The sequence below is a fragment of the Mesorhizobium sp. B2-8-3 genome (genome assembly GCF_006440815.1).
Taxonomy (GTDB): domain Bacteria; phylum Pseudomonadota; class Alphaproteobacteria; order Rhizobiales; family Rhizobiaceae; genus Mesorhizobium.
Genome location: NZ_VFTW01000012.1, coordinates 112,960 through 153,355 on the forward strand (window position 1 = coordinate 112,960; position 40,396 = coordinate 153,355).

Genomic DNA, 40,396 nt, shown 5'->3' on the forward strand with positions numbered 1-40,396 from the left:
GTCACGATGGGGCCATGCGCCGGTCTCGAGAGGAAAGCGATGCGATTGCGCGTTGAAATCCTGGCGGCGCTCTTTGTCGGCGCGCTTGCACTGCCCGCGGCGGCGCAGGAATGCGGCGGCGATTTCGAGACCTGGAAGCAGGGCGTGGCGGCCGAAGCCAAGGCCGCCGGCGTCGGCGCCGTCGGCCTCGACGCGCTGGAGGACGCCACCATCGACGAGCGGGCGCTGGCGCGCGACCGCGCCCAGGGCGTCTTCACCCAGACTTTCACCGAATTCTCCAACCGCATGATTTCGGCCTACCGCCTGAAGCAGGGCGCGGCCAATCTGAAGAAATATGCCGAGGTCTTCGACCGCGCCGACAAGGAGTTCGGCGTCCAGCCGGCCATCATCGCCGCCTTCTGGGGGCTGGAGACCGACTTCGGCGCCGTACAGGGCGACTTCCATACGCTGAATGCGCTGGTGACGCTCTCGCATGACTGCCGCCGCCCGCAGCTTTTCCGGCAGCAATTGGTGCCGCTGCTGACGCTTATCGACCGCGGCGTGCTGCCGGCTGACGTCAAGGGCGCCTGGGCCGGCGAGATCGGCCAGACGCAGATCCTGCCGACCGACTATCTGGCCGAGGGCGTCGATGGCGATGGCGACGGCAAGGTCGATCTCAGGGGCAGCGTGCCGGACGTCATCATGACGACCGCCAACAAGGTCATGTCGCGCGGCTGGAAGCGCGACCAGCCCTGGATCCAGGAAGTGCGCGTCCCCGACGACATGCCCTGGGATCAGACTGGCCGCACCAACAAGCTGCCGCTGTCGCAATGGGCGCAATGGGGCGTGACCAACCCGAACGGCACGCCGCTCGTCGACAACGGACTGAAAGCCGGCCTGGCGCTGCCGATGGGCCGCAAGGGGCCTGCCTTCCTGGCCTACGACAATTTCGACGTCTACCTGGAATGGAACCAGTCCTTCACCTACGCGCTGACCGCGGCCGTGCTTGCCACGCGCCTTGCCGGCGCACCGCAATTCGACCCGCGTATGCCCGAGCAAGGTCTGAGCGGCGACCAGATGAAGGCGCTGCAGACCAAGCTCGAGGCCAAGGGATATGACGTGGGCACCGTCGACGGCATCCTGGGCACCAACACGCGCGAAGCGGTCCGCAAGGAGCAGACGCGGCTCGGGTTGCCGGTCGATGGTTGGCCGACGCCGGAATTGCTGGCGAAATTGTGGGAATAGTGAATAGTGAATAGTGAATAGTGAATAGTGAATAGTGAATAGTGAATAGTGAATAGTGAATAGTAGGAAAATCACCCATATATGAGTGAGGTCAATCCGAATTACCACTCACTACTCACTACTCACTACTCACTATTCAATCCGCCATCGTCTCCAGGCTGGCAAAGCCTTGCGGCGCGTCGCCTTCGTCGAACGGCGTCGTCACCTCGACGAAAGTGTCTGGATAGAACCCATTGAAACGCGTCCTGAGCGACAGCGAGTAAGCGCCGATATGGCCGATCTCGATCCAGTCGCCGGTGTCGACCGTTTCCGGCAGCCAGAATGGTCGCGACAGAATGTCGACGGAATCGCAGGTCGCGCCGCAGACCTTGAACGGCACGATGGTGTTTTCGTCGCCATTGCGCGTGCGGATCGCCGGATCGGGGATGAAGCGGGCCGGCAGCGTGATCTTGCCGGTCCATGAATCCGACAGCGAGGCCCAGATGCCATCATTGATGTAGAGCCGCTTGCCCTTGCGCAACAGCACCCGCACGATCAGCGACAGGCAGCGCGCCACGATCACGCGGCCGGGCTCGGCCACCAGCGGCATCTGGTCGAACTGATACTCTTTCAGGTCGCCGGCAAGCCGCGACATCAATTGGCCGAGCGACGGCATCTCGACCTGCTTGCGATTGGGATCGTGGCCGTATTCGGCGGGAAAACCGCCGCCCACATCGAGCCCGGCAATGTCGAAGGTCAAGCGGTTGCGCACCCAGTCGGCCGAGGCGAGCGCCCGTTCATAGGTATCGGGATCCTCGATCTGGCTGCCGACATGGAAGCAGAGCCCCACCTTGTAGCCGGTGCGGTTCAGCCGCTCGGCAAGCTCGACCGCGTTGGCCGGCCCCGCGCCGAATTTTTTCGACAATTCGTAAGCCGCATGGCCCTTGGTCTGGATGCGCACGAAGACGGTGATGGCGCCCGGATCGATATCGAGCGCCCGCACAACGCGCGTCAGTTTGGTGATCTCGTCTTCATGGTCGAGCGAGATCACCCGGATGCCGTATTTCTCCAGCGCCAGCTTAATATCCGACTGCGCCTTGACCGGATGCATGTAGAGCATCTCGGCATCCGCCGAGACCGCGCGCACGGCGGCGAACTCGCCCGGCGAAGCGACGTCGAAAGTGCTGACGCCGGCCTCGACCAATGTCTTCAGCACGATCTGCTCGCCATTGGTCTTCACCGCATAAGCGGTCTTGCCGGGGAACATCCCCATGAACTGCAAGGCATCCGCCTTCAGCACCTGCGGGCGGAAACAGTAGACCGGGTCGTCCGGACGAAGCGCCAGTGCCGCCTCACGGGCATTTTCGAATCGCTGCATGGACGAATCCTCAGGTCTGGAGCGCGCACAATTAATCCTAGCTAGCTGCCAAAGAAAACAGTTCTGTGTCTCGCCATACCGCGCGGCCGGCCGCACTTTTTGCCAACGCTAAACCACCGGTCAGGTTTCGGGTGGCTCTTGCCGCCGAACCCGATAACGGTTGTTGAGATATCTGACGGGCTGAGATTGCGATTGGCGTCGGGAGGAACAGGACATGTCGATTACGGCCGGCGCCGCGCCGACGCGCGGACCGATGGCGCTCAAGGATTGGGCGCAGCTTCTCCTGCTCGGCGCGATCTGGGGCGGTTCGTTCTTCTTTGCCCGCATTGCAGTGTCGGAAATCCACCCGCTGGCGCTGGTGCTGTTCCGCGTCGCCATCGCCGCGGCAGCGCTTCATCTCTATCTGGCGATCCGCGGCCCTTCGTTCCGGCTCGCCTTCCCACGTCCCGGCCTGTTCTTCCTGCTGGCGCTCACCAACAATGTCGTGCCGTTCTCGCTGATTTTCGCCGGCCAGACGCAACTCGGCGCCGGCATCGCCTCGGTGCTCAATGCGACGACGCCGTTCTGGACGCTGATCCTGGCCAATGCGCTCACCACCGACGAGAAGCTGTCCTGGAACAAGCTGGCCGGCATCGCGCTCGGTGTCGCCGGCACCGCGGTCATGATCGGACCTGGCCTGCTTGCCGGGCTTGGCGGGCCGGTCTGGGCCAAGTTCGCATTGATCGGCGCTTCGCTCTCCTACGCCGTCGCCCTGATGATCGCGCGCCGCTTCAAGGGCGTGCCTTCGCCCGTCATCGCCACCGGGCAGTTGACCGCATCGACCATCATCATGATCCCCATCGTGCTGATTGCCTATGGTCCGGCGGGATTGTTCTCGGCCTCGCCACCCGTCTGGGCCGCGGTGCTGGGCCTGGCGCTGCTGTCCACCGCCTTTGCCTACATCCTCTATTTCAACCTCGTCGCCTCGGCCGGCGCCACCAATGCCTCGCTGGTGACGTTGATCGTGCCGGTCAGCGCGGTGCTGCTCGGCTTCCTGTTCCTCGGCGAGCGGCTGGCGCTGTTCGAGGTCGGTGGCATGACGCTGATCGGCCTCGGCCTCATCACCATCGATGGGCGATTGTTCGGCAAATGGTAGCGGTGTCATGCCACACCGCCGCCACAATTTATTCACAGGCCCGGAGCCGGCTTTTGCCGAAGAGTTTCAACGGCTAATGGCAAATCCCCGGTCGCAAATTCCACAATCATGTCGCATTGCAGCACGTTTTCCGCTTGCCTGTGGCACAAATGACCCTAGACTCCTGCCATAGCTCTGAAGAGGAGGCTATGACATGGGACTGACGAGGCCGATCAACGCTTTGATGATTTGTGCCGCATTCGCATTCATCGGTGCCCTTATCATAGGCGTTCTTCCCTGACCCGCCAAAGCCGGGAAGACCAGCACCGAGAATAGTCCAAACAGTTCGAAAAGGCCGGGTTCTACCCGGCCTTTTCCGTTTCCGCCGGGCTCAAGCCGCGGCCGAACCGGCCGCCTCAGCCTCATGCGAGCGGATGCCGATCATGTGGCATACGGCAAAGACGAGATCGGCGCGGTTCATCGTGTAGAAATGGAAATCGCCAACGCCGCGCTCGACAAGGTCGAGCACCTGTTCGGCCGCCACGGCCGAAGCCACCAGCGCATGCGTCTGCGGATCGTTCTCCAGCCCCTCGAAACGCTCGGCCAGCCAGGCCGGCACCAGCGCCCCGCAGCGCGACGAGAAATTGGCGACCTGGGTGAAATTGTGCACCGGCAGGATGCCCGGCACGATCGGGATGTAGATGCCGGCGCGCCGCGCCCGCTCGACATAGCGCTCGTAAAGGTCATTGTCGAAGAAGAACTGGGTGATCGCCCGCGTCGCGCCATTGTCGGCCTTGCGCTTCAGCATGTCGATGTCGGTGGCGAAATCCGGGCTTTCCGGATGCTTTTCCGGATAGGCGGAGACCGAGATGTCGAAATCGCCGACGCTCTTCAGCGCCCCGACCAGTTCGGCGCCATTGGCGTAGCCGTCGGGATGCGGACGGTAGCTTGTCCCCACACCTGCCGCCGGATCGCCGCGCAGCGCCACGAAGCGTTTGACGCCCATGTCGGCGAACTCGCGGATGACCGTGTCGACCTGATCGCGGGCGGCATCGACGCAGGTCATATGCGCCGCGGGCGTCAGCGACGTCTCGTTGAGGATGCGCTTGACCGTGCGCGCCGTGCGCGAGCGGGTCGAGCCGCCGGCGCCATAGGTCACCGAGACGAATTTCGGCTTGAGCGGCTCCAGCCTTGTGACCGTGTCCCAGAGCCTCGCTTCCATCTCGTCGGTTTTCGGCGGAAAGAATTCGAACGAAACCCGGACCTTGTCGCCGATGTCGGGACGGCGGGAAAAGCGGAACTGGTTCATCAGGCTGTTTCCCTCACTGGCAAGGAATCGTTGGATGGATCGGCGATCAGCAGCCGGCGGTCGCGGCCGAGCCAGAGCTTGACGGTGAGCCTTGCCTCGTTGCCGCCACGCGGCTCGAATTCCTGGCTGTCCTCGAGGTCGAGGCCGGCCTCCCCGAACCATTCCGAAATCTGCCGGTCGGAAAAGCCGAGCCGCATGTGAGCGTGCTGGTCGCGCAGGAATTCAAGCTCATGTGGCGCGAAGTCGACGACGATCAGTCGGCCCGATGGCCGCAGCAGCCTCGCCGCTTCGGCGATCGCGCGGGCCGGATCGTCGAGATAGTGCAGCACCTGGTGGATGGTGACGAGGTCGAAGGCGTTGCGCTCGACCGGCGGCGAGAAGATATCGCCCTGGCGCACCTGTGCATTGGCGATGCCGGCCTTGTCGAGATTGGCGCGCGCCACGGTCAGCATCTCGCGCGACATGTCGATGCCGACGCCGCGCCGGTAGAGCGGCGCGAAGATTTCGAGCAGCCGGCCGGTGCCGGTGCCGAGATCGAGCATCGACTGGAACGGCCGCTTGCCGACAAGCTTGATGAGCGCCGCTTCCACCGCCCGGTCCGGCACATGCAGCGAGCGGATGTGATCCCAGCTCGCGGCATTCTCGGAGAAATATTCGGCAGCCCGGTCCTGCCTTTTGCGCTTCACCGCCGCCAAACGCTCGAGATCGCGCACCACCTGCGGATCGGCCTCTCTTATGGCCGAGACCAGACGCTGTACGAAATCGCGCGAATTATCCGTATCGGTCAGCCTGAAGAAGGCCCAGGACCCTTCCTGGTAGCGGCCGATCAGCCCGGCATCGAGCAGCAGCTTCAGATGACGCGAGACCCGCGGCTGCGACTGTCCAAGGATCTCCGTGAGGTCGGAGACGGTAAGATCGCCGCGCGAAAGCAGCACCAGGATGCGCAGCCGGCTGGATTCGGCCGCCGCCTTCAATGTATCTACCATTGTGTCGAGCGAGACATGCATGAGCGGGTTCTCGTTGAAAGATATAAAGATATGTTTATGTCGATTTTGAAACCCTGGCAAGCGCTATGTCGCTTCCGGACAAGAAAATGGCGCAGCCGCGATTCGCGCCGGGCAAGCGGTTCTTCCGCGGGATGAACAGGATGTTTGAGACGCGCCAAGGCGAAACACTTCTTGCGGCCGACCCGGCGGAGCTGCGGCCGGACGGTCATGTCGTCTTCATCGGCCGCATTGTCTCGCCCTGGGCGGTCCGCGAGGAGTGCCCGAAGAACATGCGCGCCGCCCGCGAAACCAGGCGACCCGCGACAATCCTGATCGACCAGCCCTATCGCCCGGGGCTGCAAAACCTGGAACGCGCCAGCCACGTCGTCATCCTGTCCCGGCTCCATCACGCGCCGCGGAATCTGATTGTGCAGAAACCGCGCCACGCGACTGAAGCGAAAGGCGTTTTCTCGCTGCGTTCCCCTGCCCGGCCGAACCCTGTCGGCCTGCATGTGGCGAAGCTCGTCGCTTTCGACATCGAGGCCGGCCGGATCGAGATCGACGCCATCGATGTGCTCGACGGCACGCCGGTCATCGACATCAAGCCCTACTACGCCTCGACCGACGCGTTCCCCGAGGCGACCATCGCCGGGCGCGACGAGAAATGAGCGCCCCCACCGGCCGCCGCCGCGCCATCGCCAAGGCGCTGACCGCGCTTTTGCCGCTCGCCCCTTACGCCGACATGGAAAAGATCCGCGCCGACGCCGGTTCCGTGCACATGAAGAGCTTGCCGCCGACGATCGCGGTGTGGCTGGCCGCCATCGCCCATATCCGCCATGTCCACACCGATTACGAAAAGCTTCTGGCCGAAGGCTATGACCGGGATTCGGCGCGCTTCTTCGTCATCGAGCAGACCAATATGGTGCTGACCCGCTGGCGGGCAACGCGCCTGCTCGAGGAAGACGACGAGGACGAGTGAGGTCGGCACGATCACCGGACGTCTGATCGTGCTCTATCCCTGACCCTGCCGCCAAATAAATCCGGCAGCGCCTCTGGAAAAACGCCCAAGGCGCCGTACATGCAGCAAACGGAGCATCCTCCGTTTGCATCCGGAATACACCGTCACCACAGCAATTCCAGGAAAGCGCGTAGCGGTTTCCGCCCGGAATTACACAAAAACAACGACTTGGAGTGGCTCGGCGATCCTGAGAGGCGCTGCACCGCTCCAAGGGCAAGGATCACAGATCATGACTGATAAGGTTTGGTTCATCACCGGATCGTCGAAGGGTTTTGGCCGCGTCTGGGCCGAGGCCGCGCTCGCCCGCGGCGATCGCGTCGCCGCAACTGCGCGCGATGCCGGCACGCTCGCCGATCTCGTCGAGAAATATGGCGACAAGGTCGCTGCCATGAAGCTCGATGTCACCGACAAGCACGCCGTCGACGCCGCTGTTGCCGAGGCGCACAGGCGTTTCGGCCGGCTCGACGTGGTCGTCAACAATGCCGGTTACGGCCATTTCGGCGCCATCGAGGAGGTCACGGAGCAGGAGGCGCGCGACCAGATCGAGACCAACGTCTTCGGAGCGCTTTGGGTGACCCAGGCCGTGCTTCCCGTCATGCGGGCGCAACGCTCAGGCCACATCATCCAGATCTCCTCGATCGGCGGCGTCAACGCCTTTGCCTCGCTCGGCCTTTATCACGCCTCAAAATGGGCGCTGGAAGCCTTCAGCCAGTCGCTCAGCCTCGAGGTCGCCGGCTTCGGCATCCACGTCACCTTGTCGAGCCGGGCGGCTTCTCCACGGACTGGGCCGGGCCGTCGGCCAGGGTCTCCAAGCCGTTGGACGCCTATGAGCCGGTCCGCGCAGCGATGGCCGAGCGCCGCAGCCGTTCCGTCGCTGGCGATCCGCAAGCGACCGGCCCGGCGATGCTGGCGATCGTCGATGCCGCCGAGCCGCCGCTCAGGGTCTTCTTCGGCGACGGCGGACTGCCGATGATCCGGCAGGAATATGCCAACCGCATCGCCACTTGGGAGAAATGGGATCACGTCTCGGTAATGGCGCAGGGCGCCAACAAGAACCGCAAGGCGGCCTAACCGGGAACGCCGCGCCGCGAGAGCGGCGCGGCCTCTTTGTTCAGGCCTGATAGATCCACTGCTCGGGCACCCGGATGGAAATCTCTTCGCCAGCTCTTATGACGCCCGGCTTCTCGACCCAGGCGACAAGGCCGCGCAGCCGTTTCGCCTCCCTGGGAAAGAGCAGCGCGGTGGCATTGTGATCGGCGGCGCCGACATGCTCGGCGATCGACTGTCCGGCAACGCGGCAGGGCTTGTTCTGCCCGTCGACCTTGAGCGTCACCCCGCCCTTGAAGAACAGCAACGAGCCGGCCGGCAGCATCGAAAGCTGCGGCGCGCCTTCGACCAGGAGGTTGGCGCCGATCCACTCCGGCTTGATCTCATCGAGCCCCATGCGCTGGGCGACGATGGCAAGCTCGTCCGCCGCAACGAGCGACAATTGCCGCTCGTTGCGCATCTCGGTGCCGCGCGGGTACCAGGGCTCGCGTCCGCCGGAACGCCGCGTCGTTCCGCCATGGAAGTCGCCCGCGATACCGTCGAAACCGAGCCGCAACTCCTCGACCGCCCTCGTCTCGAAATGATCGTGCGGCGCGGCATAGAGCGCCGCTGCCTTTGCCGTCAGCTTGCGGCCCGGCACGATGTCGACCGCCGGTTCCGCTACGGGAAAAAGTTCCAGGTTGGTTTCCTGCATGCCGCTGGTCTAATGGTGCCGAAGAATGCGGTCCAGTCGAAAGCGCTGATGATCCGATCACGCCGCTTGATGGCGATCACGACCTTCTTACCGCAAATCCCCTTTCGTCGGGCGCTGCAGGCCGCAATGCTGCCGCGACGATTGCATAGACGGTCACGCGCGCAATCGGGAAGGTTCGATCATGCAGGTTGGACAAGCTGTCGCCGCACTCTGGCTGTTCTGGCTGGTGTCCTGGCTTCTTGCCGCCTCCTGGGCCGACCCCGCGCAAAAGCGCGCGGATCTCAAGTCGGAGGCACGCTACCGGGTCCTTTGGCTGGCCGGTACCGTTCTGCTGTTCGTGCCGGCGCACGGCTATGTCGGCCGGCTTCGGCTCTGGACGCCGACGCTCGCCGGAGCCTGGATCTGCGTTGCCCTGATCGCCATCGGCATCGCCTTCGCCTGGTGGGCACGGCTGCATCTCGGCCGGCTGTGGTCGGCCAACGTCACCGCCAAGGCCGATCATCGCGTCGTCGATACCGGCCCCTATGGCCTGGTCCGCCATCCGATCTATACCGGACTGCTGCTGTCCGTCCTCGCCACCATGGCGGTTAAGGGCACGGTCTGGGGCATTGCCGGCGCCGCCCTGCTGCTCGTCGGCGTCGTCGTCAAGGCGAGGCTGGAAGAGAGCTTCCTGCGCGGCGAGCTCGGCCCGGCCTATGACGATTACGCCAGGCGCGTGCCGATGCTGGTGCCTTTCGCACCCGCCTGATCGCCGGTTACAGCATTCTCAACAGCGCGCCGCCGATCGAATAGCCGGCGCCGAAGGCGCAGATCAGTCCGAAATCGCCGGCCTTCATGTCGGCATGGTTCTCCGACAGCGCCACGATGGCGCCGGCGCCGGCGGTGTTGCCAAGCCGCTCAAGCACCATCGGCGCGCGGTCATGGTCGACGTCGTGGCCGAAGGACAATTTCAGGATCATCGCATTCATGCGCGCATTGGCCTGGTGCAGCCAGAAGCGCCGGATGCCTTCCGGCGTCAGCCCGTGCTCGGCCAGGAATTCGACGATGAATTTCTGGCCGGCGACGGTGACTTCCTTGAACACCTTGTTGCCGACCTGCTTGATGAGGTTGCCTTCCAGGTTGATCATGTAGGGATCGTCCTGGGCCGTGCGCGTGTGGTAGCCGAGATTGGTGCGGATGTTGTTCGACATCTGCGTCCAGGTGCGCGTGTCGAGCACCTCGAAACGCCCCGGCCGCTTTTCGCCCTGCGCCAGTCCTTCGACGACCATGGCGACCGAGGCGTCGCCGAAGATGAAATGCGTCTGCCGGTCGCGGAAGTTGAGATGGCCGGTGATGATTTCGGGCGTCGACACCAGGATGCGCTTGTGTGCCCCCGCCCTCACCAGGTTGACGGCGACATGCAGCGCCGCCGCGGCGGAAGAGCAGCCAAGCCCCATGTCGAAGCCGGCGCCCTTGGTGCCAAGCGCCTCCTGCATCTCGATGGCGATGGCCGGATAGGGCCGCTGGTGATGCGAGGCCGAGCAGATCACCAGATCGATGTCGGACCCGTCGACCCCGGCATGGGCAAGCGCCTTCCTGGCCGAGGCGATGCCGAACTCCGCCTCCAATGACAGCGCGTCGTCCGGCCGTGCCGGAATGCGCGGCGACATGCGGGTCGGGTCGAGGATGCCCTCGCGCTCGACGACATGGCGGCTCCTCACGCCCGAGGCGTGGACGATGAAGTCGCTGTCCGATTTCTGCAAAAGCGGCTCGCCGGTGTCGGCGCGGCGCACATTCTCGGTGTCGACCCAGCTGTTGAAGCTTTCGACCAGCTCTTCATTGGTGATGACGGGTTCAGGGATTTCGGCGCCGATGCCGCTGATGATGACGCGATGCATGTCCAATCCGTCTAGAGCAATCCCAGGAAAAGTGGGAACCGGTTTTCCGTCCGGAATTGCGTTGAAACAAATGGCACGGGCCTTGCGGCTTTGATGTGGGCGCGGAAATGGCCCGGCGCAACCCTTGTCGCATTTGGCCGGTTTATGCCAGCTTAAACTCGTGACCCCACAAATCCGCGAGGGCGTTCACCAGGCGCAGACTTTGGTGTTGGTCTGCGGATTGTTCCAGCAGGCGCCGTCGTCGCGGCTGCGCACGAACTGCCCCGGCAGCGATCGGTTGCGGCTGCCGAACCTGGCATAGCCGAAGGCAAAGCCCGGCTGGTCGATTTCAAGCGTGATCGTGGGATAGCCTGGCGCCGAGACGCGGAAGCTGCCCTCGCCGTCCAAAGCCTTGTAGTTGCAGGGATAATAGCCGTCATCCGTGGTGAAGCAGCGTGCCGGCTTGGCCTCGGCTGCCGTTGAAAGAAGAACCACCGCAGCCACGCACACGCTGGTTGCGAGCGTCATCTTGCCCAGTGTCATCGCTTACCCCTACCCCGTGGACGAAGGACCATGGTCCACATCGATGAAATGCGCATGACGGCGCAAACCGGTCAAGGAGTGGGGCGAGCGAGGGGTGTTGAGATTCAGGTCAGGCCGAGTCGAAAATGGTGGCTTCCGAGAACCGGAACGGAGCGTACTTGAAGTACGTGAGCACCGGAAGCGGCAGGAAACCGCCATTTGCAGGCCGGCATCACCTGAATATCAACACACCCTATGCGCGTTTGGCGACGATGAATATCCGCGGGAAGCGCAGCAGCACCTTGCCGTTCGCCTTCTTTGGATAGGCCTTGGCGATCTTGGCGGTATAGCTGTCGAGGAACAGCTTCTTCTCATCCGCGTCGAGCGGATCGAGGAAGGGCTTCAGGCCGGTTGCCTTGACCCATTCGACGATCGCCTCGGCATCGGCCAGCGGATGGTTGTAGATGGTGTGCCAGATATCGAGACGGTCGGCGAGCGGCGACAGAAGATCGTAATAGAAGGACACCGGTGGCAGCGGGGAGCGCGCGGCGCCCTTGAGCTTGGCCGCAAACGGCGCTTCCGCCGCGGTCTCGCGCATCAGCCGGTGTGAGGCTTCGCCGAGATTGTCCGGCATCTGAACGGCCAGGGCGCCGCCCGGCGCCAGAAGCCCCATCAGCCGCTGGAACACCGCCGGATGTTCCGGCAGCCACTGGAAGACGGCGTTGGCGAAGATGACGTCGACGGGATGCTCGGGCTGCCATCCGGCGGCGTCCGCCAGATCGAAATTGACATTCGGCAGCCGCGCCCGCGCCTTCTCGATCATGTCGGGCGAGGTGTCGAAGCCGCTGACCTGAGCATCCGGCCAGCGCTCAACCAGGAGCTCTGTGGAGTTGCCCGGCCCGCAGCCGATATCGACGACGCGGCGCGGAAAATCGACCGGCACCTGCGCCACGAGGTCGCGCACAGGCCGCGTGCGCTCATCCTCGAACTTCAGATATTGGGCGGCGGACCAGTCAGCCATTCGTCTATTCCTAACTGCTCTCACCGAAACCAGACAGCAAGGCGAACCACGCCTTTGTTTCAGCAAACCTCGACATGGTTAACGAAAAGTCCATTGTTGATACGCGAGAGTTCGCTGCGACATAGGTGCAGAATCGTGTCAAATTGACAAGCGGGTTTGTTCCTGATTTGTTCACATTACGTTCGGAGAATCACGTCATGAATGCAGAACCCACTGATCCCAGCATCGACCTTCTTCGAAAGCTTGACGGAAAGACGTTTAGGACCATCCTCGCCGATCCACCCTGGCGATTTATAAATCGTACCGGAAAAGTGGCACCAGAGCATCGCCGGCTTTCTCGCTACGAGACGATGACGACCGACGAGATCTGCAAACTGCCCGTTAAAGGCATTACCAAGGAAACTGCCCATCTGTACCTTTGGGTTCCGAATGCTCTCCTCCCGGACGGCTTGAAGGTGATGCAGGCTTGGGGATTCGAATACAAGTCGAACATCGTGTGGCATAAAATTAGGAAAGATGGTGGCTCTGACGGTCGGGGCGTAGGATTCTACTTTCGCAATGTCACCGAGCTCTTGCTGTTTGGTGTACGTGGAAAGAATGCAAGGACTGAGGCGCCAGGGCGTAGCCAAATTAACTACCTATCCTCTCGCAAGCGTGAACACTCACGTAAACCTGACGAACAATACGATCTTATAGAAAGCTGCTCAAAAGGCCCCTATCTTGAACTCTTTGCTCGCGGCACTCGACCAAATTGGGCCTATTGGGGCAATCAGGCTGACGAAAGCTATCGCCCAACGTGGGCAACATACGCATATAATTCTGCGCATCGGTAGGTGATGGATGGCTGACCCGAGGGAGGAATGGCGACCCGGCAGCTTCACGAAGAATTTCAGTTGGGGGCCAAAGAACGAGGGGCTTCGTGAACTTCATGAAACAATTCGTATTGGATTCGACGGGCGCGCAGAAAATACGACTCGAGCGGCGTTTCGAGAGCGTGTAGATAAAATAGGCCGCCCGGACTATATCCCTCTCAACTTTTTTCTTTTGAATAAGTTAGTAAACGGCATCGATTACATCATCGCGGACGAGTTGGTTTTTAACGCAATTAATTTTGAACACAATCGAGATTTTGACAAGCTCGCCATCTTCGCATTCAATTTCAGCTATGTTGGAGCCTGGAAGGGTGCGCTGTCCTACCAGCGACAGCCCGCCCTGTGGGCTCGCGCCTATATCGCAGATCGTGTAGCCGGAGAATTCAACTGGGACACTTCCAGAATAAACGCTAACGATATCCAAAATTTTGTATCAAACGACAAGAGATATACAGGAAAGACTACCAGAAAACTCTCGACCAATTTGAACTATCTGTATTCAATATCTGGGATTGAATCATTCAAGGCGAAGCGAGTAGAGCGCTGGTGGGTTGACGCCCTTTTCCTTGCCATGGACAGAACCATAGCGAGCAGAGCCGACCAAGGCAGGCCTATCAATCAGTCCCAATACGCGGACTATCTAACCGGCTCTTATTTCCATACACTAAGTGGACGACGGAGTCTTGAGAAGGACCTAGCCGCGCGGCATCTGATTACTTTGTACGTGGCCTGCGGAGGTCACGACCGATTTTCAGAGGAAGCTGTAACCGCGCTTCATACTGTGACGTTACCCGATATTGCACAGGAGATTTCCAATCGTAAGACACCCACGATAGCGATTCATCCAAGTAACGTTAGGATCGCAAAATCAATTCCTAGAGTATGCGCCATGCTTGCTCGATACGCTGGCTTTTTTACCATCGATGCTGACAGCTTCGAGGATTTTGACGTTGACCAATTTATTAGAGGGAACCTCCAAGAAGCAATCCAGAAACTTTCGAGCAAAGGCATACAACCTAATTTGTCCGCTGACGAATTGATGCGCCTGATGCGAGGCTAACCAATGACCACCTTTATTGACACAAGCATTCTTGTTTATTTAACAAAGCCAGACGCACAAGAGCACGAGGAAGCTAAGGCCCTCTTTGCAGAATGCAAGAAAAATGGGCCAATAGTATTGTCAGATATAGTTTATAGCGAATTCTCTTCGGCTATGAAATCTGTTGATCATACAAATGAAACCATCGCTGATTTCAGCTTAGAGCGTATCGGATTCACGGACGACGTGCTCTTTCGCGCGGGAAAAGCCTTTCGCCAATACAGAGAAAAGAACAATGGCCCAAAATTAAACGTCCTTCCGGACTTTATAATAGGCGCACAGGTGGAAGCAGAGGAAGCCACTCTGCTAACCAATAACAAGAAGGATTTTCTCGGCTATTTTCCAAATATTAACATTGTATCGATAAAGTAATCTGCCGCGTAAGCCGGTTGTTTGTTGGGCGGGTGCGAGGCCGCGGCTTCCGCGCTGAGGTGGCGCGGCTGTCCCTTTCGTATTGCTCGCAATTGCCTTTGGTCCATTCGCAGCCGGATTCCCCGCTGCCGGCTGGTGAATGCCTAGCGCCGGTGCTTGCGGTGGCACCAAGAAGAGGGCAACGCCTCAACGGCGTTGTCCTCAGCGTGTTGCGCGCTTACTCCTGTTGCTGGAGGACAGCTGCAATCGTGTCAGTGTAGATGCTCAAAGCATCATATGCTTGTTCGCTGCGACCCATAAGCGCAACTTCGCGATTCACGGTATCAGACCGGAATTGTTGGACGGCACGACGGATGATTTCGCTCTCCTTGAAGAGGCTTGGCTTTTCCAGCACCCAAGCCCCGTTTTTTTCCTTCACGAAGGCACTTAGCGCCGACATGATTGGAAATAGAATTCCCGGAGCAACCCAATTCACCTTCCGGGTAGTCTTGTCGCGCCGTACCGGCCGCCCTCCGTGCGGCTTGTCGCTCTTCTTGCCGTACTCGTGAAGTCGCTGGTCATTCCAGCCATCATGCTGTTCCCAATGGCGATATTCGGCAATCGCGATAGGTGCCATCGCAACCGTGAAATCGTAGCGCTTTTTTGCTTCCGCATCCGTGTTTGCATCCTGTGCCCAACTACTGAAATCCGCCAAACACTTTCCACCCTGTTTGTACGGAACATTTCGAGCAGCCGCTGCTCCAATCAATTTTGCGGGCATGAGCAGTCGCGTCCATTGCAAAACCGCCTGAGTGTTGAGAACGTGAGGACCAATTTCGTCCGTCTCGCTCATTTGAAGCGTTTCACCAGGAAGTGCTTTCTCGATTGCTTCCTTAAGATCCTTCAAATAGCCACGGGCGCCCGCCTGCGAGACACTTTTAACGGACGTGGCCGTATTGCGCGCGATTGCGATCTCTACAATCTGCTCATGGAGCGGCTCCATGATAATCTCGGCGCGCACCATGAATTCTGCCGCTTCGCCGTCCTCAGCTGCAAAATAACGTTTCAGCTCGCCCTGCGTCTGAGCACCATTGATGATACTCGCATTTGCCAGACGCGCGATCTTCTTGTTGTCGTCGATCTCGCAGGCAGTGCAAGTAATGGTTATGCCGGAGTTACGATTGATGAATCGATCGGGAAGCTCTTGGATCGTATTCTCAATCTGCTTGTGGACGGAGTTCCGCTTCGACGGTTTGTGTTCCGCGATATAGGAACGCAAATTGTCCTGCGTTCCTAGCACGAGAATGTCGCGCGCATTGACGTTAGCAAACCAAGTTTGCACGCCATTCGCCTTCTCGTCGGGCGAGGTCAAATTTCGGATAACACTGTATGGGAGATCGAACGCACCACCATCGGTGCCATGACCAGTGGTCATTGCATAGTCCTTTCATCTTTTGCTCTGCGCATCCCTTCGGTGCACAACTGCGCACGAAGCTCACAGAAGCAAAAGAAAAGTAGGCTAGCGACGATCTAAGTTCAAGCGCAAAGTTCCTACCGTGTCAGCCGCTTGTGCGTCATGCGGTGCGGGGCCGCCGCTTCGGCGCCCAGGCGCCGCAGCTTGTCCTTCTCATACTCCTCGAAATTGCCTTCGAACCATTCGACATGCGCGTTGCCCTCGAAGGCCAGCATGTGGGTGGCCATACGATCAAGGAACATGCGATCGTGGCTGATGATGACGGCGCAACCGGCATAGGCCTCCAGCGCGTCTTCCAGCGCACCCAGCGTTTCGGTGTCGAGGTCGTTGGTCGGCTCGTCGAGCAGCAGAACATTGCCGCCGCCTTTCAGCATCTTGGCCAGATGCACGCGGTTGCGCTGGCCGCCCGACAGGTTGCCGACCTTCTGCTGTTGGTCGCCGCCACGGAAGTTGAACGACGAGCAATAGGCGCGGCTGTTGATCTCGTGCTTGCCGAGCTTGATGATTTCGGCGCCGCCGGAAATTTCTTCCCATACGGTTTTGCTGCCATCGAGCGCGTCGCGGCTCTGGTCGACATAGCCGAGCTTGACCGTCTCGCCGATGCGCACGGTGCCCGCATCCGGCTTTTCCTGACCGGTGAAGGTCTTGAACAGCGTCGTCTTGCCGGCGCCGTTCGGGCCGATGACGCCGACGATGCCGCCCGGCGGCAGCCTGAACGACAGGTTCTCGATCAAAAGCTCGTCGCCGAAGCCCTTGTTGAGGCCTTCGACCTCGATGACGACGTTGCCCAGGCGCTCGCTCGACGGAATGACGATCTGCGTGTCGGTCGGCTTGCGGTTCTGCGACTGCTCGACCAACTCCTCATAGGCCTTGATACGCGCCTTGGACTTGGTCTGACGCGCCTTGGGCGAGGACTGGATCCACTCGCGCTCGCGCCAGATCGACTTTTGGCGGGCGTCGTCCTCGCGGCCTTCCTGGATCAGGCGCTTGGCCTTGGCATCGAGATATTTGGTGTAGTTGCCCTCGTAGGGAATGCCGCGGCCGCGATCGAGCTCGAGGATCCAGCCGGTCACGTTGTCCAGGAAGTAGCGGTCGTGGGTGATGATCAGCACCGAGCCCGGATAATCGCGCAGGTGCTTTTCCAGCCACGCCGTGGTCTCGGCGTCGAGATGGTTGGTCGGTTCGTCGAGCAGCAGCAGATCCGGCTGGCGCAACAGAAGCTGGCAAAGCGCGACGCGGCGGCGCTCGCCGCCTGAAAGGTTCGTCACCTCGGAATCGCCTGGCGGGCACTGCAGCGCGTCCATCGCCATCTCGACCTGCTGCTCGAGGTCCCACAGGTTCAGGCGATCCATCTCGTCCTGGAGCTTGGCCGACTCATCGGCCGTCTCGTCGGAATAGTTCATCATCAGTTCGTTGTAGCGCTCGATGATGGCCGTCTTCCTGGCGACGCCTTCCATGACGTTTTCCATCACGGTCTTGTTTGGATCGAGTTGCGGCTCCTGAGGGAGATAGCCGACGGTTGCGCCCTCTGCCAGCCACGCCTCGCCCTGGAACTCCTTGTCGAGCCCGGCCATGATGCGCAGGATCGTCGACTTGCCCGAGCCGTTGGGGCCGAGAATGCCGATCTTGGCGTCCGGATAGAAGGACAGGTGAACGTTATCGAGCACCTTCTTGGTGCCATAGGCCTTCGACAGGCCTGACATGTGATAGATGAACTGGCGAGCCACGCGCGCTTTCCCTGGAAACTGAAGTGTCAAGGTGAATGGGGGTTGCGCGCTATGTAGGCGATGAAGCGACGAACGGCAATCGCTTTCGGCACGCCGGCGGCCAAACGGTGCGCATTCGCCGGTTTGCGCTCCCGACTTCGCCCCCAGCTTTTCGCCGCCGCCAGCCATAGCGTGAAATCAGTGGTTAACCATTCGCCTTCAAAACGCTAATAGGTTGGGAAATCGCGGCCGTGCCGCGGTTTCGGGGAAGATCGGATCGACGACGTGCTGAACGGTGTCCTGCTCCTTGCCGAAGCGGTTCTGTATTTCGGCGCCATGGTCACGCTTTTCCGCTTCCGGCGCCGCATTGGCCTTGGCGTGTTCATCTGCGCGCTCGGCGTCATGCATTTCCTCGAGACCTATCTCGCCAGCGTCTTCTATGTCGCGCTGCCTTTTGGCCTGGTCTCGCCAGGTTCAGCCGTGCTGTTTTCCGGCAAGCTGGTCATGCTGCTTCTGCTCTACATGAAGGAGGATGCCGCGACAGTCCGCCAGCCGATCTACGGCCTTTTGCTCGGCAACGCCTTGATGATCGGCCTGGTGCTGATCCTGCGCCTGCACGCCGTTTCGCCGCTTCCCGACGGCAGAATGCCCAACATCGGCTTCATCGACGAGATGGGCTGGCTGATGGTGTGGGGCACGTCGTTGCTGTTCGTCGACGCCATCCTGATCATCCTGCTCTACGAGAAGCTCGGCGCCTATCTGCGCGCGAGGCCGTTCTTGCGCATCCTCGCATCGGTCGCCTGCGTGCTCACCTTCGATCAGGCCGGCTTCTTCACCGCGCTGCATTTCGTCGCCGGCGCGCCGGTCGAGGTCTTCTTCGGCGGCTGGTTGGCCAAGATGGGCGCCGCACTTGCCTATAGCGGCATGCTCGTCGCCTATCTCAAATGGGTCGAGGACAGCGACATCGCCGTTCCGCGCGGCCTCTCCGACATCTTCGACACGCTCACCTATCGCGAGCGCTATGAAGCGCTGATCAAATATGTCGGCCGCGACGGCCTCACCGGCCTGCTGCATCGGGGCAGTTTCGACGCCGACGGCGAGTCCGCCGTGTCGGCCGCCATCAGAATCGGCAAGCCGCTCAGCCTGCTCATCGTCGACGTCGACCATTTCAAGTCGATCAACGACCGCTTCGGCCATGCCGAGGGCGACAAGGTGCTGAAATCGATGGCTGTGCTGCTGGCCGAGACCGTCGGCGGCAACGATCAGGTGTTCCGGATCGGGGGCGAGGAGTTCGCCGTGCTGACGCAACAGTCGCACGCGCCCGCCAGGCTGCTCGGCGAGACAATCAGGAACGCCACCAAGACATCGGCGCACACCACCCGCTTCAACATTACCGTGAGTGCCGGCGTCTCCACCGTCGGCGAGACGACGCGCTGCCTCGCCGACATCTTCGCGCTGGCCGACCAGCGCCTCTACAAGGCCAAGCTGAGCGGCCGCGACCGCGTGGTCGGCGAGCCCGGCAGCGAGGCGATCATCCTGCAGGCGGCCCCAAGGTCGGCCTGACCAAGATCGGCCTGGACCCGGGAATTCCCGCCTACTGGAATCCGATCGCGTCGACCGCGCCCTTCGGGCAACCGGCCTTGGCTGTCGGCGCGGAAGCCATCAAGAGATCGGTGAGCTTGCTGTCGGGACCGACCGGGCCGGACAGGCCGAGCGTGATCTCGCCGATCAGGCGCCGCCCACTCGACGGGTCGACCAGGCAGGACACGCGCACGCGGTCGCCTGCGCCGGGACCGAAGGCTTCGTTGAAGGCGCCGCGGATCTGGTCCGAGGTCAATTGCTTGCCGATGTTCTTGTTGAAGAGGTCGCGCACCGGCGAGGCGTTCACCGCCCGCATCAGGTTGAGCGCGTCGGAGAAATAGTCCTGCTGGCTCTTGCCGTAGCAAGTACCATGCTTGATCCATTCGTGGCGCTCGAGCTTGGAAGCCGTGCCCGGCATCACCTGGTCGAGCTCGGCACGCGTCTTTGCGTCGAGGTCGACCGGTGGCAGGTCTGCCCAATGCGACGGATTGTCATTGGCCTTGTCGCTCGCCGAGACCTGGCAATAGAAATTGCCGTTCGGCTGCGGCCACAGCCCATGCAGCGTGAAATGCGAGGCATCGAACTCGCCCGGGTTCTGCGCCTTGCATTCGGGCTTGCTTGCCTTGGTTTCGCAGAAAGCCGGCTGCCAGCTCAGCGCAAAGACATATTCGGGTTTTCCGGAGGCGGACGATGATGGCTTGGTCTGGCCGGAAGGCGCCGGCGTGACCGACGCGCCGCCGCCGGTGACATGGCCGCAACTGATCTTCACCCAGCGCCGCTCGGGATCGGCACCCGGCACCTGGATGAGGTAGTGCGTGGGCTCGTCCTTGTTGCCGGCAAGCAACTCGTAGCTCTTGCCGGCCTCGGTCGAGACATTGCCGGGGTTCTTGCCACTCTTGATGGCCTGCGTCGCCGGACAGGCGCTGTCGGCCACGAAGGTGCCGCTCATCTTCACGTCGGCATGCGCCACCCCGACACCGGCGAAAGCCAGCACCATCGAACCCCACAACGCCCAAACCCGCATCCCGTTCTCCCGGCGATCATTGAACCGTATTGGATTCGTCACACTAGAACAGCCGACGTGTCAGAATTGCGATCTTTTTCGTCGCGCGAAAAAACTATCCCCAGCTGAGCGCTTGCAATCCGCGCGCCCGCAAGCTGCCCGATCGCCTTGGCGATGTGACGGATTGCCGACGTAGCATCTCGGCAAGCGCGCTCATCCTCTTGACGCCGGCAAACGCCTCGCCCAACAGTCGCCGAGGGAGCGAGACATGCCATTCGACAAGCAGATGAGGCTGGCTTCACCGACCGGGGCCGAGCTCAACCTTTATGTGAAAGAAGCCGCCGGAAATCCCCGCGCCGTGGTCCAGATCAACCATGGCCTGGCCGAACATGCGGCGCGTTACGCCCGCTTTGCCGATTTCCTGGGGCCGCGCGGATTCCACGTCTATGCCCACGACCATCGTGGCCATGGCGCGACGAAGGCTCCCGGCGCGCCGCTCGGCAAATTCGCCGACGGCGACGGCATCGCCAAGGTGATCGCCGACGTCGATGCCGTTCACGACCTGATCGCGGCCGAGCATCCGGGATTGCCGGTCATCATCTTCGGCCATTCGCTCGGCGCCTCGGTCGCGCTGAACTTCGTCCTGCGCCACTCCGAGCGTGTCCATGCCGCCGCGATCTGGAACGGCAATTTCTCGCAAGGCCTGCTCGGGCAATTGGCGCTGCTCATCCTCGGCTGGGAGCGGATGCGGCTGGGTTCCGACGTGCCGTCTCGCCTTTTGCCCAAGCTCACGTTCCAGGCCTGGGGCAAGGCGGTGCCCGACCACCGGACCTTGTTCGACTGGCTGTCGCGCGACCCGGTCGAGGTCGACAAATATGTCGCCGACCCGCTCTGCGGCTGGGATGCGTCGGTCTCGATGTGGCGCGATGTGGTCGACATGGCGGTTCATGGCGGCAAGGACCAGAGCTTTGCCGGCGTCCGGCGCGATCTCTTCGTCAACCTTGTCGGCGGCGAGAAAGACCCCGCGTCGGACTACGGCAAGGCCGTCAATCACCTGGCAAAGCGCATGCGGGCATTGGGCTTTTCGAATCTGGTTTCAAAGGTTTATCCGGAAACCCGCCATGAAAGCCTGAACGAGATCAACCGCGACTCCGTCATGAATGATTTCGCCGCTTGGGCCGACGGCGTGCTGAAATCCTGATCCGGCGTGGCCTATCGTATGGGTCGTGACACGGCCGGTGCGTGTTGCTAGAGCCTGCGTTTCGTTAGAACACGGTGATCCATGACCGCCCCTCCGCTGAAAGGCATCCGCGTTATCGAACTTGCCCGCATCCTGGCCGGTCCCTGGGCCGGGCAATTGCTGGCCGATCTCGGCGCCGATGTCATCAAGGTCGAGAGCCCTGACGGGGGCGACGATACCCGCAAATGGGGTCCGCCATTCGTCATGAGCCATGACGGCGAAAACCTTTCGGCCGCTTATTATCACTCCTGCAATCGCGGCAAACGCTCTATCGCCGTCGATTTCTCCAAGCCCGAGGGCGCCGAGACGCTGCGCAGGCTGATCGCCACAGCCGACGTGCTGATCGAAAACTTCAAGCTCGGCGGCCTGAAGAAATACGGCCTCGACTACGAAAACCTGAAGGCGATCAATCCGCGGCTTGTCTATTGCTCGATCACAGGCTTCGGCCAGGATGGACCCTACGCGCCCCGCGCGGGTTACGATTTCATCATCCAGGCCATGGCCGGCATGATGTCGATCACCGGCGAGCCCGGCCGTGAGCCCCAGAAGGCCGGCGTCGCCATCTCGGATCTCTTCACCGGCCTCTATTCGGTGATCGCCATCCAGGCAGCACTTCGCCATGCCGAAAAGACCGGCGAGGGCCAGCATGTCGACATGGCGCTCTACGACAGCCAGATTTCGGCCCTCGGCAACCAGAACCTCAACTATCTGGTCTCGGGCAAGTCGCCGGTGCAGATGGGCAATGCGCATATGAACATCGCCCCCTACGAAGTCCTGCCGGTGAGGGACGGCCACATCATCCTCGCGGTCGGCAATGACGGGCAGTTCGGCAAGTTCTGCGCCGCCGTCGGCATCGCCGATCTGCCCGCCAATCCGGATTTCGCCACCAACCCTGCCCGCGTCGCCAACCGCGTGAAGCTGCGCGAGCGGATCGTCGAGACGCTGGCGGCGTTCGATCGCGATCCGTTGCTGGCGAAGCTGGAAGCCGCCGGCGTGCCGGCGAGCCCGATCAACACGATCGGCCAGATGTTCGCCGATCCGCAGACCATCGCGCGCGGCATGCGGCTCGACCTCGACGATGGCCACGGCAATCGCCTGCCCTCGGTGCGCGCGCCGATGGTGATGTCGGGCACGCCGCTCGTCTATGAGCGCCCTTCGCCGCGCCTTGGCGAGCACACGGACGAAATCCTTGCCGAACTGGAGAGAGCAAAATGAAGACCGGCGGACAACTGATCGTCGAGGCGCTGGAAGCCAACGGCACCGACCGCATCTTCTGCGTTCCGGGCGAATCCTATCTCGCGGTGCTCGACGCGCTGCATGACTCTTCGATCCGCACCATCGTCTGCCGCCAGGAAGGGGGTGCCGCGATGATGGCCGACTGCCAGGGACGACTGACCGGCAAGCCCGGCATCTGCTTCGTCACCCGCGGCCCCGGCGCCACCAATGCCTCGGCCGGCGTCCACATCGCCATGCAGGATTCGGTGCCGATGATCCTGTTCATCGGCCAGGTCGCCAGCCACGCCAAGGAGCGCGAGGCGTTCCAGGAGGTCGACTACAAGCGCTTCTTCGGCGACATCGCCAAATGGGTGGTCGAGATCGACGATGCCGCGCGCATCCCCGAATTCGTCACCCGCGCCTTCGCGGTCGCGACCTCCGGCCGCCCGGGCCCGGTGGTCATCTCGCTGCCGGAAGACATGCTGACCAGCGAGGTCGAGGCTCCGGAAGCGCTGCCGCACACGCCTGTCGAGACGCGTCCAGGTAAGGACGAGCTCGATGCGCTGGAGATGTTGCTGAGCAATGCCAAGCGTCCGTTTGTCATTCTCGGCGGCACGCGCTGGAACGAGGAAGCGGTGGCGCATATGCGCATGATCGCGGAGACCTGGTCGCTGCCGGTCGGCTGCTCCTTCCGCCGCCAGATGCTGTTCGACCATCTCCATCCGAACTACGCCGGCGATGTCGGCATCGGCATCAATCCGAAGCTGGCGGAGCGGATCAAGCAGGCCGATGTCGTGCTCTTGCTCGGTGGCCGCCTGGGCGAGATGCCGTCTTCTGACTACACGCTGCTGAAGAGCCCCTACCCCGACCAAGCGCTGGTGCATGTCCATGCCGATGCCGGCGAACTCGGCCGCGTCTACCGGCCGACCGTGGCGATCAACGCTTCGCCCGCCGCCTTCGTCGAGGCTTTCGCCAAGCGCAGGCCAACGGCCAAGCCCACCCGGGCGGCCGAAACGGAAAATGCGCACGCCGCCTATCTCGAATGGTCAACGCCGCCCCAAACCGGTCCGGGCGCCGTCCAGATGGGCCCGATCATAGACTATCTGGGAAAGGTTCTGCCGGAGGATGCCATCCTCACCAACGGCGCCGGCAATTACGCCACCTGGGTGCATCGCTTCTACCGCTCCCGCCGCTTCGGCACGCAGGCGGCGCCCACGTCCGGCTCGATGGGCTACGGCACGCCGGCCGCGGTCGCCGCCAAATCGCTGTTTCCGGATCGCACCGTGGTTGCCTTCGCCGGCGACGGCTGCTTCCTGATGAACGGCCAGGAGTTCGCGACGGCTGTCCAGTATGACCTGCCGATCATCGTGATCGTCGTCAACAACGGCATTTACGGCACGATCCGCATGCATCAGGAGCGGGAATATCCAAGCCGCGTCGTCGCCACAGATCTCAAGAACCCCGACTTCGCCGCGCTGGCCCGCGCCTATGGCGGCCATGGCGAAACGGTCGAAAAGACCGCCGACTTCGCGCCCGCCTTCGAGCGCGCGCGCGCCAGCGGCAAGCCGGCGATCGTCGAGATCAAACTCGATCCCGAGGCGATCACGCCGACCCGCACGCTGACGCAAATCCGTGAGAAGAGCTGAGGCAGCCTTTCTGCCGGCTGCACGACAAAAGGGGCGCCAAACCGCCCCTTTTGCGTCTTCACATCGCCTTCTCGATCTGGCCGCGGATCTCGCCGTCCTTGTTCTTGGCGGTGTGGACGTTGACGTAGTATTTGCCGGCCTCGAGGTCGGCTGCCTGCGCGTCGGTCAGCGTCGCCGACCCCTTGATCGGGCTCTTCAGCTTCTTGAACGGGATCACGGGATCCGCGTTCGCGCCCATGTCCGCCGGTCCGTGGATGTGGGCGGCCACGGCAGGTCCGCTGAGGCCGGAATATTTGACGTTCCAGCTGAGCTTCTTGCTTGTGCTGTCGAAGGTGAATGTGGCGGTTCCCTTGCCCTTGGTGGTCACGGGCGGGCTCTGCTGGCTGCCGTCGAGCGTCGCCTTGAACTTCATCGTCTCGGCCATGGCCGGCGATGCGAGGAGAAAGGCGGTCGAGACGGCTAAAGCCGAAAGCATCGGCACGGATAGGATGCGCATGAGAACCTCCGTTGGTTGCAGCATCCTACACGGGCCCCGACGCGCGGATGCATCAATGCAACGGTTGGGTGCCCGGATGTATCCACACACACAATTATTTTACCGCGACCAAAGAAAAAGGGGCGGTCGCCCGCCCCTTTCCAGCTTCCGCGTCGAGAACGGAGCTTACTTGATCGCCTTGTCGGTGATCGCGGTCGTGTAGGCGCCGCTCGCCTCCTTGCTGATGATCTTCTGGTCGAGCAGCGCCTTGGCGGTGCGCTCATAAGCGGCCGGGATCAGCTTGCCGTCGGCATTGTCGATCAGCTTGGCCACTTCCTTCATCATGAACTTCTGGTGGTTCTCGTCCTGGCCGCCGGCGTCGACGACGATTCCAGCCGCCTCGTCGGTGTTCTCCGTGGCGTATTTCCAACCCTTCATCGAGGCGCGCACGAACCGCACCATCTTGTCCTCGAAGGCCGGATCCTTGAGCTTGTCCTCAAGCGTATAGAGCCCGTCCTCCAACAGGTCGTTGCCCATGGCGGAGTAGTTGAAGACGGTGAGGTCTTCCGGCTTGTAGCCGGCGTCCAGCACCTGGCCGTATTCGTTATAGGTCATCACCGAGATGCAGTCGGCCTGCTTCTGGATCAGCGGCTGCACGTCGAAGCTCTGCTTGAGCACGGTCACGCCGTCCGGGCCGCCATCGGTCTTGAGGCCGATCTTGTTCATCCAGGCGTAGAACGGATATTCGTTGCCGAAGAACCAGACGCCGAGCGTGTGGCCCTTGAAGTCGGCTTCCGTCTTGATCGGTCCATCCTTGGGGCAGACCAGTTCCATGCCCGCCTTCTTGAACGGCTGGGCGATGTTGACGAGCATCACGCCCTTGTCGCGGGCGGCGAGCGCCCCGCCCATCCAGTCGACGATGACGTCGGCGCCGCCGCCGGCGATCACCTGCTCGGGCGCGATGTCGGGACCGCCCGGCTTGATGTCGACGTCGAGGCCTTCGGCGTCATAGAAGCCCTTGGCCTTGGCAACATAGTAGCCGGCGAACTGGGCCTGCGTGACCCATTTCAATTGCAGTGTCACCTTGTCGGCGGCCATCGCCTGGAAGGCGGCCAGCGACATGGCGCCGGCCAGAGCAGAAATCAGCAGTCTTTTCATGTTATTACCCTCTGAAGTTAGCACCCAAACCCACCGCCCCTATCCACCTCGGACAGAGGGATGCCAAAACGTGACGGCTCTCTCGATGAGAGCGACCACGCCATAAAAGACCGAACCCGCAAGTGCTGCAACTGCGATTTCGGCCCACACCATGTCGATGTTCATCCGCCCGACTTCCGTCGAGATGCGGAATCCCATGCCGACCACGGGCGTACCGAAGAACTCCGCGACGATGGCGCCGATCAGCGCCAGCGTCGAGTTGATCTTCAGCGCATTGAAGATGAACGGCATTGCCGCCGGCAGCCTGAGCTTGAGCAAGGTCGGCCAATAGCCCGATGCATAAGTGCGCATCAGGTCGCGTTCCATATGCCCGGATGCAGCCAGCCCGGCGACCGTGTTCACCAGCATCGGGAAGAAGGTCATGATGATGACGACCGCGGCCTTGGACGGCCAGTCGAAGCCGAACCACATGACCATGATCGGCGCGACACCGATGATCGGCAGCGCCGAAACCATATTGCCGATCGGCAGCAGGCCGCGCCGCAGGAACGGCACGCGGTCGGCGAGGATGGCGACGATAAAGCCGGCGAGGTTGCCGACGACATAGCCGATCAGCACCGCCTTGAAGATCGTCTGGCGCACGTCCGACCCCAGGATCGGCAGCGAGTTGGCGATACGCGCCCCGATGGCGCTGGGCGGTGGCAAGAGGATGAAGGGGATGCCGGCGCCGCGCGTCACCGCCTCCCAGATGATCAGGATCCAGGCGCCGAAGATCGCCGGGATGATCAGGCGCAGCGCAGTCTTCGCCCAGCCCTGCGTGGGGCGTAGCGACGACAGCAAGGCGACACAGCGCCAGGCAAGCAACCAGGCGGCGGCAAGCAACAGGAAATACGGCGCCAGCGCGGTGCCTTCGAAACCGGCTATGCCCTTGATCAAAAGCCAGGCTGCGGCATGGGCGCCGACGAACAGCAGGATAGCTTCAACGATCGGCGTGAGCCTCACCATCGAGACCAGTGCAGCGACGAGCAACAGCCCGATGATCAGCCCTTTCGCGCCCATATAGGGATAGGCCAGCGTTGCGGCCGGCTCCGCCAGCGCGGCTGCTTCCGGCTTCGACATTGCGCCGAGCGCGAAGGCGATGAGGCACAGCGCCATCGCCAGCACCGGTTGCCAGGACGGTTTCAACCAGCTCATGCCGGCCTCCCGCCCATGGCGCGGTCGACGAGGCGGCCGCCAATGCCGACGACCATAACCAGCAGCGCCGCGACGATCGAGCCCGCAACCAGGGCTGACCAGATATCGATGGTCTGGCTGTAATAGGCGCCGGCGAGCAGCTTGGCGCCGATGCCGGCGACCGCTCCGGTCGGCAGTTCGCCGACGATGGCCCCGACAAGGCTTGCCGCCACCGCCACCTTCATCGAGGTGAACAGGAACGGCACCGAGGCCGGCACGCGCAGCTTCCAGAATGTCTGCGAGGCGCTGGCGTTATAGGTATGCATGAGATCGAGATGCATGAGCTCGGGGGAGCGCAGGCCCTTCACCATCCCGACGGCCACCGGGAAGAACGACAGATAGGTCGAGATCAGCGCCTTGGGGATCAGGCCGGTGATGCCGATTGCCGCCAGCACCACGATGATCATCGGCGCCACCGCCAGGATCGGAATGGTCTGCGAAGCGATGATCCACGGCATCAGGCTGCGGTCAAGCGTCGCCACATGCACGATGCCCACCGCAATCAGGATGCCGAGCGCCGTGCCGAAGGCAAAGCCGAGCAGCGTCGAGGACAGTGTCACCCAGGCGTTGTAGACCAGGCTGCGGTTCGAGGTGACGGACCGCAGGAAGGTGTTTTCGAAGAAGTTCACCGCCACCTGGTGCGGCGCCGGCAGCGTCGGCTTCGGCTGCGACAGCGTCTTGCCGATGAACTCAACGGTACCGGGCGTCTCCTTGGCTCGGCGGTCGAGGTCGCGCTGGAACGGCGCGTTGAGGATGACGGCAAAGACATACCAGAGAATTACCGCGCCGGCGAGGATGGTGGTGACGGGGATGACTTTCGAGCGGAAGGAGTCCATCAGCGCGGCTCCCCTCCTCTCCCCGCCGGGGAGAGGGTGGCCGTAGCGAAGCGAAGGCCGGGTGATTGGGCCGAAGCATTCGCGTTCTTCGTCATCCTAGGGCGGAGCAAGGAGCGAAGCGACGCAGCGCAGACCCTAGGATCCATGCCGTTACTTCTCCGCTTCGCAGCGTCGCAGAATAAGACTCCCGCCGCCGCGCTCTGCTCGTCGGGTATTCTGAGCCGCTTACGCCCTTCGACCAGCATCACGGAATGGATCCTAGGGTCTGCGCTCCGCTTCGCGTCGCTACGCCCTAGGATGGCGAAATCGCGATGGCCGGCTTCCTTGACATGCGCGGTGGCGTGCCTGCTCCGCCCTAGGATGACGAAGGCGCGGTTGCGCGCCCCCTCACCCGACCTCCGCTTCGCTCCGGCCACCCTCTCCCCGTGGGGGAGAGGAGGAAACTCGTCCCCCTCAATCATCATAGCTGTGCCCCGCCCTCAAGCCGTCGCGCACGCGGGCAGCAATTGCCAAAAACTCCGGCGTCTCGCGGATGTCGAGCGGCCGCTCTCTCGGCAGCGTCGATTCGATGATATCGGTGACGCGGCCGGGCCGCGGCGACATCACGACAATGCGCGTCGACAGATAGACCGCCTCGGGTATCGAATGGGTGACGAAGCAGATCGTCTTGTTGGTCCGCGCCCAGAGATCGAGGAGCTGCTCGTTCAGATGGTCGCGCACGATCTCGTCGAGCGCGCCGAACGGCTCGTCCATCAAGAGCAGGTCCGCATCGAAGGCGAGAGCACGCGCGATCGAGGCGCGCTGCTGCATGCCGCCGGAAAGCTGCCAGGGGTATTTCTTCTCGAAGCCGGAAAGGTTGACCAACTCCATCGTGCGCTTGATGCGCTCGGCCTGCTCGACCTGGCTGAGGCCGATGATCTCCAACGGCAGCGCCACGTTGCGCTCGATCGTGCGCCACGGGAACAAGGCCGCCGCCTGGAAGACATAGCCATAGGCGCGTTTCTCGCGCGCCTGCTCCGGCGTCATGCCGTTGACGGAGATCGCCCCGGCGGTCGCCTTCTCGAGATCGGCGATGACGCGCAGCAAGGTGGTCTTGCCGCAGCCGGACGGGCCGATGAAGGAGACGAATTCGCCCTTGCCGATGGTCAGATCGACATTGGAGAGCGCCTGCACCGGACCGTCATTGGTCTGGAAGGTGAGGCCGAGCTTGCTTGCCGAGACGACGGCTGGCGGCTGTTCGGTCATTGGGCGCAGCCTGCCTTTCGCAGCCGCTGCCGCGCTGTCCGCAATCCGGTTGATTTTATGATAGCGTTGCTTTCCACTCGTCCTGTCCCACCCGATCGACGCCGCCCGGAGCCTTGCCGATGTCGCCTAAACCCACCTGTCGTCTCGTTCGCCCCGAAAGCACCTATCAGGGCAAGCAGGGGCTGAGCTATTTCGCCGGCATCGCCGCCGAAACCGTCGGCTCCTCCGGCATCTGCATGCATCTTCTCACCATGCCGCCCGGCGCGCGCGCCAAGGCGCACATGCATGAAAGCCACGAGACGGCCATCTACGTGCTCTCCGGCGAAGTCCACACCTGGTACGGCGACCGGCTCGAGCACCACACCGTCGTCAAGGCCGGCGACCTCTTCTACATTCCGGCTGGCGTGCCGCATCTGCCCGCCAATCTGAGCAACGCCCCGTCCTCGGCCGTCATTGCCCGCACCGATCCCAACGAGCAGGAAAGCGTCGTCCTGCTGCCGGAACTGGATGCTCTGGTTGCCTGAGGCTGGTGGGGCCGCCGTTACTTGCATCGCGCGACTTCGCCCATCACATTGCCGTCTTCATCGGCCACCACCAGCTTCTTCGCGTTCTTCGCGCTGCGCTTGATGGTGAACTTGGCCGGCGCCTGTCCCTCTTCGCCTTCAGCCTCGCATTTTGCCGTCACCACGAGCGATCCATCGGCCTGCGCCTGGCTGTCGCTGAAGGTGCAGGCGCTGGCCGCCGTGATCAGTTCCTTGTCGGTCAAAAGCAGCATCTTGTCGGCGGCGACTTCCTGGCCATTCCGGTTGATGCAGCCATATTTGTCGCCATAAGGCTTGGACAGGTCGATGCCCGCGGCCTGGCCATGGCCAGCGGCCAGCATCGCGGCCGCCGCCAGGAGCAGGTAAGGAGCCCGCATGGTCAGACCCCGGTGGCCGGGATGCCGGTCCGCTCCACCTTGCGCGGCGCGGAGATCTCCTTCCAGGTCGACAGCGCCCGGTTGACCGCTGCGTTCGGCTCGCGGGCGACGAACTCGCCATGGCCGGCCTTGGCCTTGACGTCCGCCTCCTCGATCGACAATTCGCCGCGCGAGAAGACGAAGCGCGGCAGGCCGGTCACCTCGACGCCCTCGAAGACATTGTAGTCGATCACCGACTGCTGCTTCTTGGCCGAGATCGTCTTCTTGCGCTTCGGATCCCAGACGATGATGTCTGCGTCGGCGCCTTCGACGATCGCGCCCTTCTTCGGATACATGTTGAGGATCTTGGCGATGTTGGTCGAGGTCACCGCGACGAACTCGTTCATTGTCAGCCGCCCGGTGTTGACGCCTCTCGTCCACAGAACCGGCAAGCGGTCCTCGAGTCCGCCGGTGCCGTTCGGAATCTTGGTGAAGTCACCGACGCCGTTGCGCTTCTGCTTGGTGGTGAAGGCGCAGTGATCGGTCGCCACCACCTGCAGCGAGCCTGCTTGCAGGCCAGCCCACAGCGAATCCTGGTGCAGCTTGTTGCGGAAGGGCGGGCTCATCACGCGGCGCGCCGCATGGTCCCAGTCCTTATCGAAATACTCGCTCTCGTCGAGCGTCAGGTGCTGGATCAGCGGCTCGCCGAACACCCGCATGCCCTTCTGACGCGCACGTCGGATCGCCTCGTGGCTCTGCTCGCACGAGACATGCACGACATAGAGCGGCACGCCCGCCATGTCGGCGATCATGATGGCGCGATTTGTCGCCTCGCCTTCCACTTCCGGCGGACGCGAATAGGCATGGCCTTCGGGGCCGTTGTTGCCGGCGGCAAGCAGTTTTTGCGAGAGCGCGGCGACCACGTCGCCGTTTTCGGCATGGACCAGCGGCAGCGCGCCGAGATCGGCGCAGCGCTGGAACGACGAATACATCTCGTCGTCATCGACCATCAGCGCGCCCTTATAGGCCATGAAATGCTTGAACGACGTGATGCCCCGGTCGACGACTTGAGCCATCTCGTCGAACACCTGCTTGCCCCACCAGGTGATCGCCATGTGGAAGGAATAGTCGCATGACGCCTTCGAGGTCTTGTTGTCCCACATCTGCAGCGCCTCCAGCAGCGACTGCTGCGGCGCCGGCAGGCAGAAGTCGACCACCATCGTCGTGCCGCCGGAAAGGGCCGCGCGCGTGCCCGATTCGAAATCGTCGGCCGAATAGGTGCCCATGAAGGGCATTTCGAGATGGGTGTGCGGATCGATGCCGCCCGGCATGACATAGCAGCCCGTGGCGTCGAACTCGTGGTCACCGTGCAGGTTCGAGCCGATGGCGACGATCTTGCCGTGCTGCATCAGCACGTCCGCCTTCCACGTACGGTCGGCGGTGACGACGGTGCCGTTCCGGATGACTTTGGTCATATCTGTTCCCCTGTTCTTTCGCGCTTCTTTGCGAGCGGCGTTGCGAGGTGATTGGTCTAGAGCAATTTCAGGAAAAGTGTGAAGCGGTTTTCCGTCCGAAATTGCGTTAAAACAAAGAGATAGAGCAATCGCCGTTTCCGTGAAACGGCGATTGCTCTAGTCGGTCACTCCACGATTCCCGCCGTTTCCACCACCGCATGGAACAGCACATCGGCGCCGGCGCTCGCCCATTCCTTGGTGATCTCTTCCGCCTCGTTATGGCTGAGGCCGTCGACGCACGGGCACATCACCATCGCGGTCGGTGCGACCCGATTGATCCAGCAGGCGTCATGGCCGGCGCCGGAGACGATGTTGCGATGCGAATAGCCGAGCCGGTCGGCCGCATCGCGGATTGCTTTCACGCAGTTCTTGTCGAAGGTGACCGGATCGAAATGGCCGACCTGCTCGATTTTGTACTGGATGTCGAGCGCGTCGCAGATCGTGTCGATGCCCTCGCGGATGCGGCCATCCATGGCGTCGAGCACTTCCTTTTCGGGCGAGCGGATGTCGATCGTGAAGACAGTGCGGCCGGCGATGATGTTGCGCGAGTTCGGATAGGCCTGCATGTGGCCGACCGCGCCGACGGCGTCCGGCTGGTAGTCCATGGCGATCTCGTGCACCAGCTCGATCACCCGCGCCATGCCGAGCCCGGCATTGCGGCGCTTCGGCATCGGCGTCGAGCCGGTATGTGCTTCCTTGCCGGTCAGTGTCACCTGCAGCCATTTCAGGCCCTGGCCGTGGGTCACGACGCCGATATCGATGCCCTCGTCCTCTAGGATCGGCCCTTGCTCGATATGCAATTCGAAGAAGGCGTGGATCTTGCGGTCACCGACCTTCTCGGTGCCCTTCCAGCCAATGCGTTCGAGCTCCTCGCCGAACTTTTTGCCGTCCTTGTCGACATGCTGGTAGACGTCGGCCTGGTCGAGCACGCCGGCGAACACGCCGGACGCCATCATCGCCGGCGCGAAGCGCGCGCCTTCCTCGTTCGTCCAGTTGGTGACGACGATCGGATGCCTGGTCTTGATGCCGAGATCGTTGAGCGAGCGCACGACCTCCAGCCCGCCCAGAACGCCGAGCACGCCGTCATACTTGCCGCCGGTCGGCTGCGTGTCGAGATGGCTGCCGACATAGACCGGCGGCAGGCTGGGATCGCTGCCTTCGCGGCGGGCGAACATCGTGCCCATCTCGTCGACGCCCATTTCGAGCCCAGCGGCATCGCACCAGCGCTTGAAAAGATGGCGGCCCTCGCCGTCCTCGTCGGTCACGGTCTGGCGATTGTTGCCGCCGGCAATGCCGGGGCCGATCTTCGCCATCTCCATGATGGAATCCCACAAACGGTCTGAATTGATTCGCAGATTTTCGCCGGGTGCGGCCATTTGCGGTTCCCATTTTCACTAGGGGTCTTGTCGCCCCTTGAGTGGTTTGCATCCTGACCGTATGGTCAGCTTTCAGACTACACAAGCTGACCAAGCGGTCAACGAGAATCTTGGGGGAGACATGACCGAGCCCACCCGTCCCATGCGGAGACAGGACATAAGGCGGGAGAATGAAAAAGCCATCCTGCTCGCCGCCGAAAAGGTGTTCGCGGAAGCCGGGTTCGGCGGCGCCACGATGCAGCTGATCGCCGATCTGGCGGGGCTGCCAAAGGCAAATCTCCACTATTATTTCGCCACCAAGGAAGAGCTCTACCGGTCCGTCGTCCAGAATATTTTCGAGATCTGGCTGCAGGCGGCCAATTGCTTCGACGCGGCGCGCGGCCCGGTGGACGGCATCAGCGCCTATATCGACGCCAAGATGGAAATATCGCGTCGCCACCCAGACGGCTCGAAAGTCTGGGCCTCGGAAGTGATGCACGGCGCGCCGGTGCTGCAGGACTACATGGAATCGACGCTGCGCGAATGGACCAACGGCCGCGTCGAGATCATCGGGCGCTGGATCGAGGAGGGCAAGATGGACCCGGTGGACCCGCGCCACCTGCTCTACATGCTCTGGGCCACGACCCAGCACTATGCCGATTTCGGCCACCAGATCGAGACGCTGAACGGCGGCAAGTCGCTCTCCGACCGGCAATGGCGGGAAGCCAAGGAAAACATCAAGCGGGTGATCCTGACGGGCATCGGCGCGCAGCCTGCCTGAATCACACCGAAGGTCAGCGCCGCGGCGTCGACCTCAGCCAGCGGCTTCGCGGACACCCTGCCCTCCACGGCAGGGTGCCCGCTCCGGCTTGTCAGTCGATCGACCTCAGAACATCGCGAACATGGTCGATCAGTTCGTTGATCTGGCCCTTGGTGATGATCAGCGGCGGCGACAGCGCGATGATGTCGCCGGTGGTGCGGATCAGCGCGCCGCGCTCGAACGCCTTGACGAAGGCCGAGAACGCCCGCTTGGTCGGGCTGCCGGCGATCGGCGCCAGTTCGATCGCGCCGATCAGGCCGATGTTGCGGATGTCGATGACATGCGGCTCGCCCTTCAGCGAATGCAGCGCGTCTTCCCAGTAGGGCGCAAGTTCCTCGCCGCGCGTCAAAAGGCCCTCTTCCTTGTAGGTGTCCAGCGTGCCGAGCGCCGCGGCACAGGCGATCGGGTTGCCCGAATAGGTGTAGCCGTGGAAGAACTCGATCATGTGCTCCGGGCCGGTCATGAAGGCGTCGTGGATCTCCTTCTTGACGAACACCGCGCCCATCGGGATGACGCCATTGGAGACGCCCTTAGCCGTGGTCATGATATCCGGCGTGACGCCGAAATAATCCGCCGCGAACGGCGCGCCGAGACGGCCGAAGCCGGTGATCACTTCATCGAAAATCAACAATATGCCGTGCTTCGTGCAGATTTCCCGAAGCTTCTGCAGATAGCCCTTCGGCGGCAGGATGACGCCGGTGGAGCCGGCGACCGGCTCGACGATGACGGCGGCGATGGTCGAGGCGTCATGCAGGGTGACGAGACGCTCAAGCTCGTTGGCGAGCTCCGCGCCATGCTCGGGCACGCCCTTCGAGAAGGCGTTCTTCTCCGGCAGGTGCGTATGCGGCAGATGGTCGACGCCGCCGAGCAGCGTGCCGAACATCTTGCGGTTGGAGACGATGCCGCCGACCGAGATGCCGCCGAAATTGACGCCGTGATAGCCGCGCTCGCGGCCGATCAGGCGGGTGCGCGAGCCCTCGCCCCTGACCCGGTGATAAGCGATCGCCATCTTTAGCGCCGTCTCGACCGATTCCGAACCGGAATTGGTGAAGAAGACATGGTCCATGCCCTTGGGCGCGATGTCGACCAAGCGGTTCGCCAGTTCGAACACGATCGGGTGGCCCATCTGGAAGGCCGGCGCATAGTCGAGCTCGGCGGCCTGGCTCTGAATCGCCTCGGTGATCTTCGGCCGGCAGTGGCCGGCGTTCACGCACCACAGGCCCGCGGTGCCGTCCAGCACCTTGCGGCCGTCGCTGGTCGTGTAGTGCATGTCCTTGGCGGACACGAACATGCGCGGCGCCTGCTTGAACTGCCGGTTTGCCGTGAACGGCATCCAGAATGCGCTGAGATCGTTCGGCGTGACTTTCAGCCGGTTGGACATGACCAAGACTTCCCCTTGTAAGCGTGTTTCGGTGCGGCCAACGCTTGGTCTTTGCTGCGTTTTCGTGCTACGCAAAATTTTGACCGGTTGGACAAACGTTAGTGCCGCCTGTCGGCGGTCAAGGGATTACTAGCGGAAATGCGGCATCGAAATCGCGCTCCACAGCCCAAGGAAAAACTGGTCCAGACAATTGGTCCAGAGAGCCCACGCGAAGACGGCCGGCAAGGATGACGGACACGATGGAAAGCTCCGCTCCCCGCCGCACCCGCATCCAGCAGGAAAAGCGCGAGCTCATCCTGGAAGCCGCGCTCGAAGTCTTCTCCGCCAACGGTTTTCGCGGCTCGACCATCGACCAGATCGCCGAAGCCGCCGGCATGTCGAAGCCGAACCTTCTCTATTACTTCCGCCGCAAGGAAGACATTCACGAGACGTTGATGCAGCGCCTGCTCGACACCTGGCTGGCGCCGCTGCGCGAGCTCGACGACATCGGCGATCCGCTGACGGAGCTCAGAAGCTACATCCGCAGAAAGCTCGAAATGGCGCGCGACTTCCCGCGCGAAAGCCGGCTGTTCGCCAACGAGATCCTGCAGGGTGCGCCGCGCATCAAGCCGATGCTGGAAGGCGAGCTGAAGGCCCTGGTCGACGAGAAGGCCACCGTCATCAAGGGTTGGATGCGTGCCGGCAAGATCGCCCGCACCGATCCCTGGCACCTGATCTTCTCGATCTGGGCGACGACGCAGCACTATGCCGATTTCGACGTCCAGGTCCGCGCCGTGCTCGGCGCCGACCGCGGCGGCGACGGCCGCTTCGAGGACGCAGCGCGGTTTCTGGAGCAGCTGTTCCTGGATGGGCTGAAGCCGAAGGGCTAGCGAACGACCTGCCGACCCGTGGAGATTAGCCGAAGCGTCCAACACTTCGTCATCCACGGGCGCAGCGGGAGCGAAGCGGACGCGGAGACCCGAGGATCCATTCCGTGACCTTGGAGCGCCGCTACGGTGCAGAATTCTGCACCGCTGCACTCCATCGCAAAAGTAACGGAATGGATCCTCGGGTCTCCGCGTCCGCTTCGCTCCCGCTGCGCCCGTGGATGACGAAGCTGAGGGGACCTCACGCGCTGCGCCGTTCGCCCGGAAGCCCCTCAAGCAATTTCCGCAACTTCGCGACCGAGTTCTGCTCGGCAAGCGGCGTGTAGACGATCAATCGCATGTCCGAGCCGTCGTCGATTGACAGGCTCATATGCTCGAACGTCATGGCGCCGGCGATCGGATGGCGCAGATGCTTCAGGCCGGAGAGCCGATGCACCACATCGCGCTGCGGCCACCACTCGCGGAATTCGGGACTTGAGCGCATCATCAGCGCGATCAGCCGCTCGAAGTCCGGATCGCCGGTGTATTTCGCGCTCTCGGCGCGGAACGCGGCAAGGGTTGCGCGCGCCAGCTGTTCCCAGTCCACCAGCAGATGCCGCCGGTGCGGATCGGTGAACACGCCGTGGAGGATGTTGCGGGCATCGCCCTCCAGCAGGCCGTAGTCGCCGAAGATGGCGACCGCCGCGTCGTTCCAGGCCAGCACGTCCCAGCGCGGGCCGACGACATAGGCGGGCTGCAGCACCAGGCTCTGCAGCATGTGCAGCAACGGTCCCTCGACCTTTACCTGTACGATGCGCCGCCGCTCCGGCTTCTGGCGGCCGGCGAGCGTGAACAAATGCCGCTGCTCGGCGCCGTCGAGCCGCAATGCCTGGCAGAGCGCGGTCAGGACCTCGACCGAAGGACGCACGTCCCTGCCCTGTTCCAGCCACGTGTACCAGGTCGTGCCGACCCCGGCGATCATCGCCACTTCCTCGCGCCTCAGCCCGGGCGTGCGCCGCCGCTGACCGGCGGCGATGCCGGTCTCCGAGGGCGAAAGCCGCTCGCGGCGGGAACGCAGGAAGGCGCCGAGCTCGCGCCGGCGGTGATCTTCGGGAGAATGGGCGATGGCATCCATGCATCTATTATAGCAGTACCGATACCAGGATAAAGTTTGAACTGTTTAGGCCTCGCACTATGTCCCATCTTTCCGTTCAGAGCAGCGCAAGGAGGCTCTGGACATGGAACTCAAGGACAAAACCATTCTCGTCACCGGTTCGACCGACGGCGTCGGCCGCGTGGTCGCCGAGCGGCTCGGCGCGGCCGGCGCGCGCGTGCTGGTGCATGGCCGCGACGAAGGACGCGGCAAGGCGACCGCGGCCGCCATAGAAGCAAAAGGCGGCAAAGCCGAATTTCTCGCAGCCGACCTCGCTTCGCTTGTCGAAGTACGCCGCCTCGCCGAAGCCGTGCGCGCAAGGACCGACCGGCTCGACATCCTGATCAACAATGCGGGCGTCGGCACCGGCGGCCAGGGCGCGAAGCGGCAGGTCAGCGTTGACGGCTATGAACTGCGCTTCGCCGTCAACTATCTCGCCGGTTTCCTGCTGACCTCGGAACTCTTGCCGCTCATCAAGGCAAGCGCGCCCGCGCGCATCGTCAATGTCGCCTCGGCCGGCCAGCAGGCGATCGACTTCGACGACGTGATGCTGACGCATGGCTACAGCGGCGTGCGCGCCTACTGCCAGAGCAAGCTGGCGCAGATCCTGTTCACCGTCGACCTGGCTCAGCAGCTCGATGGCACGGGCGTCAGCGTCAACGCCTTGCACCCGGCAAGCTACATGGACACCACCATGGTCCGGCAGGCCGGCGTCACGCCGTGGAGCTCGGTCGAGACCGGCGCCGACGCCATTCTCAACCTCGCCGCGTCGCCGGCGCTCGAAGGACGCAGCGGCCGCTACTTCGACGGCCAGCGCGAATCGCGCGCCGAGGCCCAGGCCTATGACGAAAAAGCCCGCCGCCGATTGCGGACCTTGAGCCTCGAACTGATCGAGCGTCCATCCTCCAAATCCAAGGAACAACATTCATGAGCGAGACCATCGAACATTCCGTCATCATCGGCGGCTCATCCGGCATCGGCCTTGCCACAGCCAAACGGCTGGTCGGCCCCACCATGAAAGTGACCATCACCGGCCGCAACGAGGAGAAGCTGAAGGGCGCGTGGAAGACCCTTGATGGCACCGTCGGCAAGGCCGCCTTTGACGCGACGAAGCCGGACGAGGTCCGGCATTTCTTCGACGGTCTCGGGCCGTTCGATCACTTGGTCCTCGCCGCGAGCGGCGGCAAGGGATTGGGGCCGTTCGCGACGCTCGACCTCGCCGATATCGGCAGCGGCGTCGAGGAAAAGATCCGGCCGCAATTGTGCTGTCTGCAGGCGGCCCTGCCGACCATGAACAAGGCCGGATCGGTCACCTTCATCTCGGCCGTCTCGGCGCAGATTGCAGCGCCCGGCGTCGCCGGCATCGGCGCCATCAACGGCATGCTGCTCACCGTCGCGCCGATCCTGGCTGTCGAGCTGAAGCCGCTGCGCGTCAACGTCGTGGCGCCCGGCGTCATCGACACGCCATGGTGGGACTTTTTGCCGGACGATCAGCGGCAGGCGGTGTTCGCCGAATATGCCGGCAAGACGCCGGTCGGCCGCATCGGCCGCGCCGAGGACGTCGCCGAGGCGATCGCCTTCCTGGTCTCCAACGGCTTCATGACCGGCCAGGTGCTGACTTGCGACGGTGGTTTGCGCTTTGCGGCGTGAGTGGTGACCAATGCATGTCGCTCAGAAGTGTGCAGCGGTTCTGGGACAACGACATGCATCAAAACAAAGACCTAAAGCGCGTCGCCTGAATCCGTTCCAGCGCGACGCGCTTTAGGCGAAAATCCGACGTCAGCGCTGCCCCTCATTGCCCTGCCGGGCATTTCTCCCCGTAGACGGCAGGGCGCCGACATCAGCAAATAGCTCGCCGACAACTGAACCGCCCCGCGCGCCGCCCCGTTCTCTCAGGCGGCCTTGGCCCTCTCGACCGGGTGGATGGCGTGGAAGGAGACGCTGAGCCGGTTCCAGGTGTTGATCATGCCGACAGCCACCGTCAGCTTGACCAGTTCCTCCTCGGAGAAATGTTCGAGCGTGCTGGCATAGAGGTCGTCCGGAACGCCGTTCTCCGAAATCTTCGTTACCTTCTCGGTCCAGGCAAGGGCGGCGCGCTCGCGCTCTGAAAACAGCGGCGATTCCTTCCAGGCGGCGACCAGATAGAGCCGCTGCTCGGTCTCGCCGTCGCGCCTCGCCTCGCGGCTGTGCATGTCGACGCAGTAGGAACAGCCATTGATCTGCGAGGCCCTGAGCTTGACCAGATGCATCAGGCTTTCTTCCAGCCCGCACTCGTCGACCGCCTTGTTGAGCGCCGTGACCGCCTTCAGAAGCTCCGGAGCCTTGGCGTAGAATTGCAATCTCTGTTTCATCGTCTTTCCTTCCAGGTTTTTGGGTGGGTCTATATCTGCTTGGATGAAGCGGATTTCTGCGGCCGCTGGTGCCGCTCGACGAAGGCGCAACTCGCGGCATAGGATCGCGGATCGCCTTCGGCCGCATACTCCGCCACGATGTCGGAAATCTTCACTTCGGCGAGCGCTGCCCGATAGGCGCGTTCGGCCTTGAGCATCGCGGCATTGATGCCGCAGGGTTTGACATAGGCCGAGGCATCGATCTTGACCGGGTCACGCTGTCGGATCTCGCCGCAGCGGAACGCCGGCTCCCGTCCCTCGACGGCCAGCACGACATCGAGCAGCGTGATGCGCTCGGCCGCTCGCGCCAGCCGATAGCCGCCCGCCGGCCCTGGCACCGATTCCAGTATGCGCGCCGCCGTGAGCTGGTTGAGATGTTTCAGGAGATAGCTCGGCGACAGCCCGAAGCACTCGGCGAGCGCGGCGCCAGGCATGGTGCTGTTGCCATCGACGCTGGCCAGCGTCGCCGCGCAATGGATGGCTGCCTCAACGCCCTCGCCCAGCTTCATCGTGCCGATCTCCAGTTCGTGGATAGAGAATATCGTGGATAATTTTTATCCGCAATAGGTAAAACGAGAATTGCTCGCCAATTAACAACAACGGCAATGTGAGCGACAACGTCTGGTGATTTCCGACACACGCCGCTTCGACGAACTAGGGTTTCTCGCACCCGCAAAGCGCTACGCTATGCACACATCTTCTGTGACTGGCGCGACTGATCGGGCCGAGGCTTGATTGCCACGTGGTTCCCCCAATCC

39 protein-coding genes and 1 pseudogene are annotated in these 40,396 nt (G+C 62.6%); 18 read left to right on the plus strand and 22 right to left on the minus strand.

The window, feature by feature from the left end:
* Window positions 1-39 precede the first annotated feature (39 nt).
* Window positions 40-1,224 (plus strand): lytic murein transglycosylase, encoded by a 1,185-nt coding sequence (locus FJ418_RS18930; RefSeq protein ID WP_140868111.1) that lies wholly within the window; start codon window positions 40-42, stop codon window positions 1,222-1,224.
* A 136-nt stretch (window positions 1,225-1,360) separates the two neighbouring features.
* Here FJ418_RS18930 and FJ418_RS18935 read toward each other — a convergent pair whose 3' ends face one another.
* Window positions 1,361-2,581: an alanine racemase gene (locus FJ418_RS18935; RefSeq protein WP_140868113.1), complete on the minus strand. Its 1,221-nt coding sequence runs from the start codon at window positions 2,579-2,581 to the stop codon at window positions 1,361-1,363.
* A gap of 214 nt (window positions 2,582-2,795) precedes the next feature.
* Between FJ418_RS18935 and FJ418_RS18940 the strand changes: the two genes are divergently transcribed.
* Window positions 2,796-3,716: a DMT family transporter gene (locus FJ418_RS18940; protein WP_140868116.1), complete on the plus strand. Its 921-nt coding sequence runs from the start codon at window positions 2,796-2,798 to the stop codon at window positions 3,714-3,716.
* 370 nt (window positions 3,717-4,086) lie between these two features.
* Here the strand turns inward: FJ418_RS18940 and metF are convergent, their stop codons facing one another.
* Together metF and FJ418_RS18950 are read right to left on the minus strand one after the other, a co-directional pair.
* A complete protein-coding gene (gene metF, locus FJ418_RS18945) occupies window positions 4,087-5,004 on the minus strand; it encodes a methylenetetrahydrofolate reductase [NAD(P)H] (RefSeq protein ID WP_140706404.1) in 918 nt (305 codons plus the stop codon).
* Window positions 5,004-6,011 carry a metalloregulator ArsR/SmtB family transcription factor gene (locus FJ418_RS18950; protein WP_140784112.1) on the minus strand — a complete coding sequence of 336 codons (1,008 nt, stop codon included), beginning with the start codon at window positions 6,009-6,011 and terminating at the stop codon, window positions 5,004-5,006. Before FJ418_RS18950 ends, metF begins: the two co-directional genes overlap by 1 nt.
* A gap of 140 nt (window positions 6,012-6,151) precedes the next feature.
* Here FJ418_RS18950 and tsaA point away from each other — a divergent pair, with 140 nt between their 5' ends.
* The 3 genes and pseudogenes from tsaA to FJ418_RS18965 all read left to right on the plus strand — a co-directional run bounded on the left by tsaA (window position 6,152) and on the right by FJ418_RS18965 (window position 8,079).
* Window positions 6,152-6,658 carry a tRNA (N6-threonylcarbamoyladenosine(37)-N6)-methyltransferase TrmO gene (gene tsaA / locus FJ418_RS18955; protein WP_140868119.1) on the plus strand — a complete coding sequence of 169 codons (507 nt, stop codon included), beginning with the start codon at window positions 6,152-6,154 and terminating at the stop codon, window positions 6,656-6,658.
* Entirely contained in the window at window positions 6,655-6,969 is a 315-nt protein-coding gene (locus FJ418_RS18960) for a DUF2293 domain-containing protein (protein ID WP_140647578.1), read from the plus strand. The genes tsaA and FJ418_RS18960 overlap by 4 nt, the downstream gene beginning before the upstream one ends.
* Before the next feature lie 268 nt (window positions 6,970-7,237).
* Window positions 7,238-8,079: pseudogene (locus tag FJ418_RS18965) on the plus strand (SDR family oxidoreductase).
* 40 nt (window positions 8,080-8,119) lie between these two features.
* Here the strand turns inward: FJ418_RS18965 and FJ418_RS18970 are convergent.
* Window positions 8,120-8,749, minus strand: a complete 630-nt coding sequence (locus FJ418_RS18970) for an MOSC domain-containing protein (RefSeq protein WP_140868122.1) — start codon at window positions 8,747-8,749, stop codon at window positions 8,120-8,122.
* Window positions 8,750-8,930: 181 nt separating this feature from the next.
* Here FJ418_RS18970 and FJ418_RS18975 point away from each other — a divergent pair, with 181 nt between their 5' ends.
* Window positions 8,931-9,497 carry an isoprenylcysteine carboxylmethyltransferase family protein gene (locus FJ418_RS18975; RefSeq protein ID WP_140647582.1) on the plus strand — a complete coding sequence of 189 codons (567 nt, stop codon included), beginning with the start codon at window positions 8,931-8,933 and terminating at the stop codon, window positions 9,495-9,497.
* 7 nt (window positions 9,498-9,504) lie between these two features.
* On the opposite strand, the gene FJ418_RS18980 is transcribed toward FJ418_RS18975, so the two are convergent.
* From FJ418_RS18980 to tam, 3 genes are all read right to left on the minus strand, one after another.
* Window positions 9,505-10,626: a beta-ketoacyl-ACP synthase III gene (locus FJ418_RS18980; RefSeq protein WP_140647583.1), complete on the minus strand. Its 1,122-nt coding sequence runs from the start codon at window positions 10,624-10,626 to the stop codon at window positions 9,505-9,507.
* Window positions 10,627-10,812: 186 nt separating this feature from the next.
* Window positions 10,813-11,148 carry a hypothetical protein gene (locus FJ418_RS18985; protein ID WP_140657495.1) on the minus strand — a complete coding sequence of 112 codons (336 nt, stop codon included), beginning with the start codon at window positions 11,146-11,148 and terminating at the stop codon, window positions 10,813-10,815.
* Window positions 11,149-11,380: 232 nt separating this feature from the next.
* On the minus strand, window positions 11,381-12,148 hold the full coding sequence (gene tam / locus FJ418_RS18990; RefSeq protein ID WP_140868125.1) for a trans-aconitate 2-methyltransferase: 768 nt from the start codon (window positions 12,146-12,148) through the stop codon (window positions 11,381-11,383).
* A 197-nt stretch (window positions 12,149-12,345) separates the two neighbouring features.
* Between tam and FJ418_RS18995 the strand changes: the two genes are divergently transcribed.
* From FJ418_RS18995 to FJ418_RS19005, 3 genes are read left to right on the plus strand one after another with little or no spacing between them, the layout of a single operon-like run.
* Window positions 12,346-12,981, plus strand: coding sequence for an MT-A70 family methyltransferase (locus FJ418_RS18995; RefSeq protein WP_140868128.1), 636 nt, complete (start codon window positions 12,346-12,348; stop codon window positions 12,979-12,981).
* Between the two features lie 7 nt (window positions 12,982-12,988).
* Window positions 12,989-14,080: a hypothetical protein gene (locus FJ418_RS19000; RefSeq protein WP_140868131.1), complete on the plus strand. Its 1,092-nt coding sequence runs from the start codon at window positions 12,989-12,991 to the stop codon at window positions 14,078-14,080.
* 3 nt (window positions 14,081-14,083) lie between these two features.
* On the plus strand, window positions 14,084-14,491 hold the full coding sequence (locus FJ418_RS19005; RefSeq protein ID WP_140868134.1) for a type II toxin-antitoxin system VapC family toxin: 408 nt from the start codon (window positions 14,084-14,086) through the stop codon (window positions 14,489-14,491).
* A gap of 217 nt (window positions 14,492-14,708) precedes the next feature.
* Here the strand turns inward: FJ418_RS19005 and FJ418_RS19010 are convergent, their stop codons facing one another.
* Window positions 14,709-15,905, minus strand: coding sequence for an AIPR family protein (locus FJ418_RS19010; protein ID WP_140868137.1), 1,197 nt, complete (start codon window positions 15,903-15,905; stop codon window positions 14,709-14,711).
* Window positions 15,906-16,021: 116 nt separating this feature from the next.
* The gene (ettA, locus tag FJ418_RS19015; protein WP_140647586.1) at window positions 16,022-17,671 is read right to left on the minus strand and encodes an energy-dependent translational throttle protein EttA; all 1,650 of its coding nucleotides are present in this window, start codon (window positions 17,669-17,671) and stop codon (window positions 16,022-16,024) included.
* Between the two features lie 264 nt (window positions 17,672-17,935).
* Here ettA and FJ418_RS19020 point away from each other — a divergent pair, with 264 nt between their 5' ends.
* Window positions 17,936-19,213: a GGDEF domain-containing protein gene (locus tag FJ418_RS19020; protein WP_140868140.1), complete on the plus strand. Its 1,278-nt coding sequence runs from the start codon at window positions 17,936-17,938 to the stop codon at window positions 19,211-19,213.
* 31 nt (window positions 19,214-19,244) lie between these two features.
* Here FJ418_RS19020 and FJ418_RS19025 read toward each other — a convergent pair whose 3' ends face one another.
* The gene (locus tag FJ418_RS19025; RefSeq protein WP_140868143.1) at window positions 19,245-20,255 is read right to left on the minus strand and encodes a ribonuclease; all 1,011 of its coding nucleotides are present in this window, start codon (window positions 20,253-20,255) and stop codon (window positions 19,245-19,247) included.
* Window positions 20,256-20,502: 247 nt separating this feature from the next.
* Here FJ418_RS19025 and FJ418_RS19030 point away from each other — a divergent pair, with 247 nt between their 5' ends.
* The 3 genes from FJ418_RS19030 (at window position 20,503) to FJ418_RS19040 (ending at window position 24,335) form a co-directional block, all read left to right on the plus strand.
* Window positions 20,503-21,435 carry an alpha/beta hydrolase gene (locus FJ418_RS19030; RefSeq protein WP_140647589.1) on the plus strand — a complete coding sequence of 311 codons (933 nt, stop codon included), beginning with the start codon at window positions 20,503-20,505 and terminating at the stop codon, window positions 21,433-21,435.
* 81 nt (window positions 21,436-21,516) lie between these two features.
* Entirely contained in the window at window positions 21,517-22,689 is a 1,173-nt protein-coding gene (locus FJ418_RS19035; protein WP_140647590.1) for a CaiB/BaiF CoA-transferase family protein, read from the plus strand.
* Complete coding sequence (locus tag FJ418_RS19040) at window positions 22,686-24,335, plus strand: thiamine pyrophosphate-binding protein (RefSeq protein ID WP_140868146.1); 1,650 nt, start codon at window positions 22,686-22,688, stop codon at window positions 24,333-24,335. Before FJ418_RS19035 ends, FJ418_RS19040 begins: the two co-directional genes overlap by 4 nt.
* A 58-nt stretch (window positions 24,336-24,393) precedes the next feature.
* Here FJ418_RS19040 and FJ418_RS19045 read toward each other — a convergent pair whose 3' ends face one another.
* The 5 genes from FJ418_RS19045 to FJ418_RS19070 all read right to left on the minus strand — a co-directional run bounded on the left by FJ418_RS19045 (window position 24,394) and on the right by FJ418_RS19070 (window position 29,282).
* Window positions 24,394-24,831, minus strand: a complete 438-nt coding sequence (locus FJ418_RS19045) for a CHRD domain-containing protein (RefSeq protein WP_140706426.1) — start codon at window positions 24,829-24,831, stop codon at window positions 24,394-24,396.
* A gap of 165 nt (window positions 24,832-24,996) precedes the next feature.
* Complete coding sequence (locus FJ418_RS19050; RefSeq protein ID WP_140657515.1) at window positions 24,997-25,968, minus strand: ABC transporter substrate-binding protein; 972 nt, start codon at window positions 25,966-25,968, stop codon at window positions 24,997-24,999.
* 39 nt (window positions 25,969-26,007) lie between these two features.
* Complete coding sequence (locus FJ418_RS19055; protein WP_140868149.1) at window positions 26,008-27,162, minus strand: ABC transporter permease; 1,155 nt, start codon at window positions 27,160-27,162, stop codon at window positions 26,008-26,010.
* A complete protein-coding gene (locus FJ418_RS19060; protein WP_140868152.1) occupies window positions 27,159-28,037 on the minus strand; it encodes an ABC transporter permease in 879 nt (292 codons plus the stop codon). The genes FJ418_RS19055 and FJ418_RS19060 overlap by 4 nt, the downstream gene beginning before the upstream one ends.
* Before the next feature lie 453 nt (window positions 28,038-28,490).
* Window positions 28,491-29,282 (minus strand): ABC transporter ATP-binding protein, encoded by a 792-nt coding sequence (locus FJ418_RS19070; protein WP_095768956.1) that lies wholly within the window; start codon window positions 29,280-29,282, stop codon window positions 28,491-28,493.
* A gap of 113 nt (window positions 29,283-29,395) precedes the next feature.
* Here FJ418_RS19070 and FJ418_RS19075 point away from each other — a divergent pair, with 113 nt between their 5' ends.
* Window positions 29,396-29,806 carry a cupin domain-containing protein gene (locus tag FJ418_RS19075; RefSeq protein WP_181166992.1) on the plus strand — a complete coding sequence of 137 codons (411 nt, stop codon included), beginning with the start codon at window positions 29,396-29,398 and terminating at the stop codon, window positions 29,804-29,806.
* Between the two features lie 17 nt (window positions 29,807-29,823).
* On the opposite strand, the gene FJ418_RS19080 is transcribed toward FJ418_RS19075, so the two are convergent.
* The 3 genes from FJ418_RS19080 to FJ418_RS19090 form a co-directional block, all read right to left on the minus strand.
* A complete protein-coding gene (locus FJ418_RS19080; protein ID WP_140706434.1) occupies window positions 29,824-30,201 on the minus strand; it encodes a hypothetical protein in 378 nt (125 codons plus the stop codon).
* Window positions 30,202-30,203: 2 nt separating this feature from the next.
* Window positions 30,204-31,655 carry a dihydropyrimidinase gene (gene hydA / locus FJ418_RS19085; protein ID WP_140647600.1) on the minus strand — a complete coding sequence of 484 codons (1,452 nt, stop codon included), beginning with the start codon at window positions 31,653-31,655 and terminating at the stop codon, window positions 30,204-30,206.
* A gap of 164 nt (window positions 31,656-31,819) precedes the next feature.
* Window positions 31,820-33,070 carry a Zn-dependent hydrolase gene (locus FJ418_RS19090; protein WP_140868159.1) on the minus strand — a complete coding sequence of 417 codons (1,251 nt, stop codon included), beginning with the start codon at window positions 33,068-33,070 and terminating at the stop codon, window positions 31,820-31,822.
* A 121-nt stretch (window positions 33,071-33,191) separates the two neighbouring features.
* Here FJ418_RS19090 and FJ418_RS19095 point away from each other — a divergent pair, with 121 nt between their 5' ends.
* Window positions 33,192-33,830, plus strand: a complete 639-nt coding sequence (locus FJ418_RS19095; protein WP_140868162.1) for a TetR/AcrR family transcriptional regulator — start codon at window positions 33,192-33,194, stop codon at window positions 33,828-33,830.
* 91 nt (window positions 33,831-33,921) lie between these two features.
* Here the strand turns inward: FJ418_RS19095 and FJ418_RS19100 are convergent, their stop codons facing one another.
* Window positions 33,922-35,250: an aspartate aminotransferase family protein gene (locus tag FJ418_RS19100; protein ID WP_140647603.1), complete on the minus strand. Its 1,329-nt coding sequence runs from the start codon at window positions 35,248-35,250 to the stop codon at window positions 33,922-33,924.
* Between the two features lie 239 nt (window positions 35,251-35,489).
* Between FJ418_RS19100 and FJ418_RS19105 the strand changes: the two genes are divergently transcribed.
* On the plus strand, window positions 35,490-36,119 hold the full coding sequence (locus tag FJ418_RS19105; RefSeq protein ID WP_140868165.1) for a TetR family transcriptional regulator C-terminal domain-containing protein: 630 nt from the start codon (window positions 35,490-35,492) through the stop codon (window positions 36,117-36,119).
* 238 nt (window positions 36,120-36,357) lie between these two features.
* Here FJ418_RS19105 and FJ418_RS19110 read toward each other — a convergent pair whose 3' ends face one another.
* Window positions 36,358-37,230: a helix-turn-helix transcriptional regulator gene (locus tag FJ418_RS19110; protein ID WP_140868168.1), complete on the minus strand. Its 873-nt coding sequence runs from the start codon at window positions 37,228-37,230 to the stop codon at window positions 36,358-36,360.
* Between the two features lie 103 nt (window positions 37,231-37,333).
* Here FJ418_RS19110 and FJ418_RS19115 point away from each other — a divergent pair, with 103 nt between their 5' ends.
* Window positions 37,334-38,179: an SDR family oxidoreductase gene (locus FJ418_RS19115; protein ID WP_140868171.1), complete on the plus strand. Its 846-nt coding sequence runs from the start codon at window positions 37,334-37,336 to the stop codon at window positions 38,177-38,179.
* The gene (locus FJ418_RS19120) at window positions 38,176-38,898 is read left to right on the plus strand and encodes an SDR family oxidoreductase (RefSeq protein ID WP_140868174.1); all 723 of its coding nucleotides are present in this window, start codon (window positions 38,176-38,178) and stop codon (window positions 38,896-38,898) included. Before FJ418_RS19115 ends, FJ418_RS19120 begins: the two co-directional genes overlap by 4 nt.
* 242 nt (window positions 38,899-39,140) lie before the next feature.
* Here the strand turns inward: FJ418_RS19120 and FJ418_RS19125 are convergent, their stop codons facing one another.
* Window positions 39,141-39,599 (minus strand): carboxymuconolactone decarboxylase family protein, encoded by a 459-nt coding sequence (locus tag FJ418_RS19125; protein WP_140657539.1) that lies wholly within the window; start codon window positions 39,597-39,599, stop codon window positions 39,141-39,143.
* Window positions 39,600-39,628: 29 nt separating this feature from the next.
* Complete coding sequence (locus tag FJ418_RS19130; RefSeq protein WP_140868177.1) at window positions 39,629-40,147, minus strand: Rrf2 family transcriptional regulator; 519 nt, start codon at window positions 40,145-40,147, stop codon at window positions 39,629-39,631.
* Between the last annotated feature and the right edge of the window lie 249 nt (window positions 40,148-40,396).

Bases quoted from the DNA above. Each gene is read 5' to 3' on its own strand.
- FJ418_RS18930 (WP_140868111.1), top strand. From the start codon at position 40: ATGCGATTGCGCGTTGAAATCCTGGCGGCGCTCTTTGTCGGCGCGCTT.
- FJ418_RS19035 (WP_140647590.1), top strand. From the start codon at position 21,517: ATGACCGCCCCTCCGCTGAAAGGCATCCGCGTTATCGAACTTGCCCGC.
- FJ418_RS19070 (WP_095768956.1), bottom strand. From the start codon at position 29,282: ATGACCGAACAGCCGCCAGCCGTCGTCTCGGCAAGCAAGCTCGGCCTC.
- FJ418_RS19005 (WP_140868134.1), top strand. From the start codon at position 14,084: ATGACCACCTTTATTGACACAAGCATTCTTGTTTATTTAACAAAGCCA.
- FJ418_RS19095 (WP_140868162.1), top strand. From the start codon at position 33,192: ATGACCGAGCCCACCCGTCCCATGCGGAGACAGGACATAAGGCGGGAG.
- FJ418_RS19110 (WP_140868168.1), bottom strand. From the start codon at position 37,230: ATGGATGCCATCGCCCATTCTCCCGAAGATCACCGCCGGCGCGAGCTC.
- FJ418_RS19030 (WP_140647589.1), top strand. From the start codon at position 20,503: ATGCCATTCGACAAGCAGATGAGGCTGGCTTCACCGACCGGGGCCGAG.
- FJ418_RS19105 (WP_140868165.1), top strand. From the start codon at position 35,490: ATGGAAAGCTCCGCTCCCCGCCGCACCCGCATCCAGCAGGAAAAGCGC.
- FJ418_RS19040 (WP_140868146.1), top strand. From the start codon at position 22,686: ATGAAGACCGGCGGACAACTGATCGTCGAGGCGCTGGAAGCCAACGGC.
- FJ418_RS18950 (WP_140784112.1), bottom strand. From the start codon at position 6,011: ATGCATGTCTCGCTCGACACAATGGTAGATACATTGAAGGCGGCGGCC.
- FJ418_RS19025 (WP_140868143.1), bottom strand. From the start codon at position 20,255: ATGCGGGTTTGGGCGTTGTGGGGTTCGATGGTGCTGGCTTTCGCCGGT.
- FJ418_RS18995 (WP_140868128.1), top strand. From the start codon at position 12,346: ATGAATGCAGAACCCACTGATCCCAGCATCGACCTTCTTCGAAAGCTT.
- hydA (WP_140647600.1), bottom strand. From the start codon at position 31,655: ATGACCAAAGTCATCCGGAACGGCACCGTCGTCACCGCCGACCGTACG.
- FJ418_RS19090 (WP_140868159.1), bottom strand. From the start codon at position 33,070: ATGGCCGCACCCGGCGAAAATCTGCGAATCAATTCAGACCGTTTGTGG.
- FJ418_RS18940 (WP_140868116.1), top strand. From the start codon at position 2,796: ATGTCGATTACGGCCGGCGCCGCGCCGACGCGCGGACCGATGGCGCTC.
- FJ418_RS18935 (WP_140868113.1), bottom strand. From the start codon at position 2,581: ATGCAGCGATTCGAAAATGCCCGTGAGGCGGCACTGGCGCTTCGTCCG.
- FJ418_RS19060 (WP_140868152.1), bottom strand. From the start codon at position 28,037: ATGGACTCCTTCCGCTCGAAAGTCATCCCCGTCACCACCATCCTCGCC.
- FJ418_RS19100 (WP_140647603.1), bottom strand. From the start codon at position 35,250: ATGTCCAACCGGCTGAAAGTCACGCCGAACGATCTCAGCGCATTCTGG.
- FJ418_RS18960 (WP_140647578.1), top strand. From the start codon at position 6,655: ATGAGCGCCCCCACCGGCCGCCGCCGCGCCATCGCCAAGGCGCTGACC.
- metF (WP_140706404.1), bottom strand. From the start codon at position 5,004: ATGAACCAGTTCCGCTTTTCCCGCCGTCCCGACATCGGCGACAAGGTC.
- FJ418_RS19130 (WP_140868177.1), bottom strand. From the start codon at position 40,147: ATGAAGCTGGGCGAGGGCGTTGAGGCAGCCATCCATTGCGCGGCGACG.
- FJ418_RS19125 (WP_140657539.1), bottom strand. From the start codon at position 39,599: ATGAAACAGAGATTGCAATTCTACGCCAAGGCTCCGGAGCTTCTGAAG.
- FJ418_RS19055 (WP_140868149.1), bottom strand. From the start codon at position 27,162: ATGAGCTGGTTGAAACCGTCCTGGCAACCGGTGCTGGCGATGGCGCTG.
- FJ418_RS18975 (WP_140647582.1), top strand. From the start codon at position 8,931: ATGCAGGTTGGACAAGCTGTCGCCGCACTCTGGCTGTTCTGGCTGGTG.
- tam (WP_140868125.1), bottom strand. From the start codon at position 12,148: ATGGCTGACTGGTCCGCCGCCCAATATCTGAAGTTCGAGGATGAGCGC.
- FJ418_RS19045 (WP_140706426.1), bottom strand. From the start codon at position 24,831: ATGCGCATCCTATCCGTGCCGATGCTTTCGGCTTTAGCCGTCTCGACC.
- FJ418_RS18980 (WP_140647583.1), bottom strand. From the start codon at position 10,626: ATGCATCGCGTCATCATCAGCGGCATCGGCGCCGAAATCCCTGAACCC.
- FJ418_RS19050 (WP_140657515.1), bottom strand. From the start codon at position 25,968: ATGAAAAGACTGCTGATTTCTGCTCTGGCCGGCGCCATGTCGCTGGCC.
- FJ418_RS19010 (WP_140868137.1), bottom strand. From the start codon at position 15,905: ATGACCACTGGTCATGGCACCGATGGTGGTGCGTTCGATCTCCCATAC.
- FJ418_RS19000 (WP_140868131.1), top strand. From the start codon at position 12,989: ATGGCTGACCCGAGGGAGGAATGGCGACCCGGCAGCTTCACGAAGAAT.
- FJ418_RS18970 (WP_140868122.1), bottom strand. From the start codon at position 8,749: ATGCAGGAAACCAACCTGGAACTTTTTCCCGTAGCGGAACCGGCGGTC.
- FJ418_RS19080 (WP_140706434.1), bottom strand. From the start codon at position 30,201: ATGCGGGCTCCTTACCTGCTCCTGGCGGCGGCCGCGATGCTGGCCGCT.
- FJ418_RS19120 (WP_140868174.1), top strand. From the start codon at position 38,176: ATGAGCGAGACCATCGAACATTCCGTCATCATCGGCGGCTCATCCGGC.
- tsaA (WP_140868119.1), top strand. From the start codon at position 6,152: ATGTTTGAGACGCGCCAAGGCGAAACACTTCTTGCGGCCGACCCGGCG.
- FJ418_RS18985 (WP_140657495.1), bottom strand. From the start codon at position 11,148: ATGACACTGGGCAAGATGACGCTCGCAACCAGCGTGTGCGTGGCTGCG.
- FJ418_RS19115 (WP_140868171.1), top strand. From the start codon at position 37,334: ATGGAACTCAAGGACAAAACCATTCTCGTCACCGGTTCGACCGACGGC.